This is a genomic window from Stenotrophomonas sp. STEN038 (genome assembly GCF_056759895.1).
In genome coordinates this window covers 1-50,585 of the sequence record NZ_JBRRDW010000034.1, presented here as the reverse complement: position 1 = coordinate 50,585, position 50,585 = coordinate 1, and the positions used below count along the sequence as shown (strand labels likewise).

Sequence of the window (50,585 nt, the reverse complement as noted above, 5' to 3'; positions counted from 1 at the left end):
CCGCACGGGGCGACGTGCAGGACGCACGTCGTTTTTCGACGATACATGGATGTATCGTCGAAAAATCCTGCCAGCGGAGTGGACCCGCGCCGCGTAGCGGCGTGGGCGCGGAGGCAGGGTGTGCTTTCTTTTGGTTACTTCTTCTTTGCACAAGCAAAGAAAAGTGACTCGCTCCCCGCAGGGGAGTGAAAGCTCCCGCTTTGGCTTTGGCTTTGGCTTTGGCAATCAGCAATCAGCAATCAGCAATCAGCAATCAGCAATCAGCAATCATTTTCACAGCAACAGCCAAGGCAAAAGCTCCCCTCATCCGCCCTCCGGGCACCTTCTCCCGCAAGCGGGAGAAGGGAGGGTCATTCGGCCCGGCGTGCGCCTGCAGCCCGCCTTCGCGGGGCCGACTCCTCAAACAACCCGCCTTTGCGGCAGAGGCCCCCGCGCTCATTCCGAACGCGAGAGAAGGGAGCACGTACGCAACATGGCGAGAACTCGGCGCCCCTCACTCCCACCACCCATACACCACGAGACGTTCCACCGGCAGCACCACAAACCACGAACGGCCATCTTGAGCGACGGCGGAGTATCCAGCCCCATGCGTCGTCGGCAGCTCACCCAAGCCCTCTGCTCCACACGCAGAACGACCGGCATCCGGCGAATGAGCCTCTGCAAACGCCGAATACACCCAGTCTCCTGGCTCGAAGTACCACAGCCCCTTGCGCCGGATCGCCAACGCCGTCGACAACGACAAGCGCAGCGCTACCATCCCCTGCGCCTGCCCACCCGCAAACACACTGTCCAACAACACACGCTCCACCTGCCCCGGGGCCATGCCGAAGTGCAGCAGGCCGCAGGTCTCGATACCCGCCGGCAACAAGCGCTGCGCACGGCGATGGATCAATGCACGATTCATGTCCTTCCTCCCTGCGAAAGAGGCGGGATGGCTATTGCCATCCCGCCCCGTCATCGCAACCGTCCAATCAAGCCTGCTTGCTCACTGCACGACTGCTCAGCTCGTACCAATCGACTTTGCGGGTGATCCACATGATCGCGGCGAGGATGCCGAACAGCAGCAGCGAACCCATCAGCAGCGCGTTGTTCTCCGAGACCAACAGCACATACAGCACGCCGTACAACATGGTCAGCATCGTCGCGAAACCGACACCACGCTTCCAGCTGTGTAGCACCCCGCTGAGATAGAAACCCTGCAAGCCGATACACGCCGCCGCCGCAATCAGATACGCCTGCCAGAACGCAATCTGCTCGGAAAGACTCAGCAACAACAGGAAGAAGATCGCCAACGCCAAGCCAACCAGCAGGTACTGCAGCGGATGGATCTTCAGCTGCTTGATCAGCTCGAACAGCGCGAAACCAACGAAGGTCAGCAGCACGAACAGGATGCCGTACTTGCTTGCACGGTCCACCTGCGTGTAGGTGTCAACCGGGTCGACCAAGGCTACGTTCAAGGCTTCAACGCTGCCACCGTCGCTGCGGATGGCCTTGACCAACTGCGCCTGCGCCGCCGAGGCCAGCGATGACACCGCCCACTCCGCCTTGAAGCCGCTGGCATCGATGCTGCGCTCGTTGGGCAGAAAGCTGCCGCCAAACAGCGGATGCTGCCAGGTCGAAGACAACGACACCCGGGTGTCGTCACCCACCGGCGCAACCGCCAGCGAACGGGTGCCGCCCAGCACGAACTCCAGCTCGACCTTGGCCCCCTCGCGCAGCACGCCCTGCACCGAATCCGGCAATACCGACAGCGGCGCATGCAGGCCCTTGGAGGTTCCCTCCAGAGCGCCGGAGCCGGGTTGCAGCTGGATCGCACGGCCGTCGACGCGCAAGTTCGGCGTACCTACCAGGCCGCGCACATCGGACACACCCATCGCCAGATAAGGACGACCGTAAGTGCGCCCCGGTACCGCCACATAGCTGCTCTCGGCGAACTCCGCCTGCAGCTTGGCCTGCCAGTTGTAGACCGGCACCTTGAACAGACCGACGGTGCGCTCATCGGTGCGCATATTGCCCTGCACGTTCAAGCGCGTCGGCATCTGCAGGTCATAGCCGCTTTCAACGCGCATTTCGGTCTTGCGCGGATTGTTGCCCTCGGCTGGAATTTCCACTTCACGCTGCTGGGTCCACGGCAGCACTCGCACCGGGCCGATCAGCGACTGCTCGCCAGCCCAGCTCTGCGATACCCGCTCTACCGCCTCGTCGCGGTAACGCTCACGCTCATTGATGGTGCTGCGGATCAGCAGCAGGGGAATCAGCAGCAACAACACCAGCCCGCCGACAATGGCGAAGCGCAACAGCAGTTTCAGGGAAGTCATGTCCCGTCCTCGTGTGGAAACAGGGACAGGTTGAACGCCGCTGGTGAACAGGGTTTGTGGCGAGTTTGAAGCGAATGTGAAGTCAGCCGACCGGCAGCAGCAGGCGCGCTTCGGCGCCACCTTCAGGATGGTTGCCCAGCTCCGCGACACCGCCATGCAGGCGCGCCACCTCGGCCACGAACGGCAGGCCCAGGCCGGAACTGCGTTGGCCCGTACCCGGCCGTGCCAGCGAGTAGAAGCGCTCGAACACCCGCTCCTGCGCGTAATCCGGCACACCAGGCCCGTTGTCGCGCACGGCGATGCGCCAGTTCTGCTGCTGGCGCTGCACGCTGAGCATGATGCGGCCACCCGGCACGGAGAACGCAATCGCGTTGTCCAGCAGGTTCGAAAGCGCCTGCCGCAGCAGGAAGGTATCGCCCTGCACCGCTGCCTGCTCGGGCAGTTCCACATCCAGTTGGATCTGCCCGGCCTGCAGACGTGGCGCCGCATCCTCGGCCAGCGCGCGGCAGACCGCGACCAGATTTACCTCGGTACGTCGCTGCAGCCAGCCGTGCTGTTCAACCTCGGCCAGCCGCAGCAACTGGTCGATGGTTTCGGTCAGGCGCCGCTCCTGCTGCACGATGTTGGCGGCGAAACGCTGCCGGTCAGCTTCCGGCAAGGGCTCCTGAAGGAGTTCGGCAGCGCCACGTATCGCCGCCAGCGGGCTCTTCATTTCGTGGGTCAGCGACTGCACGTACTGCTCGACATAGGCCTTGCCTTCGAGCTTGCGGCGCATGGTTTCCAGCGCCTGGCCGAGGTCGCCGATCTCGTCGCGGCGCCGCTTCGGCGGCGGCACTGGCTCACCGGCGCTGACGGCTTTTGCATAACGACTCAGTCCGCTGATGCCGCGCGACAACCACCAGGTCATCAACAGGCCGATCAGTGCCGACAGCCCGATCAGCCAGGCGCCGCGCGCAATGATGGCGCGCTGGCTGGCAACGATGAAGGGATCGATGGTGTCGTTGGGCTGCGACAGGGTCAGTACGCCAATCAGGGTGCGTCCGTCAGCCGGGTCATACATCGGCGCGGCGACGTGCATCACGGTGTTGGTTTCGTCGCCCGGAATCTCCGGACTGGAGCGTGCGCCGTACTCACCACGCAGGGTTTTGTACACGTCATTCCAGCGCGAGTTGTCGCGGCCCACATCCTGCCCACGCGAGTCGTAGACCACGATGCCCTGTGCATTGGTCACCGTCACCCGGTAATCGATGCTGCGCTTGGGGAAGCGCCACACCATCGCCTTGGGATCGCGGCGCTGGGCGGTGGCCAGGCGCGCGGCGAAGTCACCGTCGCCGATGTGGCCGGCCTTCAGATCGGGCGCAGCCATCACCGCCAGCACATTGGCCGCGTCCACAAGGGTGGACTCCATCGCCTGGCGCACGCCGGGTTTGACCTCGTTGACGAACACGCGCATCACGAAGAACGCGGCGATGCCGACAATCAGGAAGAACCCCAGGAACAGCTTCAGCCCGATCCGCATCGGTCAGACATCCAGGGCGTAGCCGACGCCGCGATGGGTGCGTATCGGCTCGCCCTGCGCGCCGGCCGCACGCAGCTTTGCGCGCAGGGTTTTGACGTGGGTATCGACGGTGCGGTCGGTGCTGTCGCTGGCATGGTCCCAGCCACGTTCCATCAGCTGCGCCCGGCTCAGGATCGCCCCGGGGCGCTGCAGCAACGCCGCCAGCAGGGCGTACTCGTAGCGGGTCAGGTCCAGCAGCGCCTCGTCGTAGCGGATGCGCCGGCCTTCGTGATCAATCGCGAACCGGCCCAGTTGCTTCCAACCACCCGCCTCCGCTGCAACCGGCGTCGCAGGCGTGGTCCGGCGCAGCCGCGCGCGGACCCGCGCCACCATCTCGCGTGGCGAGAACGGCTTGGTCACATAGTCGTCGGCGCCCAGCTCCAGCCCCAATACGCGGTCGAACTCATCGTTGCGGGCGGTCAGGAAGATCACCGGCACCTGGCTGAAAGTGCGCAGTTCACGGCAGACGTCGAAGCCGCCCAGGTCGGGCAGACCGACATCCAGCACCACCACATCGGCGCCGTCCTGACGCAGCAAGGCCAACGCCTCGCGGCCCAAGGCGCAATGGCTGGCGACATAGCCTTCGCTGCGCAGCGCATAAAGAAGAGTGTCGGCGATGGCGGCCTCGTCTTCGACGACGAGTACGCGGGCAGGTTGGCTGGACATTGCATCAGCATAGCTGGCCTTGCCGCAGACGCCAGCGGCAGTAGCCGAAGGTGGCCCGATTGCCCCCTGGAACCGCCGATTGAGCCGTCCGCCGACCAACGCAGGCCGATCAAAACGCCCACGCAACGCTGCAAGCCGTAAACTTCGCCGATGAATTATCGCCACGCCTTCCACGCCGGTAACCACGCCGACGTTCTCAAGCACATCGTCATGTTGGCGATGATCGACGCGCTCAAGCGCAAAGACTCGCCCTTCTTCGTGCTGGACACGCATGCCGGCCGCGGCCGTTACCTGCTGTCCGCCGAGGAAAGCCGCAAAACCGCCGAGATCGATGAAGGCGTACTGCGACTGATGACCACCCCGTCGCTGCCCGAAGTGGTGGAGCAGTACCTGCGCGCGGTGCAGGCCGACAACCCGGTCGGCGCCTTGATCTCCTACCCGGGCTCGCCGCTGTTGGCCGCCCGCGCCCTGCGCGAACAGGACCGCATGGCCGCCTGCGAGCTGCAGAAGGATGAGGTCACCGCGCTCAAGGAGCTGTTCGCCCACGACCGCCGGGTACAGGTGCACGCTGGCAACGGCTATGAAGCCATCCGCGCCTTCCTGCCACCCAAGAGCGGCGCGATCAAGATTGGGCGGGCGCTGGTGCTGATCGATCCGCCGTATGAGGTGCAGGACGCCGAGTACCCACTGATCATCTCAACCCTGCGTGAGATTCTTACCCGGATGCCGCAGGCGCAATGCGCGGTCTGGTACCCGATCAAGCAACGCCGCACCCTGCAGCCGTTCTTCCGCAAGGCGGCCGCGCTGCCGGCCAAGTCCATCCTGGTCGCCGAATTCATGGTGAGGGCCGACGACTCTCCGCTGCGTCTGAATGGTAGCGGGATGCTGTTGCTGAACCCGCCATGGCAGTTCGAGCAGGTATTGGCCCCGGCCTTGCCGGTCCTGAAGCAGTATCTGGGTGAAACCGGCACCTCGACCCGGCTGGAGTGGCTGAAGACGCCCGAATGACGGGCGGCGCCGGCAATCTGCAGCCGCTTTGGACCGCGTTCACAGAACGTAGCAGCCGCGGTGACAGAATCAGGCGACTTTGGAGGAAACGTAGTCATGGCCACACGCAACCGCATGCCCCCGTGGCATGAAAATTTCAAGGCACCCAGCGGCCGTGAGCTGCTGATACGACCCATCCGCCCTGAAGACGGTGCGCCGCTGCAGGGCGCATTTGCCCTGTTCGGGCCGGAAGAAGTGCGCGACAAGTTCCTGCAGTCGGTTGAATCACTGTCGGATGAGACCGCCCAGCGCCTGACCCACCCGAACCCGAAAACCGAGATCGCACTGGTCGCAGCCGAGCCGCTGCCCCCCGGCGAAGCGGTTGTCGGTGCGGTAGCGCGCGCCTCCATCATTCCGGGCACCCGCGATGCCGAGTACGCCATCCTGGTCAGCGGCTTCCTTGCCGGTCAGGGTCTGGGCCGACAGTTGATGCGCAAACTGGTCAAATGGGCACGCGGCAAATACCTGGACCGCCTGTACGGCGACATCGCCCAGGACAACGAACCGATGCTGCAGCTGGCCGCGTCACTTGGCTTCAAGCAGGTGCCGCATCCCGCAGCCGCCCCTGGACTGGTGCGGATGGTGCTGGAGCTGGCCAACTAGGCGTCGGTTCTCCATTCAGCTGACGACAGGCGCCGGCAAGGCGCCTGTCGCGTTATCGGCCCTGCAACGCCCCGCGTACAAGTCAGATCAAGCCCAACGAGGCGACGGGAGCGCATCTGGTAAAATTCGCGGTTCATGTCGCCTATTACCTACCCCATTCCGCCGCTGCCCCGTTCGGGCCAGCTCCGCGCCTGGTGGCGCGCTCCGGCTTCCAGCAGTGCGCTGGCCTGGCATGTCTCCTGCGCCGCGCAGGCGCACGCCAAGCCGCTGCTGCTGATCACCCGCGACAACCACAGCGCGCATCAGCTGGTAGCTGACCTGCAGACCCTGCTGGGCGCGAACAGCCCGCTGCCGGTAGTGCCGTTCCCGGATTGGGAAACCCTGCCCTACGACCAGTTCAGTCCACACCCGGACATCATTTCGCAGCGTCTGGCCGCATTGCACCGCCTGCCGACGCTGAAGCAAGGCATTGTCGTGGTGCCGGTGCAGACCCTGCTGCAGCGGCTGGCGCCATTGAGCTACATCGTCGGCGGCAGCTTCGACCTGAAGGTCGGCCAGCGCCTGGACATGGACGCTGAGAAGCGCCGCCTGGAAAGCGCCGGTTACCGCAATGTCGTGCAGGTGATGGACCCGGGCGATTTCGCCGTGCGTGGCGGCCTGCTCGACGTCTATCCGATGGGTGCCGACGCGCCGCTGCGCATCGAGCTGCTGGACGAGGACATCGATTCCATCCGCGAGTTCGACCCGGAATCGCAGCGTTCGCTGGACAAGGTGACGGCAGTAAAGATGCTGCCGGGCCGGGAAGTACCGATGGACGATGCCAGCCTCAACAAGGTGCTGGCATCGCTGCGCGAACGCTTCGATGTGGATACCCGGCGCAGTCCCCTGTACCAGGACCTGAAGGCCGGCCTGGCGCCTTCGGGCATCGAGTACATGCTGCCGTTGTTCTTCAACCAGACCGCGACCCTGTTCGACTACCTGCCGGACGGTTTCATGACCGTGCTCGGCAGCGGCGTCAGCGAAGCCTCCGATGCGTTCTGGCTGCAGACCAACAGCCGTTACGAACAACGCCGCCACGATATCGAACGGCCGCTGCTGCCACCGGACGAGATCTACCAGTCACCGGACAAGCTGCGCGAGCAGTTCAACAAGCTGCCGCGTGTGGAAGTGTGTGCGGCCGATCATCCGCGCGCCGCCGAGGCGCAGGCGCTGGGTGACCAGCCGCTGCCGCCGTTGCCGGTCGCCGCCAAGGATGCGCCGGCTGGGCAGGCACTGAAGTCCTTCATCGAGCATTACCCGGGCCGGGTGCTGATCGCGGCGGATTCGCCGGGACGGCGTGAGGCCTTGTTGGAAGTGCTGCAGGCTGCTGAATTGCGGCCTGAGGTTGTTGGGAGCTTCAATGATTTTCTGCCTTCTCCACTTGGCGGGAGTGACGCTTCTGGCAAAAGCCAAAGCAAGAGCGCCCTCACCCCACCCCCTCTTCCGTTAACGGGAGAGGGGCTTAAGAGCAAAGCGGGGCTCGCGCGCTTCGCCATTACCGTTGCACCGCTGGATGACGGCTTTGCGCTCAGCGAGCCGGCCTTGGCCGTGCTTACCGAGCGCCAGCTGTTCCCGGAACGTGCTGGCCAGGCGCGGCGTACGCGGCGCGCCGGGCGCGAGCCCGAGTCCATCATCCGTGACCTTGGCGAGCTGACCGAAGGCGCGCCCATCGTCCATGAAGATCATGGTGTGGGCCGCTACCGCGGCTTGATCGCGATGGATGTCGGCGGCATGCCCGGCGAATTCCTGGAGATCGAATACGCCAAGGGCGACCGCCTGTATGTACCGGTCGCGCAACTGCACCTGATCAGCCGCTACTCCGGTGCGTCGCCGGAAACCGCGCCGCTGCATTCGCTCGGTGGCGAGCAGTGGGCCAAGGCCAAGCGCAAGGCTGCCGAAAAAGTCCGCGACGTTGCCGCCGAGCTGCTGGAAATCCAGGCCCGTCGTCGCGCCCGCGCCGGCTTGGCACTGGATATCGATCGTTCGCTGTACGAGCCGTTCGCGGCCGGCTTCCCGTTCGAGGAAACACCCGACCAGCAGGCGGCGATCGAAGCCACGCTGCGTGACCTGCAATCCAGCCAGCCGATGGACCGTGTGGTCTGCGGTGACGTCGGCTTCGGCAAGACCGAGGTCGCGCTGCGCGCTGCATTCGCGGCGGCGAGCGGCGGCAAGCAGGTCGCAGTGCTGGTGCCAACCACGCTGCTGGCCGAACAGCACTACCGCAACTTCCGCGACCGCTTCGCCGATTACCCGCTGCGGGTGGAAGTGCTGTCGCGCTTCAAGACCAGCAAGGAAATCAAGGCCGAGCTCGACAAGGTCGCCGAAGGCACCATCGATGTGATCATCGGCACGCACCGGCTATTGCAGCCGGACGTGAAGTTCAAGGATCTTGGTCTGGTCATCGTCGATGAAGAGCAGCGCTTTGGCGTACGCCAGAAGGAAGCACTGAAGGCGATGCGCGCCAACGTGCACCTGCTGACCCTGACCGCTACGCCGATCCCACGCACCTTGAACATGGCCATGGCTGGCCTGCGTGATCTGTCAATCATCGCCACGCCACCGCCGAACCGTTTGGCAGTCAAAACCTTCGTCACCGCCTGGGACAACGCGCAGCTGCGGGAGGCCTTCCAGCGTGAGTTGTCGCGTGGTGGTCAGCTGTACTTCCTGCACAACGATGTGGAGAGCATGGGCCGGATGCAGCGCGAGCTGTCCGAGCTGGTGCCCGAGGCACGTATCGGTATGGCGCACGGGCAGATGCCCGAGCGCGAGTTGGAACGAGTGATGCTGGATTTCCAGAAGCAGCGTTTCAACGTGCTGCTGGCCAGTACCATCATCGAGTCGGGTATCGACATCCCGAATGCCAACACCATCATCATCAACCGCGCCGATCGCTTTGGTCTTGCCCAGTTGCATCAGCTGCGCGGTCGCGTTGGCCGCTCGCACCACCGTGCGTACGCCTACCTGCTGGTGCCGGACAAGCGCTCCATCACGCCAGACGCGCAGAAGCGCCTGGATGCCATCGCCTCGATGGACGAACTGGGTGCCGGCTTCACCCTGGCAACGCACGATCTGGAAATCCGTGGCGCCGGTGAACTGCTCGGCGAAGACCAGAGCGGGCAGATGGCCGAGATCGGCTTCAGCCTGTACACCGAACTGCTGGAACGCGCGGTGCGCTCGATCAAGTCGGGCAAGCTGCCGGATCTGGATGCTGGCGAAGAGGCACGCGGTGCCGATGTCGAGCTGCATGTGCCAGCGCTGATTCCGGAAGATTACCTGCCCGACGTGCATACCCGCCTGACCTTGTACAAGCGCATCAGCTCGGCACGTGACAGCGAGCGCCTGCGCGAACTGCAGGTGGAAATGATCGATCGCTTCGGCCTGTTGCCGGATCCGGTCAAGCACCTGTTCGCCATCGCCGAGCTCAAGCTGCAGGCCAACGAGTTGGGCATCCGCAAACTGGAGCTGGGTGAGAACGGTGGCCGCATCGTGTTCGACAGCAAGCCCAACATCGATCCGATGGTGGTGATCCAGCTGATCCAGAAGCAGCCCAAACTGTATCAAATGGATGGCCCGGACAAGCTGCGCATCAAGCATCCGCTGCCGGAAAGCGCCGATCGCTTCAACGCTGCGCGTGCGCTGTTGACCACGCTGCGCCCGGCACACAACTGAATGAATCAACAGGTAAAGATTGCGTGAAGATGAAAGGGCGTTGAAAATAACGCCCCCTCTCTTACGCTCGCAGCCGTTCCCCACACGGCTCCGTAATCATGTTGACCATCACCACGCCCGTGGGTCTGTCGCATCCACCGGATGACAGCTCCTGCGCCATCGATGTATTGGCTGCCGCGCTGGACCAGCGCGACAGCTATACAGACCACCACTGTGATCGCGTTTCGCAACTTGCCCAGGCCATGGGCCGCCGCTGTGACCTGTCCGAGGAACGCATCGGCCATCTGGTACTGGCCGCCCGCTTCCACGATGTCGGCAAGATAGGTATCCGCGATGACGTGCTACTGCACCCCGGCAAGCTCGACGACGACAAGATTTCGGTGATGCGTACCCATCCGGAGCGCGGCGCACGTCTATTCGCCAGCACCGGCCGCAGTGATGCCAAGGCCGTTGCCACGCTGATCCGCCACCACCATGAAGCCTGGGATGGCAGCGGCTACCCGCACGGCCTGCAGGGCGAAGACATTCCATTGGAATCCCGCATCCTGACCATCGTCGATGGCTTCGATGCGCTGACCTCGCAACGCCCCTACCGTGGTCCAATGCCGGTACAGCGGGCCATCGAAATCCTGGCCAACGACCGTGGGCGCTTGATCGACCGGCGTCTGTTCGGTGAGTTCATGGGGCTGCTGCGGGGCGATGGCGCACCGGCTGCCTGAGCCATTGCTTCACAACACCGGCGACATCATCGCCACGGCGTTGCGCACCAAACGCGTGGCCAAGGGCCACGCCATCACCTGCGATAACAACACCGGCTCGGATACCGACAGGTAGCCTTCCTGCCGCTGCACGATGCTGGTGGTAACCGCGCTGTCGGCGATCAGCAGGTTGTTCTCGAAGTTCAATTCAAGGCTGCGCCGGTCCATGTTCGCCGAGCCGACCAGGGCAATCTCGCCATCGATCGTCAGCGACTTTGCATGCAGCAGGCCCAGCGGATACTCGTAGACTTCCACGCCACACTGCAGCAGATCGGCATAGGTGCTGCGACTGCTTTGGCCAACCAGCCAGGAGTCATTGTGCCTGGGCAGGATCAGCCGCGTACGTACGCCGCGCCGTGGCGCCGCACAGATCGCACGCAGCAGCGCTTCATCCGGCACGAAATACGGCGTACTGATCACCAGTTCGCGACGCGCTGCGTAGACACAGGCCGCGAACATATCGGCCATCACGTTGTGGCGGGTAACCGGGCCGGTTTCAAATGCCAGCGCCACGCAGCCATCAGCGAACGGCTGCGCCACGTCGGCGGCGTATCCGTCCAGGCCCTGCTCACCACTTTCCGGAATCCAGCCGCTCAAGAACAGCCGTTGCGTCTGCGCCACCACCGGGCCTTCGCAGCGCAGCAGCAGGTCAATCCAAGGCGCAAAACGCGGCTTGGCCCGGAATTCCGGATCCGCGCAATTCTGGCTGCCGCAGTAGGCAATGCGGTTGTCGATGACCACGATCTTGCGGTGGTCACGCAGATCCATGCGACTGAAGGCCACGTGCTGCAGGCGATTGAGATCGTCCAGGGTCCGCAGCAGCTTGACCCCGGCCCGGCTCAGCTGCGTCCAACGCGGACTGCCGATGAAGGCGCGTGAACCCAGCGCATCCACCATCACCCTGCAGGCGACGCCACGAGCTGCCGCGGCGGCAACCGCATCAGCAACGCGACCGCCAGCGTCATCATCCAGCCAGATATAGAAAGCGATATGCACGCTTTGCTGCGCCTGCTCGATATCGCGCACCAGCACATCGATGGCAGCCCTGCAGTCGTCCATGGGCACTGCCGGATTGCTGTCGACTGCGCCGAGCAGGCGGATCCGATTACCACACTGAGGCTGTGCGCCGTTGATCGATGCCGCCAAGGCAAACAACGACGCCGCCGGCGCAGGCAGCGATGCCAGCGCGACGTCGCTGTGCGCGGCGACATTCAAGTCCGCGAGCATCCGCGCCGTCTGCTGCAGTCGGCGCAGGCGTGCCCGGCCAACATTGGTTTCGCCGAGCAGCAGGTAGGCCAGCATGCCGATCACCGGCGCCAGCATGATCACCAATACCCAGGCTGCACGGGATGCAGGCGTCCGGTTGGCGCGGGTCAGCGCCCGCGCGGCGACAAGTAGATGCAGCACGAACAGCAGCACGCTCATCAGCCACTGCAGTGTCGCCTGCGGATCACTCAGGTCCAACACCATTCAAGCTCCCGGCGGTGGTCGAATCGAGGACGAGGTTCACAACGCGCACTCAATAGCAAACGTGGCGTGCACACCTGATCAAGCCACTCCAACCCGCAGCCCACAAGAGCACAAGCCTCGAGTACTAAAGGGCAAGCCAAGGCGTTTGCGTCAATGCGGCTTGCAGCTTGGCCAGCAACTGATCGGACTGCTCCAACCGTTGCTCACCGATGGCGGCCAATGGCCAGATACCGGACGCATTGAATGCCACCGCACCACTGAACCGCGCCAGCGCCGGCAGCGGCAGCTCGGCTTTCACCTGCATCAGCCCCTGCGCGTTCAAACCATCCATCAGCAGACGCTCGGTGCAGCCGCGCAACGCCGAAGCTTGCGGCCAATGCACCTGGGCGCCGTCCCAGAACGCCAGGTTCCAGGTGCTGCCTTCGCTGATGCGGTCCTGCGCATCGACAAACAGCGCATCATCAAAGCCACGCTGCATTGCCTGCCGGCGCAACTGGAACAGCGGGAAGGTGCCCACGTGCTTGATATGCGCCAATTCGCGTTGATACGGCATCGGCAATACCGAACGCGCAAGTGCTGGAATCGTTGCCGGCGCGGCGATGGCCATCAATACATCCATCGGCACCGCGCGCAGCGGTTGGCGGAAATCAAATTGGCGCGAGAACACCGTGATGCGCACCGATGCGTCGGCCGCATCGAGCTGCAGCAATGCCTGCCGCAGCCATGCCACGAGTTGCGCGCCATCCAGCTCGACATCGAACAGCTCACGCGTGCCTTGCTGCAGGCGCGCAAGATGCAGCGCCCAGCCCTGCACCGCGCTGCCGCGTACCTGCAATGAAGTGAAGTGGCCGTAATTGACCAGCGCCGCACTCAAGGCGCCGGCATCGGCCAATTGCCCATTGCAGAACAGCACGCTCATGGCAGCGGCTGTGCCTGCGCCCACATCATCTGCAGAATCTGCGCCGCTGGTGCGCGTCGCGCCATCCACGCCGACTGCCCCGCCCATGCCTGCATCGCATCGAGCTGGTTTCCGGCATTGGCCTGCTTGCGCATGGCGGCGGTCAGCCCGCGTTGTACCGGATACGGGCGTGGGCGAGGTGCGTCGGCCGCCTCGGCGGCACGCACATAATCCGTGTCCAAGGCGCGCCCAAGCCGGCCACTGAAGACCCGCGTTGGCCGCGTGGCTTCAGGCTCGGCAACGGCCAAGGCCTGCTTCCAGGCGTCGGGAATATCGGATTCCTCGGCAGCGAGGAACGCAGTGCCAACCTGCACCGCACTGGCTCCGAGGATCAAGGCGGCGGCAACGCCGCGGCCATCGGCAATGCCACCGGCCGCAATCACCGGCACGCTCAGGTGATCGACCAAGCGCGGCAGAAGCGCGAACAAACCCACCATCTGCCGCTCCGCCTGTGCGGCATCGAATGCGCCGCGATGACCGCCGGCTTCCATGCCCTGTGCCACCACCGCATCAGCGCCAGCGGCCTGCGCCTGAAGCGCTTCACTCAGCGTGGTTGCACAGGCAAACCAGGCAATGCCAGCGGCCTTGAGCCGTGTCACCTGCGCAGCGGAGAACACGCCCAGGATGGTCGAAGCCACGGCTGGCCGGGCAGCAATCAGCGCATCGAACTGGGCATCGAAATCGGCCGGGCCGGCATCGCCGGCCTCCGCTGCAACCGGCGGGCCCCACTGACCAAGAAACTCGCGCGTCGCCGCTTCAGCGGCAGGATCACGCAGCGGCGCCGGATCCGGCACCCACAGATTGATCTGCGCCGGGCCCGACGACTGCTGGCCGAATGCGTGCATCCACTGGGTGATCTGTTCGGGCGTGGACAACACCGCGCCCATCGCGCCCATGCCACCAGCATTGGCAACCGCTGCAGACAGCGGCACCGGGCAGGCGCCTGCCATCGGCGCCAGCAGGATCGGAAGTTCAAGACCGAAGCGTTGGCAGAACGCTTCGGTCCGCGCTGAAATGACGGCGTTGTGCATGGCGGTGATGTTGCCGCCGGTGCCTATGCCACTCAGCGTAGCGAGAGGGCGTAGGAACGCACCAGCTGGCTGTCCATCTCTTCGTTGAAAGTGAAGTTCACATACTGCGCATCATCGGCGGGGAAATCCACTTCCACCCGCGAGCGGCCGATTTCGGCACCCGACTCGTCCAATGCCCGCGCCAGGAATGCACCCTTGTACGGCTTGGTTGCCACCACATACACCGAGGCGTCCTTGGAGCCCATGCCACGGCTTTTGCCCAGGGTCACGGTCATGCCATTGCTGGCCACTTCCGGCGCCACGTCGAGCTTGAGCGACATGCGCTTGTCCACGCCCTCGCCCAGGCCGGCGACGAAGTCGGTGGCGGTGCCACTGATCGCACTACCCGCCTTCTGCGACATCGAGCGGTCTTCACCACAGGCGCTCAGCGCCAACACTGCCAATACCAGATACATCCTGTTCTTCATGCACCACTCCCTGTTCAACCGGTTGGAATCAAACGTTATCAACGGAACGGCAGGCCGCCCTTGCCACCCATGGCGCCGAGCATGCCCTTCATGTTGCGCATCATGCCCTTCATGCCGCCACCGGCGAGCTTGCCCATCATCTTTTCCATCTGCATGTACTGCTTCATCAGCTTGTTGACGTCGGCCGGCTGGGTGCCGGAGCCACGCGCGATGCGGGCACGACGCGAACCATTGAGCAGGCCCGGGTTGCGGCGCTCCTTCTTGGTCATGGAACCGATGATGGCGATCATGCGCGGCACTTCCTTGCTCTGGCTGACCTGCGCCTTGAGGTGCTCGGGGATCTGGCCCAGGCCCGGCAGCTTGTCCATCAAGCCGCCGATGCCGCCCATGTTCTGCATCTGCTCCAGCTGGTCGCGCATGTCGTTCAGGTCGAACTTCTTGCCCTTGGCGACCTTCTCGGCCAGCTTCTGCGCCTTGTCCTTGTCGACCTGCTGCTCGACCTGCTCGACCAGCGACAGCACGTCGCCCATGTCGAGGATGCGGCTGGCCACACGTTCCGGATGGAACACATCCAGGCCGTCGACCTTTTCACCGGTACCGGTGAACTTGATCGGCTTGCCGGTGATGTAGCGAACGCTCAGCGCGGCACCGCCACGGGCGTCACCGTCGGTCTTGGTCAGCACCACGCCGGTCAGCGGCAGTGCTTCACCGAAGGCCTTGGCGGTATTGGCGGCATCCTGGCCGGTCATGGCATCGACCACGAACAGGGTTTCAGCCGGGTTGACCGCCGCGTGCAGGGCCTTGATCTCGGCCATCATCGCTTCGTCGATGGCCAGTCGGCCGGCAGTATCGACCAGCAGCACGTCGACGAACGATTTGCGCGCGTCATCGATGGCGGCGCGCACGATGTCGACCGGCTTCTGCTCCGGGCTGGACGGGAAGAACAGCACGTCGACCTGCTCGGCCAGCGTCTTCAACTGCTCGATGGCGGCCGGACGGTAAACGTCGGCAGAAACCACCATCACCTTCTTTTTGCGCTTTTCCTTCAGGTGCTTGGCCAGCTTGCCCACCGTGGTGGTCTTGCCGGCACCCTGCAGGCCCGCCATCAGGATGATGGCCGGCGCTGGCACATTGAGGTTCAGGTCGGTGGCCTGCGCGCCCATCACGGCGGTCAGCTCATCGCGCACCACTTTGATCAGCGCCTGACCCGGGGTCAGCGACTTGAGCACCTCCTGACCAACCGCGCGGACCTTGATCTTCTCGATCAGGGCCTGCACCACCGGCAGGGCCACATCGGCCTCCAGCAGGGCGATGCGCACCTCACGGGTGGCCTCGCGGATGTTTTCTTCAGTCAGGCGGCCGCGCCCACGCAGGCGCTCGATGGTGCCGGAAAGGCGCTGGGTCAGTGACTCGAACATGCGACGGAACCTGCGGAAATCGTGGAAACAGAGACAGTTAGTATAACGGGCAGCCGCCGCCACCGCCGGTTCAGATCGCCAGAGGCGGGCCTGTATGCGAAACTGCATCGATGACAATCGTTCTCATCGCCGCCGCGCTCTATCTGGTGTCCACCGCCCTGCTGGTACGCGGGCTGGCCGGCGAGCGCAGTCCGCCCCCACGCAGTTGGCTGTTGCCGACCATCGCCGCCGTGCTGCTGCACGCCGGTTACCACCTGATGGTGGCGATGAAAACCGCAGGCGGCCCGGACATGCACTTCTTCGCGGCACTGTCACTGGTAGGTCTGGGCATGGCGGCACTGACCGCCGTGGTTGGCGCGCGCGGACGCATGTCGGCACTGGGCGTGGTGGTGTTCCCGATGGCGGCGATCCTGTTGCTGGCCTACCACGGCTACGGCCACGAACCGAGCAAACTGCTGGGCTGGCGCCTGGCCACCCACGCCTGGCTTGCGCTGCTGGCCTACGCCACGCTGAGCGTCGCCGCGCTGCTGGCCATCATGCTGTGGCTGCAGGAGCGGGCTCTGCGCCGCCGTGACTTCCGCCCGTGGCTGCGCGCCCTGCCGCCGCTGGCCGACCTGGAGACCCTGTTGTTCCGCACGATCACGGTCGGCTTCTGTCTGCTGACCCTGACCCTGCTGACCGGCGTGCTGTTCGTCGACAACCTGCTGGCGCAGAAGCTGGTGCACAAGACCGTGCTCAGCGTGCTGTCCTGGATCGTATTCGGCACCCTGCTGATCGGCCGCCGCCGTTACGGCTGGCGCGGCAGCAAGGCCGTGCACTGGACCCTGACGGCGATGGCGTTGTTGTTGCTGGCGTTCTTCGGCAGCAGGTTCGTGATCGAACTGGTACTGGGCCGCGGCTGAGCCATTGCCCGGCAACGGGCATTGCGTTGCGCCCCGTAGTGCCGAGCCATGCTCGGCAGAGGCATTACCGGTAAACCAAAACTGTAGTGCCGAGCCATGCTCGGCAAGGGCCTTCCCAGCAATGCATCGGGCCACCGAAATTTTGTAGGCGCGCCGTACGCCGCCAAGCTGGCTGAAATTAAATTGGGGGCACCTTTGGATCGGTTCGATCATCCGCTTCGCGGCTTACGCCGCTCCCACAAGAAGCATCTCCCGGAAAGCCCCTGCCGAGCATGGCTCGGCACTACAGATGCTTTCACTCCATCGCTGCTTCCAGCGCCTGCGACAGACGCTCCACCGCAATCACTTCCATGCCCTTCACCGTGCCGGCCTTGGGCGCATTGGCCTTGGGCACGATCGCGCGCTTGAAGCCATGTGTGGCCGCTTCGCGCAGGCGATCCTCGCCATTGGGCACCGGGCGGATTTCGCCGGACAAACCCACTTCGCCAAAGGCAATGGTCTTCTCAGCCAACGGCCGATCCTGCAGCGAGGACAACACCGCCAGCAGCACCGGCAGATCGACGGCGGTCTCCTGCACACGGATGCCGCCCACCACGTTCACGAATACGTCCTGGTCGCCGACCAGCACGCCACCATGGCGGTGCAGCACCGCCAGCAGCATTGCCAAACGGTTCTGCTCCAGACCGACCGCCACCCGGCGCGGATTGGACAGCGGTGAGGAATCCACCAGCGCCTGCACTTCCACCAGCAGCGGCCGCGTGCCTTCGCGGGTCACCATCACGCAGCTGCCCGGCTGGCGGGTGCTGCCACCAGACAAGAAGATAGCGGACGGATTGGGCACTTCTTTCAACCCCTTCTCACCCATCGCAAACACGCCCAGCTCATTGACCGCACCGAAGCGGTTCTTGAACGCGCGCAGGATGCGGAAGCGGCTGCCACTTTCACCTTCGAAGTACAGCACCGCGTCCACCATGTGCTCCAGCACACGCGGGCCGGCGATACCGCCCTCCTTGGTGACATGGCCGACCAGAAAAACAGCCGTACCGGTTTCCTTGGCAAAGCGGACCAGCCGCGCTGCACTTTCGCGCACCTGGCTGACCGAACCCGGCGCCGCCGTCAGCGCCTCGGTCCACAACGTCTGCACCGAGTCGGCGACGATTAGCTTGGGTCGCGCCTTCACCGCGTGCTGCAGGATGTTCTCGACACCGGTCTCGGACAGTGCGTTGATGCCCTCCAGCGGCAGGTCCAGACGCACCGCACGACCAGCCACCTGCGAAAGCGATTCTTCACCGGTGACGTACAGCACCGGCAAGCTGCTGGCCATCTTGGCCACCGCCTGCAGCAGCAGCGTGGACTTGCCGATACCCGGATCACCGCCAACGAGTACCACCGCGCCTTCCACCAAGCCACCGCCCAGCACCCGGTCGAACTCGCTGATGCCGGTGGAAACCCGCAGATGCTCGGTCTGCTGTACGTCCTTCAAGGCGGTGATCTTGGGCGCCTCGACCTTGCCGGCCCAGCCACTGCGGCGTGCCGCCGGCGCTTTTGCCGAAGCGGCGGTCTCCAGCACGATCTCGCTCAGCACGTTCCACACACCGCATTCGGTGCATTGGCCCTGCCACTTGCTGTACTCGGCGCCACATTCGCTGCAGACGTATGCACTGCGGGTCTTGGCCATGGAAATTCCTATCTGCGTCAGCGCCGCAGGATAGCCCACCAAGGTCGCAAAGGCTGCGACAGCTAAAGTCCGCGCTGCCGCTGCCGCTAGGTAAGCGGGGCTTTGCTCCATCTCGACGTTCAGGAATTCGCATGATCGGCACTTACAACCAGGGCCTCGTTGTCGTCTCGTTACTGGTGGCGATCCTTGCCTCCTATACCGCTCTGGACATGTCCGCGCGCGTAGCCAACAGCCAAAGCCGCCGGGCCGCGCGCATCTGGCTGGTGGGCGGCGCGGTGGCCATGGGGCTGGGAATCTGGTCGATGCATTTCATCGGCATGCTGGCCTTCAAGCTGCCGATCCCGGTGGGCTACGACCTCTTCCTCACCACCTGCTCGCTGGCGGCCTCTGTTGGCGCATCGATGTACGCGCTGTGGCTGGTGTCGCGCCAACGCCTGCCTGTCGGCCGCCTGCTGTCCGGCGCGATACTGATGGGCTCAGGCATCGCGGCCATGCACTACATCGGCATGGCCGCGATGCAGATGCAACCGGGCATCGACTATGACCCGATCTGGTTCACCGCCTCGATCCTGATCGCCATTGGCGCCTCGGCGGCGGCACTGTGGATCGCACAGCGGCTGCGCCATGAGCAACCCAGGCTGTTGCCGATGCGCCTGCTGGCATCGCTGGTGATGGGCGTGGCCATCGTCGGCATGCACTACACCGGAATGGCCGCCGCGCGCTTCCCTGCCGGTTCGTTCTGCGGCGCCATCAGCGACGGCGGACTGGATACACATCTGCTCGCGGGGCTGGTCATCGTCACCACGATTGCCACCCTTGCGGTCGCGCTGCTGGCCTCGGTGTTCGACGGGCAGATGCGCCTGCGCACGGGCCTGCTGGCCCACTCGCTGGCCAACGCCAACGAAAAGCTGGTGCAGGCTGCGCTGCACGACCCGCTGACCCAGTTGCCCAACCGGGTGCTGCTGCAGGACCGCATCGAGCGCGCCATCGAGAAGGCCAACCGGCGCGAATTCGGCCTCGCGCTGATGTTCTGCGACCTCGACGGCTTCAAGAACGTCAACGATGCCTACGGTCACCAGCTCGGCGACCGCCTGCTGATGCAGTTCAGCAGGAAGGTCAGCGCTCTGCTGCGCAGCCAGGACACCTTCGCCCGTCTCGGTGGCGATGAGTTCGTCATCGTGATGGCAATTGATTCACCCGACGACGCAGCCCTGATGGCCGAACAGATCAGCGCCGCCATCAGCGCGCCCTTCCTGATCGACAATGCCGAGCTTCTGGTCAGCGCCAGCATCGGCATCGCCCTGTATCCGGAAGATGCAAGCAACGAACGCGAGCTGATGATGCATGCCGATGCAGCGATGTATCACGTCAAGCACAGCGGGCGGAACGGCCATGCGTTCTTCACCTCGACCATGCAGGCTGGCACCCGTCAGCGCCTGCGCTTGTTGCAGGACCTGCGCCACGCGACTGCGCGCAATGAGCTGGTGCTGCACTACCAGCCAAAGTTCCCAGCCGGTGGCAGTCGTGCCAACGGTGCTGAAGCGCTGCTGCGCTGGAACCATCCAGAGCTTGGCATGCTGTCACCCGATGTGTTCATTCCCGTTGCCGAGCGCAGCGGCTTGATCATCCAGATCGGCGAATGGGTGCTGGACGCCGCCTGCGCGCAACTGCGCGCCTGGCATGACGCCGGCAATAGCGATTGGTCGATGGCGGTGAACCTGTCGCCATTACAGTTCGCCTCGCCGACGCTGGTTGAAACCGTGCGCTGCGCGCTTGAGCGCCATGCGCTGGACCCGCGCCAGCTGACCCTGGAAGTGACCGAAAGCACCGCGATGAAGGACGTGGAAGCCAGCCTGCAGATGCTGGAAGCGCTGACTGCGATGGGCGTGCGCATCGCCATCGATGACTTCGGCACCGGTTACTCCAGCCTGCTCTATCTGAAGCGCATGCCGGCCACGGAGCTCAAGATCGACCGCGCCTTCGTCCGCGACCTGGAACACAACAGCGAGGATGCAGCCATCGTCTCCTCGATCATTGCGTTGGGTCGCACGCTGCAACTGCAGGTGGTCGCCGAAGGCGTGGAAACCGAGGCGCAACGTAATTTCCTCGGCGAGCTGGGTTGCGACGTATTGCAGGGCTACCACCTGGGCCGGCCGGTGGCCGCAGCGGATTTCATGCGCTGCAACGCCTGAGGCAAGCCAGCTGTTTGTAGGAGCGGCGTAAGCCGCGAAGCTGGCAATGCCTGAAAGGCCCCAAAAGCCAACCCCTCCCCAACCCTCCCCTTGGCTCCGCCAAAGGGAGGGAGCAACGGCGTAGTGCCGAGCCATGCTCGGCAGAGGCTTCACCGGCAATGCCATCCGGCTTGTAGGAGCGGCGCAAGCCGCGAAGCTGGGCTGGGCGAAACCAGCCTTCTGTCGGCGATCTGAAGGACCATCTGCTTCGCGGCTTACGCCGCTCCTACAACTGCGGCTGATGCGTTGCTTGGAAGGCTTCTGCCGAGCATGGCTCGGCACTACAAAAAACAAAAACAAAGGCCGCCTTGCGGCGGCCTTTGCTGTGCATCAAACGATCAAGCCGCTCAGTGCATCATGTGGTGATTCATGTTCCACATGACCCACAACGTGCCCAGCACGATGATGCCGATCACCACCAGGGTGAACATGCCGGCATTGACGTTCCAGCGGGCAGCCGAGGAACGATCAAGGTGCAGGAAGAACACCAGGTGCACCAGCAGCTGCAGGATGCCTGCAACCACGATCACCGCGCCGGTGGCGAAGCTGGACATACCACCGCTCATCACCACCCAGAACGGGATGATGGTGAGCACGGCAGCCAGCACGAAGCCGATCAGGTAAGACTTGACGCTGCCGTGGCTTTCGCCAGCGGCACCGTGTGCATGATTGTCATGTGCGGACATTACATCGCTCCCGACAGATAAACGACAGAGAACACGCCAATCCAGACCAGATCCAGGAAGTGCCAGAACAGGCTCAGGCACGCCATGCGGGTCTTGTTGCGCGGGGTCAGGCCATCCTGCTTGAGCTGGACGAACATCACCGCCAACCACAGCAGACCAGCGGTCACGTGCAGACCGTGGGTACCAACCAGGGCGAAGAACGCCGACAGGAAGGCACTCTTGTCCGGGCCGTGGCCGTTATGGATCAGGTGGTTGAACTCCCAGATTTCCATGCCCATGAAGCCGGCACCCAGCAGCCAGGTGATGGCCAGCCAGAAGAACATCAGGCCCTGCTTGGACTGGTGCATGGCGATCATGCCCAGGCCGAACGTCAGCGAGGACACCAGCAGCAGCGCGGTTTCCCACGCCACGAACGGCAGCTCGAACAGGTCCTTGGCCGACGGGCCACCATTGGTGCCGCCGGACAAAACCACATACGTCACGAACAGGGTGGCGAAGATGAGCAGATCGCTCATCAGGTACACCCAGAAACCGAAGACGGTGTTCTCGCTGGTGTCGTGATGCTCGTGATGGTCATCGCCATGGTCCGCAGCGTGCGCTGCGGAACCGTGGGTCATCGTGTGGGCGTTCGTGCTCATGCCTTCACCTCGGTCTTCACCAAGCCCTGAGCTTCCAGGTGCTTACGGTGTTCGTTCTCGATACGTTCCACCTCGGCAGCCGGCACCCAGTAATCCACGTCCTTGTCGAAGGTACGGTAGATGAAGGTGGCGATCATGCCGACCAGGCCGATGATGGCCAGCACCCACATGTGCCAGACCATCGCAAAGCCCAGCACCAGGCTGAACGCGCCGATGACAACACCGGTACCGGTGTTCTTCGGCATGTGGATGTCGCTGTACTTGGCCGGCTTCTGCCAGGCTTCGCCGCGCTGCTTGCGGTGCCAGAATTCGTCCAGCTCCTCACCCTTGGGCAGGGTGGCGAAGTTGTAGAACTGCACCGGGGAAGAGGTTTCCCACTCCAGGGTACGGGCATCCCACGGATCACCGGTCAGGTCAGCGTTCTTCTTGCGGTCGCGGATGGACACGGCGATCTGGATCACCTGGCACAGGATGCCCAGGGCGATGATCGCAGCACCAATCGCGGCAACCACGAAGTACGGCTGGTAGTCCATGTTCGGGTAGCTCTGCATACGACGCGTCGCACCCATGAAGCCCAGTGCGTACAGCGGCATGAAGGCCACGTAGAAGCCGATGAACCAGCCCCAGAACGCGCGCTTGCCCCAGGTTTCATTCAAGGTGAAACCGAACATCTTCGGCCACCAGTAGGTGATACCGGCAAACATGCCGAACACCACGCCGCCGATGATGACGTTGTGGAAGTGGGCAATCAGGAACAGCGAGTTGTGCAGCACGAAGTCGATGGCCGGGATCGCCAACATCACGCCGGTCATGCCGCCGATGGTGAAGGTGACCATGAAGCCGATCGTCCACAACACCGGCGAGGTGAAGTGCACGCGACCGCGGTACATCGTGAACAGCCAGTTGAAGATCTTCACGCCGGTCGGGATCGAGATGATCATCGTCGTGATGCCGAAGAAGGCATTGACGTTGGCACCCGAGCCCATGGTGAAGAAGTGGTGCAACCACACCAGGAACGACAACACACCGATCGCACAGGTGGCGTAGACCATGCCCTTGTAACCGAACAGGGTCTTGCGCGAGAACGTGGCGATCACTTCAGAGAACACACCAAATGCCGGCAGCACCAGGATGTAGACCTCCGGGTGACCCCAGATCCAGATCAGGTTGATGTACAGCATGGCGTTGCCGCCACCATCGTTGGTGAAGAAGTGCGTACCCAGGTAACGGTCCAGGGTCAGCAGCACCAGGGTGATGGTCAACACCGGGAACGCAGCAATGATCAGCAGGTTGGTGACCAGGGCGGTCCAGCTGAACACCGGCATGTGCATCAGCTTCATGCCCGGGCTACGCATCTTGAGGATGGTGATGAAGAAGTTGATACCGCTCAGCGTGGTACCCAGGCCGGAGACCTGCAGCGCCCAGATGTAGTAATCCATACCTACGCTTGGACTGTATTCCAACCCCGACAAGGGTGGGAACGCCAACCAACCGGTCGCGGCGAATTCACCGATCCACAGCGAGATCATCATCAGGCCGCAGCCTGCGACGAACAGCCAGAAGCTCAGCGAGTTCAGGAACGGGAAGGCAACGTCGCGGGCACCAATCTGCAGCGGCACCACCAGGTTCATCAAACCGGTGATCAGCGGCATGGCAACGAAGAAGATCATGATCACGCCGTGGGCGGTGAAGATCTGGTCGTAGTGGTGTGGCGGCAGATAGCCTTCGGCGCCGCCAGCGGCAACCGCCTGCTGGGCACGCATCATGATCGCGTCGGAGAAGCCGCGCAGCAGCATCACGAACGCCACGATCAGGTACATCGCGCCGATCTTCTTGTGGTCCACCGAGGTGAACCACTCCTTCCACAGGTAACCCCACAGCTTGAACTTGGTGACCGCGGCTACAACAGCCAGGCCGCCCAGCATCGCGCCGATGAGGGTGGAGAGCACGATGGGATCGTGCGGCAGTGAATCAAGAGAGAGTTTTCCAAGCATCGTCATTCTCCCGAGGTGCCGTGGCCGGCATGTGCGGCTTCGGCGGGCTCGTTGGCATTGTGACCGGCGTGGCCGTCAGCCTCGGCGGCAGCAGGAGCAGCGGCGGCAGGAGCGTCATGGCCCATGGCGGCGTGATCCATCGCGTCGTGGCCCATCGCGTCGTGGCCCATCGCAGCGTGGTCCATGGCTTCGGGCTGCATCGCCTCGTGGCCAGCACCTTCGTGCGACATCTTCTTGCCATCGTGCTTCATGCCGAAGTGGTGGTTCTCACCGGCATGCTTGGCAATGATGGTGTCGAACAGGCCCTTCTCGGTGCTGCCGTAATAGGTCACCGGGTGCCAGTCGTGGTTCTGCTCGGTGGTGAGTTCGGCAAACGCCTTCTGGTCCATGACCTTGGCATCGCCGCGCACCTTGGCCAACCAGGCCTGGTATTCCTCATTGCTCACCGCGTGCGCGGTGAAATGCATCTTGCTGAAGCCTGCACCGCTGTAATGCGAGGAGCGGCCTTCATAGCTGCCGGCCTCGTTGGCGATCAGGTGCAGCTTGGTCTCCATGCCGGCCATCGAGTAGATCATGCTGCCCAGATGCGGAATGAAGAACGCATTCATCACCGTATCGGCGGTGATCTTGAAGTTCAGCGGAGCATCGACCGGGAAGGTCAGCTCGTTGACCACGGCGATATTCTCTTCCGGGTAGACGAACAGCCACTTCCAGTCCAGCGAGATCGCTTCGATCACCACCGGCTTGGTATCGGACTCCAGCGGCTTGTACGGATCCAGCGCATGCGAAGAGCGCCAGGTCAGCACGGCCAGGACCAGGATGATCATGCACGGGATCGACCAGACCACCACTTCGATGGCGGTGGAGTGAGACCAGTTGGGCTCGTAACGGGCCTTGGTGTTGGATGCGCGGTACTTCCACGCGAACACCAGCGTCAGCACGATCACAGGAATGACCACCAGCAACATCAGCACCGTACAGGTGATCAGCAGCGTGAGTTCATCCCGGGCGATCTGGCCCTTGGGGTCAAACAGGGCCCAGTCGCAGCCCGTCATCATGACGGCCATAGCGACAATGAGGCCCGGACGCAAAAAGCGTCCAAGAGTTTTCAACGGAATCATCGGTCGATCCAATTGCGAGGGAGAGCCGGACCTGGCAAGCCCATACATGCAAACGCAAACGAGCGCCCGGGGATTGCCCTCCGGGAGACATGTAGGGGGTTGTCAGATTTCAGCCCCGCAATTTTAGGCCTTCACACACCACTTAAGAAAGGTATTGACAATGATTTCGCGCAGCAAAAGCGGGCAATCCCGTGCGACACGTTGTCGCACCTGCGCGTGACAAGGGGCAGATTCGGCAAAGCCCCAAAGCGTTCGCAACGGCCACATCACTTCGCATTCGTACCAACGCCAGAAACACGGACCAGTTGCAGGCACGTCAACTGCGATGAATGGCCGCATGTACCAGTGCCGGCCTCAACTCATTCAGGTTCATGAGTAACACCAGTCCTCAGCGCGATGGGCAAGCCTACTTGGTCATGTGCCCAAACCGGACATTTGTACGAGGGTATGAGCGCAGCCAGTACAGCAGCGAGGCAAGCGACAACAGCCGCAACATAAGAATCCCTCGCAACCCAGCTCGAGCGCAGGTCACTGCCTCACCCACAGAAAAGGCCCGCACGAGGCGGGCCTGATCTGGTGCCGGAAATAGGAATCGAACCTACGACCTACGCATTACGAACCCACGCCAGATCAAGCACTTAGATAGATTTCCGGCGTCGAACAACTTACAGACGACATCTGTCCCCCTACTCCGCCCGACCTTGCCGGCTAGTGCGAGCTCTCCAAATCCGGCTGCCGGTCTCTGGGGAGACGCGTCACCAGTGACGACGCCGAGCGCTTCGGGCAGAGACACCCGCCCCGGGATAAGCGCCTCTGAAGCCGGAAGCTTGCGTCGCGACGATGGTTGCGGATGAGGATGCGGACACTCCTTATATATGTGCATCCCCGTCAGAAGCGGGGCCGGACCGAAGAGCGGTGCATATCGTATGCACCACCACATTGCCCCCTCCCCGTTTCAGATCAACAAGTTGACCTAGTCCTAAAGCATCGTAAGTGGCTGGTAAGTCGGTAAGGCACGGCGTCGATCCCATGCATACCCATGAACTGCCAAGCATCGCGTTCGCAAGCAATCGTATTGCCGGGAAAATTACAACAGACTCATCAGCCTATGATGGCCCACTGCATGGTTGGTGTTTTGCATTAAGCCTCGCAAGCGATTTGCACCCCTAAATTGACACCTAGCTGTGATCACTTAATCTATCCACCCAGACATGGGAGATGGAATGAAACTTCGACTGATTGCAATAACTCTCGCGATTGGCACTGCCGGATGCTTTACAAATTCGAAGCCGGTCACCATTAGCGCAGCAATACCGGCGCCGCCAGAGAGGGTCCTCGCGTTTCAAGAGCCTGGAAGTGAAACTTCCGGCCGCATCGTAGTAACGCGCGACAAAGGGTTCAGCGGCAGCGGCTGTCTTTACGCCTTCTATATCAATGGCACACTTGCCGCACGACTTGAAACCCACGAAACTGCGAGCTTCATCGTCCCAGCAGGCGAGCATCTATTACGTTCTGGTCGCGACCCGCAAGGCCGCGGACTATGCGGCACATATCAAAGCGAATGGACCCAGCGAGAGACAGCTCTCAGAGCAGGCGAGACAAAATTTTTCCGCCTTAGCATTGACGTGAATGGCAGGACTGATATCCAGCGCGCGGATTGATGCTTCATCACGCAACGGCATAGTCCCCCGATTACTCGAATGCCCGCCTATAGGCGGGCATTCCTTCTACACCCTCCATCGTCATTGGCCGAGCGAGTCGCCGACACTTGCGCTGGCTTCTTCAATGCGGGATCAATGCGACTGAGGACAAGAACCAGCCTCATTGGCATGGGCTGGTCTCGTTGATCGTTTGAACCTCAGAGCGTCGCACTAAGTATGCGCAAAATGGATGCCGTTTTTGTTTCTCGGGCTTGCAACTATGGTATGCACCGCCACCTTGCACCCCACCCATTGCAAATCAATAAGTTGACCCAGTCCCAAAGGACCGTAAGTGGCTGGTAAGCCGGTAAGGCACGGCGTCGATCCCGTTAGCAGTCCAAAACATCGGCCCTCCGTCTTCTGAGCCCGCTTCGACCCTGAACGTGTTAAAAAGCCCCTTGTTGACAAATGGAAGGCGGATCATGCCGCCGCTTACGGGGACGTCGGGAGCGGCATAAATCAACACCCTGCGGGCGATTACTGGCTGAATCGCATTCTACAACCGACAGCGCCCACATCACGAGCTGAAGATGATGACTCAAGACGCGGACTATGCCACTACACCAATCGCATGACCTGAGCAGAAAGCGGCGGATCATTACATTTTACGCACGGCGTCATGCCCTTCTCCGACTTGAATGTTCATTCCATCCAAAAATGAGAGAAGCCGGATCGCGCAAGGCCCTCAATAGCAAAAAGCCTCCTTTCGGGGGCTTTTTTGCATACAGAGCTCGATCAGTCAGTAGATTTCTTCAGGGACAGGCACCTTGGCGATCAACTGGAGTTCGTCGTTTTGAAGACGAAAGAAGAATGCGTAGTTGCCGGACGAATTGAAGTCATCGTCAAACTCGCCACCTTCTGCAATCAATAGTTCACTGCTGGGCAGATGCTTCCGAACTCGGGGCCCCAGTTCACCGCCCAAACCACTTTTAATGACCTGCCCTGTCCGCTTGTTAACGAAGGTCGTGTAGCCGCATGAGGTACCACAGCCCCAACCTGCCGATACGTACTCGCCAGCGAAATCCACAGGATCCTCAGCAAGCGCAGTAGATATGCGGGTTCTAAAAGTCCTAGCTTCTTCACTGCTGGTGTCTAGCTTGGCCGCTGGACCGGAGTAGACCTCGGCAACCGGATAGTCTGTGAACTTCGGGGTTCCACCCTCACCGTTGCCACTAAAAATTCGATCTCGGATCGCTTCGTTTGCGGCCACCTGCTCCGGCGTGTTCTCTGCTGACTCGTTCAACGCTGGCACCTGGCCCGCATCGGCGGCCACTGCGAGATCCGCGACATTAGCCGCAGCAATTGCTGGATCCACAACATCGGACACTGCTACTTTCTGCGGGACAGCCGCGTCTGTAGAGTTCGCCGTGAGTGCTGCTTCCAATGCCTGTATCAACATCGCTCTATCTTGGCCCACAAACGTAATGGCATGGACCAAATGCTTGTCGTTGTCGTCAAGCTGACTGGTGTAGGAAATTTGGGTTCTATGACCGTTTCCGCTCCCAGCCTTGATGACCATCGTTGCTTCGCAAGTGTATTTCTTGATGTTCTCTTCCAATGAGGTCGCATGCGGAAGTTCTATGTTGAGCCATGACCGCAGTGTTTCATTTGAAAGCTTGTTTGCGCCCACTGCCCCAACATCTTCGGCAATGATTTGCCTGACCAGATCTAACGTTTCCGTGTCCGAGCATTTAGGCACCTGACCGCCCAGCATTGAACAACCCGCAGACGCGCCCGCCACACCAAGCGCAGCTAACAGCAATCGCTTTCCCATACCCCCCCCCATACTCCCGACTAAGACCAATTATGCCCGACATCGGGTGTTTCGTCTCCAATTACAAAGGACCTGTCGCAGCCGTCGTTCTTGGGTTTAAGTGCGCGGAGCATCCCCGCTTTGGGGGTGTCGCTACCGCAGCGTTCTATTTGGTTTGGCTTTGGGGCATGCTTCTGATTGGCGTGCTAGTCGTTTTGTTCGGGCGGGTCAAGCGGGCGTAGGACAGAACGTCCAACTGATGGCCACCGGGTGGGCAGACCTCAAGCCGGCTGAGATGTGAGCACCGATCCCTGCCCTTCGTGTGTCATGCCCAGCGTGACCCGATAGGAACGACCACGGACATTGGCGTGGAACTCAAGCCAGTCGCCGTATGGCTTTGCTACCCGCGTGATGATTGGGCATTTGCGCTCATGGACGTAGCTGACCACTGCGCTGTATGAAATCTCATCGTAGGCGGTCCCCATTGCACTCGGCTCCCTGCCAAGAGTCTCGATTGCCCATTCGATCATCTGCGTAGTGCGGGCATCGTTACGTCTCGGAGCGTTGATGGGGAGTCGACGTTCGATTGGCGTGTGAAGACTACGATACTGCTCTTCAGTAGGAGCAATGCTTGCGAACTTGGCTTTGTCCACTGCGTCCAGACGACCCCACATCTGACAGACGAAATCGATGCTGCCGGATTGCTGCTCCACGAAGGATGCGCCATTCTTCTCCATCTCCGCAGCAAAGCCCAGCAGAGATTCCAGGGATTGCTGAGTGTTGAGCATCACGCCTAAGTAACCCTCCGGAATCCCCCTTCGCTGGGCCATCATCAGTAACGCGCTGAAAAAAGCACCTCGCCGATCCTCGTTCTTAACCCAAGAAGGAAGATTCTTAGGCCCATCGTTGTCAATCGCTTTGAACGCACGACTCTTATTGACCTCGTGCATCCTTCCTTTAGCTCCGAGAATGGCCTTACCTACAAACAACGCACCATATAAAAGGAGCGAGAGGCCGCTCGTAGGAATCGCAAGGGCTAGCGCAATTAGGAAAAGGATTGCCATGTGTCTTTGAGGAGGTGAAAAAGGTGTCGATCGGGGGATTTATACGGTCCAATGTCATCGGTGAGCCGCCCTCGATTCCCGTGCCAAACTGACGCCGGCTTTAAATCACTTAGATGTTGCGATACTCAATTTGAATATTTTCAGCCACTGATATCAGTTGCAATAAGTCTGATTGCCGTAAGTCGTGCAAGTGCGACTGTTACCGTTGCTATCAGTGGTATAGCTAGTGTTGCCATATTGCTGGGTGGTGGCGCGATTGCCTTGATTGTCAGTTGTGTAGGTCGTATTGCCGTACGTTTGGCTGGTCGTTCCGTACCCGTTACTGTCGTTCCGATAAGTCGTATTGCCGTAGGTCTGATATGTCCCGCTGGTGCCAGAGCTGTCGTTGCGGTAGGTCGTGTTGCCGTAATTGCTATAGGTAGAGGAGGTGCCGTTTGCGCGATTCTGGTAAGTTGAATTTCCGTAACTCGAGTACGTCGATTGGGCCGACGCGACGCTGGAACTGGCTAGTAGAATTACGGAAAGTGCGGTTGTGTACTTCATGGGTTCCCTCGATTGGTTGCATTTTCAGTGAGAATACCTCGAATATAGTTCAGAGTCTAACTGCTCAGTCTTGATCGTAAGAGTTGCTGGTAGGTAGATGGGTAAATGACCACGCTTGTCCAGACACTTCATACATACCCCGCAACCAGCACCGCTACAGGCATCCGCCAAACCACCGCCGCCCACATGGCGCGCGCTGCAGATATCCAGCATGCGTTTGAGTTGAGCTTTGCATGGGCAAAAGCACCCAAGTACCTGCTTGGCTACGATGATCCACGCGCTAGCGGAGTCACTTGGGCCAGCCGCGCAGTGATTTGCATGCGTAACGGTGTCGCTTTGTTGTGCGTTTTGCGGCCTTGTAGGCATGCGGGCGTTGGGTGTTGCCTGCAACGTGACTTTGGGTTGTCACTGCAGGGCCCAGTCCCGCCATGCCCCCATCGAGTTGGGATGGCAGATCAGCGTCGAGGTCGCGGGCAAAAGTTTGAGCGTAGATCCGGCAAGATTGCGATGATGTCGCTTGCAGCGATTCGGCATGTATCAGGTCAAATCGTCGAAAAGCTTCATACTTGGGCGGGCGTCCGCATGAGCAACGGAATTGCCTGAGTATTCCGCGACAATCGGCATATTGAATACCTATGAAAGCTCACCAAAAGCCCGCTGTGCGCAACGCAGGTGCGTGCAGCATAACCCCTATCTGAACGATTAAGGTTGACCCTGTAGCGCCGCAGAGAGGGTTTAAGCTGGGGGCGGTTTCCTGGAGGTTTTCTTTCCCTCAAACCCTCCGGAATGAAATCTATTGCGCGCCCCGAAGGGCGCGCAACAGAGCCGAGGAGCGAGGGCCGAAGGCCCGAAGTGACGTTGGCTCTGGCTTATCAAAGCTCCCCGCCTCTGCCTCCTTCAACAATTCCGGAATCAAGACCCTGCGCGGCCCGAAGGGACGCGCATCTGGACCCAAGGTGCGAGGGCCGAAGGCCCGAGTGCCGTTGGGTCCAGGCTCGGTACGTCCCAAAGTGCAGCCCGCATAGATTTTAATCTTCTTCGTAGAAGAAGATTGCTCTTGATCTGTAGCTTCTATGGAGCAGCTGACATTTTGCCTCCCATATCACTGGAAGCGCTTGAAGCAGCTACTTTCGCAGCCGTTTCGCGCCGCAGTTTATCGCGACGCCTGCGTTGACTATCCCGGTTCTGCCGTCGCCTGCGATCAGCGCGCGGATCACCCGAGCCACCAATTGCGATCAACTTGCGCGTCACTTTACGCTTGAGCGCTGAGCATTGCACCGCGAACTGACAGGTATGGCACGGCGCATCGCGCTCGTTAGTCCGATTACCAATGCATGCCGGCACATAGGCATCAGACGCGTTGCCGACATCGGCTGACTCGCCAACCAGCACCATTGCGTCACGTACCAAGTCCGGATCAAACATCGTACCCGCACGCTCTTCCGTCAATGGACCGCCCACGCTGAGATATCGTGCCAACCGTGCAGGACGATCTTTGGCGTACAACACATCAGCATGCAACATCCGCATTGCTGCGGCATAGACGGGATCGTCGCTAATAGGCTCGACAAAGAAGCACTCATCCCAGTCCGGCAAGAACAACCGCTCGCTGGTTTCAGCCCATGTGGGATGTCCACGCATCCAGGCGTTGAACAACTTCCCGGAGCACAGTTGGTTAGGCAGGGGAGGCTGTTTTGCTTTCCGGCCTACGATCCAGCGTTCCATGATGATTTCGCAGAACAGATCGTACGGCATGCCCAACTCATCCGCGCGCTGTCGGGCTGTCCACAGCGAAGTCATATCAGCCAAGTCATTCATGGCGAAGCTGGCTTCGATGGGCTGCTTGCCGGGTGCTTCGGTGGCGCTGAAATGGCGCGCCCACACTCGCCGATAAGCGACTAGGTACGCGTCATTGAACTGCTGGGTTGCTTGCAATGGTGTCATGTACCGATGGCCGATCCATCGGGTTTGATGGAGTGCAGCCTCTTTGGCAAGCAGCTTCGGGGCAATGTATGTTCGCTGGAAGGCCGCTTCGGCGACACGTCGCTGCTCGGGATCACTAATGGCGAGCACCTTGGCGTAGATGCTGTTCCGTCGATGCGCATCGCTCCGGTTCTTGACGGACTTCTTTTTCCGCGCCGGGTTGGTCCGCTTGGTGGTCTTGCTGGTCTTGGTCTTAGCTTTTTTCTTGGTCGTCATCCTGATTTCTCGGTGTGTAGAGATCAGTGTTATACCGAGGGAGCTGACGAAACCAACCTGTGCGTTTATGTTTTGTTCATTATTTCTCGGAGGCATCAAGTTCCGCATTAAAAACAGTGTGTTATGCGCCCCACCTGTATGGAGTTGCCCGTCACGACGTTCCACTTCGCCTGCAACGGATAGCAATTCCGGCGTCCTGTCTAGGACTTCCATCTTGGATACGGATCATCCGGATTCGCGCGCTGTGGGAACGCATTGCACCAGGGCTTGCCAGTGTGCATATGGGGCGCTCCGTGTTATGCAGCTACGTGCGTAGCAGTGATACGACAGGCGAAGCACCACGAGCTGCACAGCCAGTCTGGCGTGCGTTGAAAAGCGACGGTGTGTGCTATTGCAATGAGCGCCGTCAGAACATGCATGCAATGCCGAATCAACTACATTCGAGCGCGGCAAAAACGCACATCGCACCGAAGCGCGCGAGCGTGCTTGTGGGGCACACTTCGGCATATGCCTGCGATGGGTCGCGCGTAACGATGGACGAGGCTCTATGGGCGTTACGGACGCTCTGGGATGCTTCTGGATCGGGCTACGCGGGCGAGCCGAACAATCCATCAGAGCTCCGCATGCCCAACAACGCAAAAGGCGCGCTGACATCACTGCCAACGCGCCGGCAAGCTGACTATCAAGCTATCTCGATGTGCCCATGACTTAAATCTCTCCAGCTCGTGCTTTACGACAGAGGTCCGTAACTACCATGACGCTATCTTGGTCATGGGCGACGTTGATAATCATCGCCTCGGATCCAACAATGACCCCCATGAAAGGCATATATCCGACGTATGCTCCGTACGAGTTCTTTGAATTTACTTCGCCACAATATACCCCTTCGCCCGGGCCCTTGAATTCCGCACTTGCTCTGTCAATGCGTTCAATCCGCCTGAACTGCGCGCTACCAGGGTCCTTGAAATTTTCCGTAACTGCTCCGCGCAAGCGCTGCATTTGCTGCGGTGAAGGGGCTGCATGAGCGACACCAATTCCACCGACGACTAGTACCAGAAGTGCTCCAAACTTCATTCTTTCCCCCTTTTTAAACGTAAGAACTATCGATTTCACGCCGCCAGTTTCGCTACTGCGGCGGCGAGCGTGTCTGGTGCCAAATGAGCGTATCGCAAAGTCATCGTGATGTCGGCATGGCCCAACAGTTCCCGCACGGTGTTCAAATCCACGCCTGCACGTACCAGTCGCGACGCAAAGTGATGGCGCAGGTCGTGAAAGCGAAACTGCGTGATCCCCGCATCAGCGATCAACTTGGCCCAGCCCTTCTTGATATCGCCTACCTCGAACACTCGCCCGGAACTTCCCACTCCAGCGCGCGCCCAACGCTGCAATACATCCAACGCCTCGACGTTCAACGGAATGTGGCGCTGACGACCTGACTTGGCGTTCTCGGCCCGGATGGTCAGCATCTTGGCTTCCAAGTTCACATCGTTCCAATCCATCGACAGCAGTTCGCCGCGTCGCATGCCGGTGTTCATCGCCAGCAACACGACCGGCGTCAGATGATCCACATAGCCATCCAACGGCAAGTCCGGCAACACGGTTTGTCCGTAACGACGTCGGGCGGCATTTGCGTTCGCCCTACCCTGCACGCCTGCCAGATCACGTGCAGCCATCATTGCCCGCAAACGTGCTTCCTCATCTGCGGACAGGAACCGAACCACCTTCCGGCTTTGCACAGAGCGCTGACGCATGCCCAACAGCGGGTTCACATCAATCAACTTCCACTCAACGGCCTTGGACAACGCCGAACGCAGGCAAGCGAAGTCCCGGGCTGCGGTCGCCTTGGTGACGGCATCCACACCCGTCACACGGTCACGCCACCAGCGATCCATCATCGGCACGTCGATATCGACCAACTGCTTGCGGAGCAGCCCCGGGAATACCGTGCGGATGCGGCCTGCGTACTTGGCCCCGCCCTTCAGCTCCATCAGGGCCCAAGGCTCGAAATGGTCGATCAGCAAAGTTTCTAGGGTGCAGCTCGTGGGCTTGGACTTTGCCAGCGCCGGCAATCCAGACTGAACGTATTCAGCAACCGCTTGCAGAGCATGCTCCCGGGCTTGGTCCAGGGTCAGATGATCTATCGCTCCCAGCGTTCGGCGCTTCCCATGCGCCCAAGTCACGATCCACGCTTTATGACCTGACGGCTGCACCCGCAAGATCAGACCGCGTACCTGCGTGTCCCTAAGCTCATAGGGGCGATCCTTGGCTGGGGCGCTGGCGACGATGCGCTTGGTGAGGACGGTTCTCATTGGTAGCGGGTTCCGTAAGTGGCGTGGAAGCCAACTTAGGACGCCGATGACGTGATTGACCGGATGCGGATCATCCGCAAGTCGCGAAGATGTCAGCAGTGGCTACCTGTCCAATGCAAGGAAACCCAGGCCTCCCAATGCTCCTCGACATCGCCCACAGAAAAGGCCCGCACGAGGCGGGCCTGATCTGGTGCCGGAAATAGGAATCGAACCTACGACCTACGCATTACGAATCGCTGCGCGCGCATGATGCCATGATTTGGTATCAGATGGCCTAAGTGCGCTTACAGCAAGGGAAAACCGCGACCTAATGAGGCTTCAGGGGCAGTTACGGCGCGTCTGAACACGGCACCTTGTGGTGCGAAACCGTGTCCGTGCCGTGGCCCCGCCACCCACGGAGCCAGCATGAAGTTGAAGATCACCCAGTCCCTCGTCGAGAGGGCGCCCCGGCCCGAGCCGGGCAAGTCCGCCCTGTACGCCGACACCGAGATGAGGGGGTTCTACCTCATCGTCACCCCCACCAAGCGCAGCTTCTACGTGCAGTCCCTCGTCAACGGCCGACAGGTCAGGACGAAGCTGGGCGACCATCCGGCAATGGACGCCAAGCAAGCCCGAGACGCCGCGCGGCAGACGCTGGTCGGCATGCGCGGCGGCACCAACCCGAACGAGGAGCGGCGCCGGGCGCGTGCGCGCGGGATCACTCTGCGCGAGGCGCTCGACCTCCACCTGGCGGCCAAGCCGCTGTCCCCGAGGACCAAGGACGACTACCGCTACAACTGCGAGCAATACCTGTCCGACTGGCTCGACAGGCCGCTGGCCGAGCTCGGCGCGGACCGATCGGGCGTGCGCGACAGGCACCGCAGGATCACCGAGCGGCACGGCGCGCCCTCGGCGGACAACGCCTTCCGCATCTTCAGGGCCGTGTACAACCGGGGCCTGCGCGAGCACCCGGACCTGCCGCCGAACCCCTGCGGGAACGTGGACTACCACGGGCTGCGGCGGCGCAAGGTGGACGCGCCGACGGACAGGCTCAGGGCTTGGGGCAAGGCGGTGCTCGGCCTCCACCCGGTGCGGCGCGACCTGCACCTGTTCATGGTGCTCACCGGCATGCGGCGCACGTCTGCCTGCGAGGCGCGCGCATCCGACCTGGACCTCGCCTCGGGGCGCCTGCACGTGCCGAAGCCCAAGGGCGGATCGACCCGCGCGTTCGACCTGCCGCTGTCCGGGCCGCTCACCGACCTGCTCGGCCACCGGGTAGAGGAGAACCCCCGCCTCCACCGCAAGACGCCGTGGCTGTTCCCCGCCGAGTCAAAGTCGGGTCACGTCGCCGAGGTCGCACAGCACGAGCTGGACGGACTGACGGGCCACGCCCTGCGGCACACGTTCGCCACGCTGGCGGTGCAGGCGGGCGTCCCGCTGCTTGAGCTGAAGTACCTGCTCAATCATGCGGCGAGCAACGTCACGATGTACGCCTCGTCCAGCAGCGCGTCCAGGGCGACCTCGATGGCCTTCTCCCAGCGGGTTCGGAACTCGATGTCGTTGGCCTTGTGGTAGAAAGCTGTCCGCCTGCTGATGCCAGCGGCGGCTGCGGCCTGCTTGGGCGAGCACGTGTCCTCCAGCACCTGGAAGAACAGCTCGCGCCGCTCGGGCGTGAAGGTGTTCGGGATGGAAAGCACGGCTGCGGTCTCCGGGGTAAAAAGTGGCTTACGTTGTGATGGTGTCGTGCTTACGCGCGCAGGCACGCCATCGTTCAAGCAGCCGGATCAACGGCTTGGATGCGGGCGCGGCTGCGACAGCGGGCTCGCTGCGCGGCACCAGCTTCGACCCGATCCAAGCCAGGACCACCAAGACGACCAGAAGAACCCCTATCCGCTTCATGCGCTCCCCCTGAGCCATGCCAGTAAATAGTCCATTTTGGACTAACCCAATACGGACTCTAGCGTGCAGTGACCAGCCTGTCACCGCGCGATGGCCCAATCGACCCACAACCCCGATTACCAGCTACTGCTGACCGTCCTGAAGGCGGCCCGCAAGCGGGCGGGTGTCTCACAGGTCGATCTGGCCGAGCGGCTGGGGAACACGCAGACCTTCGTGTCCAAGTGCGAGCGCGGGGAGCGGCGCATCGACGCCGTGGAGCTGGTCGAGTTTGCCGAGGCGCTCGGCGTGCCGCCGCTCGGGCTGCTGACGGAGTACCTGGAACGACGCAGCGCGGGGAGCTTCCCCAAGGCACGAAAGACGAAGGGCCGCGGCTAGCGCAAAGCAAGAAGGGCAGCCTTGTGGGCTGCCCTTCTCACCTTTAGGTGGTGCCGGAGATAGGAATCGAACCTACGACCCCATCATTACGAATGACGTGCTCTACCAACTGAGCTACTCCGGCGGAAACCTGAAACTTGTTCAAACCGTGTCCGTACAACCTTGCCATCGGACCGCTGGCGACCCTAAGGCCATGAATCCTAAGCCATCTGCCGCCGTCACCGCGACAACCGCGTCGCGATTACGAATGCGCCGCTCTACCAACTGAGCTATTCCGGCGAAGGCGCGAATTGTAGGCAAAGGCAGGAGCTGCGGTCAATCCACCCGTTGCATGTGATTGCCCGGAGGCCCGGGACAGCCATCACCGGGCCGCCAGCGCGCCTGCCCGGGGAGGCGGCCCAACCAGATTACGGGAACAGCCACGGTCCGTGATCCACGCCGCCCGCTACCTCCCCAACCGCCGCGCCGCCGCCAACCGATACGCCCGCAACCGCGCATGCAGCATCGGGTCACCAGCAAAGCCCATCCCCGCGGGCAACAGCGCAGGGTCGAAGGCCATTTTTTCGCTGACTGGCCTGTTGCGGCAGCAGCCGCTCCAACCATATATGGCCCAGTGCGAACGATGGCGAGGCGGGATCCCAGCTGCGGGTTATGTCGGCCGGGTCCTCGCCTTCGGGTACCGGAGTGAACAGCAGGGCGAACACCACGCTGCCTTTGGACAGCTCGCCGCGCAAGCGCTTGTCCAGATAGTCCGGGCCATCTGGCGGTGCGCGGGCAACGTAAGGCTTGGTCGCGCGCACACTGAGACGGCCGATGCGTGCGTGTCCGTCCGTGGCGATCAACCGGTAGGCATGCAGCATGTGGTAATCCATGGCGCTGAAGCTGCTGGCCACTGCGCCCGCACGCAATTCCTCGAAATGCGCCACCGCCGGGCAGCCGGCCATCTGTGCCGCCAACATCGCTGGCGAGCGCTCACGTTGGTTCAGCGCGTTCAAAAAGACGAGAAATGCTTCGGGATCACCGGCCGGGAAACCTTCGAGCGAATGACCGACCAGCACCATCGCCGCCTTGTTGCCGATCCGCAGCGCCAGTCCGCGCGGTTCGCCAGCGGGGCTGCGCTGGTCGATATGCGGATTGGCCCCGGAGCTGGAGAAGCGCGCCAGCACACGCATATCCTCGCCGCCGAACACCGCAGCCATACAGAACTGCGGTGCGGTTGAGGTGGCGCGGAAGTGGCCTTCCACCAGCAGGCCGCGCGCATGATTCACTCGGCCACCGGCCGCAACTTTTGCCCCGAACTGCAGGGCAGCGAACAACGCCTGCGACATATCTGTCGCCATTGCCATGTCCTCGCGCCGCAGCACCGTGGCAACAAACTCAGCTCACGGACGTGCGGCGCTGTTCAGCGCTCTACCAGACCTGGGTGCAGCGCGATGTGTTTGTATTCGAGGAAATCTTCCAGCGCAGCCAAACCATTGAGCCGCCCCAGCCCTGATTGTTTGAATCCACCCTCCTCCGTGCCGTCAAACACCCGCGCCCAGTCGTTGATCCAGACCGAGCCGGCATCGAGTGCCTCGGCTACACGTAGTGCGCGGTCCACGTCGCGCGTCCATACGCTGGCGGCCAATCCATACTCGTTGTCGTTGGCCAGGCGGATCGCCTGTGCCTCATCGCTGAAGCGCTGAATGGTGAGCACTGGGCCGAAGGTTTCCTGCTGGATGATTGGCAGCGCGTTGTCGAACACTTCCAGCAAGGCCGGGCGGAAGAACGCACCCTTGCGCAGCGGGCCGGTAGTAATGGGGCCACCACGTTCAACCACGATCGCACCGGAACTGATCGCTTCCTGCACCACTGCATCCACCCGCTCCACATTTGCGCGGTCGATCAGAGGTCCCATGTCGCTGCTCGGGTCGGCCGCAGGCCCAACCTTGACCATGCGCAGGCGAGCACCCACGCCATCGCGCACCGCCTCGTAGATGCGGTCATGCACCAACAGCCGCGAACCGGTCATGCAGAACTGGCCACTGAATACCGTCAGCGCTTTTTCAATCACCGGTAGCGCCTGGCCCAGATCGGCGTCTTCAAACAGGATCATCGGCGTCTTGCCGCCCAGCTCCATGCCAAAGCGCTTGAGATGTTTTGCGCCGGTGCTGCTGATCGCCCGGCCGGTGCGGGTGGAGCCGGTAAAGCTCACCACCGGCACCTGTGGTGTATCCACCAGATAGCTGGAACCTTCGGGGCCACTTTCAAAGAACAGATTGATCACCCCTCGCGGCAAGGACTCGGCCTCAGCCATGATCTTGGCCATGGTGCTGGCGGTCTGCGCTACCTGCGAAGGCAACTTGATCACCGTAGTGCAGCCCGCAGCCAGCGCTGGCGCCAATGAACGGATGGTCAGTACCACGGGCGAATTCCACGGCGCGATCACTGCCGCCACACCCATGGGTTGGCGTAGGATCATCGACAGCCGGCCGGGTTTTGGCCGCAGCGAGCGGCCCGCTTCCAGCATCGCCGTCGCCGCCGAATAGCTTAGCTTGCTGGGCACCATGTCCAGCTCGAACGCGGCCTCGGCAGTGATTTTGCCGTTCTCCAACGACAGGATCTCCGCCAGCCGGTCACGGTTGCGCTCGAATGCCTGCGCCAGCTGTTCCAGCACCCGTGCGCGCAGTTCATGGTCGTGCGCCCACAAGGTCTGCTCGAAGGCCTGCGATGCCGCGGACACCGCTGCCATCGCCGCCGCACGACCGTTGTCCGGGTAGCTACCAATCACCTCGTACGTAGCCGGATTTATCGAATCCTTGAGCACACCATCAAAGCGCGGAATGCCATTGATCCAGTTGGCTGCCCGGCGCAGTTGCTCTGGTGATCTGCTTGCATCGCTCATGGTAACTCCACACATTGACTAGTCATGACCTGCCGGCCGTTCCTTGTCTGGCGTCCAGCAGCGACGCGCCGCTGATACCAGCACCTGCACCAACGGCGCGCTGACGTTGACCACGATCGGCACGATGATCAGCGTCGATCCCATAACCCGCAGTGGCAGCGGCCAATGCCGGAAATACGGGCCAAGCAGACTCAATACCGTCAGCACAGTTGGATACACCGCCAGCCAGATCAGCGCGGTACGTTTCCATCGCTGCGCGAGCTCGGTGCGCCACATCAGCTGTCTGCATCCCGCATCCATTGGCTGATACGCTCAGCCAACATGATCACCGTCGGGTTGGTGGCCACGCAGGGAACATCCGGGAACGCCGAGGCGTCGGCCACGCGCAGGCCATCTATGCCGCGCACACGCCCTTGGTAATCGAGTACCGCATGTGCATCGTAGGCACCGCCCATCGGCGCGGTGGAAGTGGGATGGTGGTAGATATCCAGGGCCATCGGCAACGCAGCTTCCAACTCCTGGTACGAGCTCGACAGCGCACCAGGCACCATTTCCTCGGCAATCATTGCCGCCAGCGGTCCCTGCCTGGCAATGCGCCTGATCAGTTCGATGCCCTCCACCATCAACTGCCGATCCTGCACATCGGTCAACAGATTGAGCGCGATGACTGGCGCCACATCGGCCACCCGCGAGCGCAGCCTCACTGTGCCCCGCGAGCTCGGCCGGGTCAGCGCCAACGCCAACATGAAGATGGCGCCGGTGGGCGACGCCTGCGGATCACCGTAGTGCACTGCCGATACGTGGAAGTCACCGACATTGGCAGCCGTCCTGGATGACTGCGCCCACAGAATCGCCCCCACGGGTGGCACCGGCAGACCAAGCAGGTCCGGACGCGCCGCCCAGGTGGTGTAGAAGAAGGGGTGCTCCTGCAGTCGCTGGCCGACCGGCAGATTGGCGACCACATCAATATCCAGTTCCAGCAGATCATTGGCGGGACCAATGCCGGAACGCAGCAGCACCGCTGCCGTGCCGTAGGTACCCGCACTCAACACGATGTTGTCGGCTTCGATGCGCTGACCATCGGCCAGCACCACCGCAGCTGCGCGGCGACCATCAAACCCGATCCGGTCAACCAGGGTCTGGCTGCGAATGCACAGGTTGGGGCGCATCCGCACATCGAGGGTTAGATAGGTCATGCCTGTATTCAGCCGCTGCCCCATCCGGTTATTCATCGGGTAAGGGTCAACACCGAACGGTTGATCGCTGTTGAAGTCAGTCACCTTCGCGAAACCTGCCTGTACAGCGGACGCGACAAAAGCACGCTGCATATCCGAGACTTCATCGTCCTGCAGGTAGTGGATCGGCCACGGCCCACTTCGCCCATGGAAGGCATCGTCACCATGCACGGTGCGCTCGCTGCGTTGGAAGAACGGCAATACATCCTGCGCAGTCCAGTGTTCAAGCCCGGCTGCGGTCCAGCGCTCGAAGTCACCTGCGGGCGCGCGCATCGCCACACCCGCATTGACCGCCGAACAACCACCCAGCACCTTGCCGCGCGGCACCGGCATCGCCGCGCCATAGATATTGGGCTCAGCCGAGAAGCCCCAGTCGTGTGCGGTATCGCCACCGATGATGTGCTGCAGGCGCACCACATCAGGATAGGTGTCCGGCGCATAGGCCTGCCCCGCCTCGATCAACAGCACGCGCCGGAACAAGTCCTCGCTGAGTCGGCTCGCCATTACCGCACCGGCCGAACCGCCACCGACAATCACCACGTCATAGTGAGAGTCACCCGAGACAGCCACCGCATGCGCACTGTCACCATGCACCTGTACGCCTGTACCCGCGTATTTTTGCCGAGTAGCCATGGCGAACACCTCCTTGCAGCAAACCCTTCACGCCACCTCCCGTTGCCTGCAAACGCATTGATGCACACGCGGTCGGCAACGGGACCATGGCGAAGATCCTCGACCGAACCCGGCGCGGGCGGAATCCGTGCACGGGTCTTCACACTCAGGAACAAATGTCCTCAGTCCTGTCATCGCTGGAATCACTGAATGGCTTGATCGCATTCGCCTCCGCCGTACGCGCCGGCAGCTTTTCCGCGGCGGGGCGGCAACTCGGCTTGTCCGCGTCTGCAGTGGGCAAAGCGGTCGAGCGGCTGGAACTGCGCCTAGGCACGCGCCTGCTCAACCGCACCACCCGCTCGCTCGCACTCACCGGCGAAGGCCAGGTGCTGTACCACTACGCCGACAAGGTATTGAAGGATCTGCAGGAAGCGGAGCGTGAATTGCACCTGCGACAACGCACAGCCAGGCGCCGCTTGAAAATCACCGCCAACACCATCCTGGGGCACAAATTCCTGTTGCCTGCGCTGCCCGACTTCCACACCCGCTACCCGGAGGTCAACGTCGTGCTCAGCCTTGATGCGCACCGGCCCGACATCATCGAGGAAGGCCATGACCTGGCGCTGTGGGCCGGAGAACTTGAGGATTCCAGCCTGCAGGCACGCCGCCTGGGGTCGTACGCGCTGGTCACCTGTGCCTCGCCAGCGTATCTCGCGGAGCACGGCATACCCGCCGCCCCCGCCGATCTTGCCTGTCATTGCTGTCTCTACTATCGCCACCGCGACAGCGAACGAATGGAACCATGGCGATTCCAGGGCCAGTCCATCCCGAAGCCGCACACTCCGGATTTCACACTCAACGATGCGGGCGCATTGGCGAGCGCAGCCTTGGCCGGCCTCGGCATCGTACAGCTGCCCGACTACATGGTGCGCGAGGAGATAGCCAACGGCCAACTACGGGAAGTGCTGCGCAACCATGCCATCGCACCAACCGGCATCTTCCTGGTATGGCCACCGATGTCGGCACAGGTGCCACGGGTGCGCGTCTTCATTGATTTCTTCGTCCAGCGTACAAGTGGACTTTTCAAAACCCTGGATGCCCTTGCCTTGCCGCCACCATGAACAAATAAGCCGACCCACAGGGCCGGCTTTTTTAATCACTTCGCGCTGACTCTCAGTCAACCAGACGCAGCCGCAGCTCCTTGGGCAGCGCAAACACCATGGTCTCCGGCTCGCCGCCGGTTTCACGAACGCTACCAGCGCCCAGCTCGCGCAGTCGCGCGATGACACCATCCACCAGCACCTGCGGTGCCGATGCGCCGGCGGTCAGGCCGATATGCTGCTTGCCAATCACCCACTGCGGGTCGATCTCGTCGGCACCGTCAATCAGATAGGACTCCACACCTTCACGACGTGCAAGCTCGCTGAGACGGTTGGAGTTGGAGCTGTTCGGCGAACCCACCACCAGCACCAGATCACACTGCGTGGCCAGGTCACGCACCGCATCCTGACGGTTCTGCGTGGCGTAGCAGATGTCGTCGTTCTTCGGCCCCTGCACCATCGGGAAATGCTTGCGCAGCGCGTCGATCACCGCGCGGGTGTCATCCACCGACAAGGTGGTCTGGGTGGTGAAGGCGAAGTTTTCCGGCTGCGATACCTGCAGCGCTTCCACGTCTTCAACACTCTCGACCAGATAGATGTTGCCCTTCCCGTTCTCGCGGTTCCACTGGCCCATGGTGCCTTCCACTTCGGGATGGCCTTCGTGCCCGATCAGCACCACATCGCGACCAGCGCGGCAATGGCGAGCGACTTCCAGATGCACCTTGGTCACCAGCGGACAGGTGGCGTCGAATACTTTCAGGCCACGGCGATCAGCTTCGACGCGCACCGCCTGCGATACACCATGCGCACTGAAAATGACGGTATTGCCGTCCGGCACTTCATCGAGTTCTTCAACGAAGATGGCGCCGCGCGCCTTCAGGTCATCCACCACGAAGCGGTTGTGCACCACTTCATGACGCACGTAGATCGGCGCGCCGAGGGTTTCGATGGCGCGTTTGACGATCTCGATGGCGCGGTCTACACCGGCACAGAAACCACGGGGATTGGCGAGCAATACGTCCATCTTCAACGACTCCGACCGCTGACGGTCGCTAATGCGGGAACAGGTGCCGGAATCATCCGGCCTTCTTCTCGGCCTTGCCATCAAGCAGGCCCATCAAGGCAATACCGATGGCGCCACCCACAATCGCCGCATCGGCGATGTTGAACGACGGCCAGTAATGGTCACCGATATACCACTGAATGAAATCAACCACGTGACCATGAATCTGGCGGTCGATGACGTTGCCGATGGCACCACCGATCACCAGCGCATACGGCAACGCGCTGCGCCAGTTGGCGCGCGGCGTGCGCGACAGCCAGAACGCCATCAGGCCGCTGATTGCGATGGCCAGGAAGGTGAAGAACCACAACTGCCAGCCACCGGCATCGCTGAGGAAGCTGAATGCCGCGCCGGTGTTATAGGTGCGGTACCAGTTCCAAAAACCGTCGATCACCGGCACCGGGGTGAACTCGGGCAGGCTGGACAGCACCCAGGCCTTGCTCCACTGGTCCAGGCCAATCACGACCACGGACACCAGCAGATAGATCAACGCATTGGGTTTAACAGCCTTTGCTTGCATGTAATACGCCTGTAGTGGACTGCGATGAAGCGGATGAGAGATTTCTCATCCGCTTCGCCTGATGCCTTGCTTAGAACCAGCGACGGTCTTCGCCGACGCCGTCGATATTGCTCACGCAACGGCCGCACAGCTCCGGATGCGCTTCCACCGAGCCGACATCGGCACGGTAATGCCAGCAACGCACGCACTTGGACTTGTCGGTCGGCTGCGCGCTGACAAACACCTCGTCGGTGGTCGCCGGGCGCACGCTGACATCGCCACTGATGAACAGGAAGCGCAGCTCCTCGGCCAGCGGCTGCCAGCGTGCGGCCTGCTCTTCGTTGGCAGCGACGGTGATCTCCGCTTCCAGCGCGGCACCAATGGCGCCATTGGCACGCATCGGCTCCAGCACCTTGGAGACCTGCTCGCGCAATGCAAGCAGCTGATCGAAATCAGTAGCGTTCAACTGTGCATCGGCCGGCAACGGCGCCAGGCCGTCATACCAGGTGGAGAACAGCACGTTGTCGACGCGCTTGCCCGGCAGGTAGCCCCACAGCTCTTCAGCGGTGAAGGTCAGGATCGGCGCAACCCAACGCACGAACGCTTCGGCGATGTGGAACATCGCCGTCTGCGCCGAACGACGGCCGCGTGAATCTTCCTGCATCGTGTACAGGCGGTCCTTGGTCACGTCCAGGTACAACGAGCCCAGATCGACGCTGCAGAAGTTCAACAGCAGCTGCACGATCTCGGCCATGTTGTAGTTGGCGTAGGCGGCCTTGATCTTCTCCTGCAGCTCGAACGCGCGATGCACGATCCAGCGGTCCAGGGCGACCATGTCCGGCAATGCCACCAGATGCTGGGCCGGGTCGAAGCCGTCCAGGTTGCCGAGCAGGAAGCGCGCGGTGTTACGCAGACGACGGTAGGCATCGGCATTGCGCTTGAGGATTTCCTGCGACAGCGACATCTCATTGCTGTAATCGGCCGAGGCGATCCACAGGCGCAGGATGTCCGCGCCCAGGGTGCGCATGATTTCCTGCGGCTCGATGCCGTTGCCCAGCGACTTGGACATCTTGCGGCCGTGCTCGTCCACGGTGAAGCCGTGGGTGAGGCACTGCTTGTACGGCGCGTGCTTGTCGATGGCCACGCCGGTCAGCAGCGAGGACTGGAACCAGCCGCGGTGCTGATCGGAGCCTTCCAGGTACAGGTCGGCCGGCTTGCCATAGCCACGTGCCAGCAGCACGCCTTCATGGGTAACGCCGGAGTCGAACCAGACATCGAGGATGTCGGTGACCTTTTCGTACTGGGCGGCTTCATCGCCGAGCAGCTCGGTGGCGTCCAGCGAATACCAGACGTCGATGCCGGCCTGCTCCACGCGGTCGGCCACCTGCTGCATCAATTCGACGCTGCGCGGGTGCGGCTCGCCGGTTTCGCGGTGGGTGAACAATGCGATCGGCACACCCCAGGTGCGCTGGCGGCTGATGCACCAGTCCGGACGACCGTCGACCATGCTGCTGATACGCGCCTTGCCCCAGCTCGGGAACCAGCCCACGTTGTCGATAGCGGCCATCGCGTCGTCGCGCAGATTGGCCTTGTCCATCGAAATGAACCACTGCGGGGTGGCACGGAACACGACCGGCTTGCGGTGACGCCAGCAATGCGGATAGCTGTGCTGGATCTCGAAGAAGGCCAGCAGTGCGCCGCTTTCGCGCAGCACTTCGACGATCAGCGGCTGTGCTTTCCACAGGTGCTGGCCGGCCAGTTCAACGGTGCCAGCCGGCGGCGTCGACGGCAGGTACACACCGCCGCCGTCGATCGGATTGATCTGGCCAGCGTTGTACTTGTCCATCAGCCCGTACTGCTGGCTGACCGCGAAATCTTCCTGACCGTGGCCAGGCGCGGTATGCACCGCACCGGTACCGTCGGCATCGGACACGTGCTCGCCGTTGAGCAGCGGGATGTCGCGGTTGGCATAGAACGGGTGTGCCAGCAGCTGGTTTTCCAGCGCCGAACCCTTGGCATGGCCATGCACGACCACGTCGGCCACGCCGTAGCGGCCCAGCGAGCGCTCAGCCAGCGCAGAGGCCAGCACCAGCCAGCGCGGCTGGCCGTTGTGGGCTGGGCCTTCGACCAGCGCGTATTCGATGTCCGCACCCAGCGACACCGCCAGCGAAGCCGGCAGCGTCCACGGCGTGGTAGTCCAGATCGGCACCGCTACTTCCACACCGGCCGGCAGCTCGACACCGAAGCTGGCAGCCAGCGTCTTGGAGTCGCGCGCGGCGTAAGCCACGTCGATGGCCGGCGAGGTCTTGTCCTGGTATTCGATTTCAGCTTCAGCCAGCGCCGAGCCGCAGTCGAAGCACCAATGCACCGGCTTGGCGCCGCGCACCAAGTGACCGTTGGCGACGATCTTGGCCAGCGCACGGATTTCATTGGCCTCGAAGTCGAAGCTCAGCGTCTTGTACGGGTTTTCCCAATCGCCGATCACACCCAGGCGTTTGAAATCAGCGCGCTGCAGGTTGATCTGCTCTTCGGCGTACTCGCGGCACTTCTGCCGGAACTGCTCGGCATCAAGCTTGACGCCGACCTTGCCCCACTTCTTCTCGACCGCGATTTCGATCGGCAGGCCGTGGCAATCCCAGCCCGGCACGTAGGGCGCATCGAAGCCGTCGATGTAGCGCGACTTGACGATGATGTCCTTGAGGATCTTGTTGACCGCATGGCCCAGGTGGATCTGGCCATTGGCATACGGCGGGCCGTCGTGCAGCACGAACAGCGGGCGGCCCTTCGCATTCTCACGAAGCTGCGCGTAAATGCCCTGCTCTTCCCACCGTGCCAGGATGCCCGGCTCGCGCTTGGGCAGGTCGCCGCGCATCGGGAATTCCGTTGCTGGCAGATGGAGGGTGGCTTTGTAATCCTGGCTCACGCGGTAGCTCGCAATCTGTGTTCGTTGAGGATGCGACGCGCTTGCTCTGCGTCGCGGTGCATCTGCTCGGTCAACGCCGGCAGATCGTTGAACTTCTCTTCATCCCGCAGCTTGGCAACAAATTCCACTTCGATATGACGGCCGTACAGGTCGCCGTTGAAGTCGAACAGATGTGCCTCAAGCAGCGGCTCCACACCTTCAACCGTGGGGCGCGTGCCGAAGCTCGACACCGACGGCCATGGCTGCTCGAACACGCCGTGCACCCACGTAGCGTAGATACCAGAAAGTGCGGGTGTTTTCGGGAAACGCAAGTTGGCGGTAGGGAAGCCCAGGGTGCGGCCGAGCTGGCGCCCACGTACGACCCGGCCGCCGATCGCATACGGTCGCCCCAGCAACTCGCCGGCATGGGCGAACTCGCCGGCCACGATCAGTTCGCGGATACGGGTGCTGGAAATCCGCTCGCCGTTCAGGTGCACCGGCTCGATCTCGCCAGCGACGAAGCCCAGCTCGGCGCCCATCGCCTGCAGCAGCGCGATATCGCCGCCACGGCGGTTGCCGAAATGGAACTTGGGACCGATCCAGACTTCGCGCGCACCCAGCCGACGGACCAGCATGTCGCGGACGAAATCCTCGGCGGTGATCGCCGCCATCTTGGCGTCAAAGCGCAGCAGGCCGACGCTGTCGACCCCCAGCTCGCGCAGGGTGGCGACCTTGTCACGGGCCAGCATCAAGCGCGGCGGCGGGTTGTCCTTGGCGAAGAACTCGCGCGGCAGCGGCTCGAAGCCCAAGGCCACGGCTGGCACACCCAAGGCGCGGGCACGGGCGACTGCGTGGCGCACCAGCGCCCGATGGCCCAGGTGCAGGCCATCGAAGGCACCAATGCAGACCACGCTTCCCTGCGGGAACAACACCCCGCCTTCGACGTCTCTAAAAAGCCTGCTCATTCCATCCGGATCCGGCCCATGCGGGCCGGTTCTGTCGTGTGTAGCCCTGAAGTATAACGGGGCCGGCCACGCTGTCGGCTTACTGGCCGCGCAGTTCACGTGGCCGGTAGCCCATCAGCAGCAGACCGGCGGCATAGACCGCGCCGCCACTTCCCACCAGCACCGCCAGACGCCAACCACGTTCCCACCAAGCCCAGGCCGTCCAATCCGACCAGAACAGGCGCAGCGCCACCACGGCAGCCAGCATAAGTACGCTGGCCACGGTCAATTGCAGCAGGAACCGCCCCCAGCCGGGCTGGAGCTGGTATACCCGCGCCCTGCGCAGATACCACCACAACTGCAGGGCATTGGCCCAACCGGCGATCGCAATGGCCAGGGCAAGCAGGGCATGCGCCCCTTCCACCTTCTTGAGTGCCTCCAGCCACTGCCCATCGGCCGCGACCAGTGCGGCCTGACCCATCGGGCTGAAGGAGAACATAGCGACGAACAGCAGCACCGTGCAGATGATGTTGATCAAGATGGATGCCACCGCCGCCTTTACCGGCGTGCGCGTGTCCTGGCGCGAGTAGAAGGCCGGCGCCAACACCTTGACCAGCAGGAAGGCCGGCACGGCCAGCGACTGCGCCATCAGGCTCAGGCTGCTCATGCGCATGTCCTGCTCGGAAAAGCGACCGTACTGGAACAGGGTTGCCAGCAGCGGCTGCGCGCACAGCACCAGCCCGATGCAGGCCGGCACACCAATCAGCAGGCACAGTCGGAACCCCCAATCCAGGCCCTTTGAATAGCCTTCCGGATCCGAACTGGCGTGGCGGCTGGACAGATGCGGCAGGATCACGGTGCCGATGGCCACCCCGAACATGCCCAGCGGGAACTCCAGCAGCCGATCGCTGTAATACAGCCAAGTCACGCTGCCGCCCATCAACATCGAGGCCGCCAGCGTATTGAACAGCAGGTTCACCTGGGCCACCGAAGAGCCGAACAGCGTCGGCACCATCAGCTTCATGATCTTGCGCACGCCGGCATGGGCAAGATCCAACCTGGGCCGCGGCAACAGCCCCAGCTTCGCCAATGATGGCAACTGGAAGGCAAGCTGCAGGATGCCCGCCACGAACACGCCCCAGGCCAAGGCCAGCACCGGCTCATAGCCCCAGGCCTTCATATGCGGCACCAGGCAAAGTGCCGCGGCGATCATCGAGATGTTGAGCAGGATCGGTGAAAGCGCGGGTACGGCGAACTTCTGGTAACTGTTGAGCACCCCGCCTACCAGCGACGCCAGCGAGATGAACAGCGCGTAAGGGAAGGTGATCTGCAGCATCAAGGTAGCCAGCTCGGCCTGCTCGCTACCCGGCGCGAAGCCTGGCGCGAACACCCGCATCAGCCAGGGCGCCAGCAGGATGGCCGCGGCTGTCATCACCAGCAGCGAGGCAGTCAGCACGCCGGCAACCCGGTCTACCAGCGCCTTGACCGCCGCGTGGTCACCATTGGCCTTGTACTCGGCCAATACCGGCACGAAAGCCATCGAGAATGAACCCTCGGCGGAAAGGCGGCGCATGAAGTTGGGAATCCTGAACGCGACCACAAAAGCGTCCATTGCCGCGCTGGCACCGAACACATGGGCGTAAACTTGGTCGCGGATCAATCCGCTGATACGTGACAGGAACGTCATGGAACTGAATACGGCAGTGGATTTGAGCAAACGACCGCTCATGCATCTTCCTCTTGACAACTTGACTTGACGTTCTTTCAGTCAGCCATCATACTTGCATGCTTGCTGTTCCCACCACATCGATTTTCAGGAAACCACCACTGTGGCCAATATCAAGTCCGCCAAGAAGCGCGCCAAGCAGACCGTTGTGCGCAACGCGCGCAACACGGCTCAGCGTTCGATGCTGCGCACCGCCGTCAAGAAGGTGATCAAGGCTCTGGATGCCAACGACGCCGCTGGCGCCGAGGCAGCCTTTGCCGTCGCCCAGCCGATCCTCGACCGTTTCAGCGCCCGTGGCCTGATTCACAAGAACAAGGCTGCGCGTCATAAGAGCCGTTTGACTGCACGCATCAAAGCCATCAAGGCTGCCTGATCCGCGCAACAACCTGGAGTCGCAAGACTCCCGGCATGAAAAACCCGGCCTAGTGTCGGGTTTTTTGTTGGGCGCTTTTGGGGGAAGCGAGGCAGATACCCTCCCGCACGGTTTTGGGTTTTGGGTTTTGGGTTTTGGGTTTTGGGTTTTGTGTTTTGGGTTCTGGGTTTTGGG

Annotated in this window: 39 protein-coding genes and 1 tRNA gene; 11 read left to right on the top strand and 29 right to left on the bottom strand. The window is 62.1% G+C overall.

Features of this window, described 5'->3' with window-relative positions; genetic code table 11:
- Window positions 1–493: 493 nt before the first annotated feature.
- From ACVOLS_RS14370 to creB, 4 genes are all read right to left on the bottom strand, one after another.
- The gene (locus ACVOLS_RS14370; RefSeq protein WP_481546159.1) at window positions 494–904 is read right to left on the bottom strand and encodes a hypothetical protein; all 411 of its coding nucleotides are present in this window, start codon (window positions 902–904) and stop codon (window positions 494–496) included.
- A gap of 67 nt (window positions 905–971) precedes the next feature.
- Window positions 972–2,318 carry a cell envelope integrity protein CreD gene (gene creD, locus ACVOLS_RS14365; protein ID WP_481546158.1) on the bottom strand — a complete coding sequence of 449 codons (1,347 nt, stop codon included), beginning with the start codon at window positions 2,316–2,318 and terminating at the stop codon, window positions 972–974.
- A gap of 82 nt (window positions 2,319–2,400) precedes the next feature.
- On the bottom strand, window positions 2,401–3,837 hold the full coding sequence (gene creC, locus ACVOLS_RS14360) for a two-component system sensor histidine kinase CreC (RefSeq protein WP_481546157.1): 1,437 nt from the start codon (window positions 3,835–3,837) through the stop codon (window positions 2,401–2,403).
- 3 nt (window positions 3,838–3,840) lie between these two features.
- Window positions 3,841–4,542 (bottom strand): two-component system response regulator CreB, encoded by a 702-nt coding sequence (gene creB, locus ACVOLS_RS14355; protein WP_481546156.1) that lies wholly within the window; start codon window positions 4,540–4,542, stop codon window positions 3,841–3,843.
- Window positions 4,543–4,692: 150 nt separating this feature from the next.
- Here creB and ACVOLS_RS14350 point away from each other — a divergent pair, with 150 nt between their 5' ends.
- From ACVOLS_RS14350 to ACVOLS_RS14335, 4 genes are all read left to right on the top strand, one after another.
- On the top strand, window positions 4,693–5,550 hold the full coding sequence (locus ACVOLS_RS14350) for a 23S rRNA (adenine(2030)-N(6))-methyltransferase RlmJ (RefSeq protein ID WP_296252797.1): 858 nt from the start codon (window positions 4,693–4,695) through the stop codon (window positions 5,548–5,550).
- 96 nt (window positions 5,551–5,646) lie between these two features.
- Window positions 5,647–6,192, top strand: coding sequence for a GNAT family N-acetyltransferase (locus ACVOLS_RS14345; protein WP_057629682.1), 546 nt, complete (start codon window positions 5,647–5,649; stop codon window positions 6,190–6,192).
- Window positions 6,193–6,327: 135 nt separating this feature from the next.
- Complete coding sequence (mfd, locus tag ACVOLS_RS14340) at window positions 6,328–9,900, top strand: transcription-repair coupling factor (protein WP_481546155.1); 3,573 nt, start codon at window positions 6,328–6,330, stop codon at window positions 9,898–9,900.
- Between the two features lie 98 nt (window positions 9,901–9,998).
- A complete protein-coding gene (locus tag ACVOLS_RS14335; RefSeq protein WP_481546154.1) occupies window positions 9,999–10,619 on the top strand; it encodes an HD-GYP domain-containing protein in 621 nt (206 codons plus the stop codon).
- A 9-nt stretch (window positions 10,620–10,628) separates the two neighbouring features.
- Here ACVOLS_RS14335 and cls read toward each other — a convergent pair whose 3' ends face one another.
- The 5 genes from cls to ffh all read right to left on the bottom strand — a co-directional run bounded on the left by cls (window position 10,629) and on the right by ffh (window position 16,002).
- Window positions 10,629–12,128 carry a cardiolipin synthase gene (cls, locus tag ACVOLS_RS14330; protein WP_481546153.1) on the bottom strand — a complete coding sequence of 500 codons (1,500 nt, stop codon included), beginning with the start codon at window positions 12,126–12,128 and terminating at the stop codon, window positions 10,629–10,631.
- A 124-nt stretch (window positions 12,129–12,252) separates the two neighbouring features.
- Window positions 12,253–13,047: an aminotransferase class IV gene (locus ACVOLS_RS14325; RefSeq protein WP_481546152.1), complete on the bottom strand. Its 795-nt coding sequence runs from the start codon at window positions 13,045–13,047 to the stop codon at window positions 12,253–12,255.
- Window positions 13,044–14,117 (bottom strand): NAD(P)H-dependent flavin oxidoreductase, encoded by a 1,074-nt coding sequence (locus ACVOLS_RS14320; protein WP_481546151.1) that lies wholly within the window; start codon window positions 14,115–14,117, stop codon window positions 13,044–13,046. Before ACVOLS_RS14320 ends, ACVOLS_RS14325 begins: the two co-directional genes overlap by 4 nt.
- Window positions 14,118–14,149: 32 nt before the next feature.
- Window positions 14,150–14,584, bottom strand: coding sequence for a hypothetical protein (locus ACVOLS_RS14315; RefSeq protein WP_481546150.1), 435 nt, complete (start codon window positions 14,582–14,584; stop codon window positions 14,150–14,152).
- 38 nt (window positions 14,585–14,622) lie between these two features.
- Window positions 14,623–16,002 carry a signal recognition particle protein gene (gene ffh / locus ACVOLS_RS14310; RefSeq protein WP_481546149.1) on the bottom strand — a complete coding sequence of 460 codons (1,380 nt, stop codon included), beginning with the start codon at window positions 16,000–16,002 and terminating at the stop codon, window positions 14,623–14,625.
- A 110-nt stretch (window positions 16,003–16,112) separates the two neighbouring features.
- Between ffh and ACVOLS_RS14305 the strand changes: the two genes are divergently transcribed.
- Complete coding sequence (locus ACVOLS_RS14305; protein ID WP_481546148.1) at window positions 16,113–16,904, top strand: cytochrome C assembly family protein; 792 nt, start codon at window positions 16,113–16,115, stop codon at window positions 16,902–16,904.
- A 295-nt stretch (window positions 16,905–17,199) separates the two neighbouring features.
- On the opposite strand, the gene radA is transcribed toward ACVOLS_RS14305, so the two are convergent.
- Window positions 17,200–18,582: a DNA repair protein RadA gene (gene radA, locus ACVOLS_RS14300; protein WP_481516936.1), complete on the bottom strand. Its 1,383-nt coding sequence runs from the start codon at window positions 18,580–18,582 to the stop codon at window positions 17,200–17,202.
- Window positions 18,583–18,713: 131 nt separating this feature from the next.
- Here radA and ACVOLS_RS14295 point away from each other — a divergent pair, with 131 nt between their 5' ends.
- Window positions 18,714–20,774: a putative bifunctional diguanylate cyclase/phosphodiesterase gene (locus ACVOLS_RS14295; protein WP_481546147.1), complete on the top strand. Its 2,061-nt coding sequence runs from the start codon at window positions 18,714–18,716 to the stop codon at window positions 20,772–20,774.
- Between the two features lie 386 nt (window positions 20,775–21,160).
- Here ACVOLS_RS14295 and cyoD read toward each other — a convergent pair whose 3' ends face one another.
- From cyoD to cyoA, 4 genes are read right to left on the bottom strand one after another with little or no spacing between them, the layout of a single operon-like run.
- Window positions 21,161–21,499 carry a cytochrome o ubiquinol oxidase subunit IV gene (cyoD, locus tag ACVOLS_RS14290; RefSeq protein WP_282271076.1) on the bottom strand — a complete coding sequence of 113 codons (339 nt, stop codon included), beginning with the start codon at window positions 21,497–21,499 and terminating at the stop codon, window positions 21,161–21,163.
- A complete protein-coding gene (cyoC, locus tag ACVOLS_RS14285) occupies window positions 21,499–22,137 on the bottom strand; it encodes a cytochrome o ubiquinol oxidase subunit III (protein WP_481546146.1) in 639 nt (212 codons plus the stop codon). Before cyoC ends, cyoD begins: the two co-directional genes overlap by 1 nt.
- On the bottom strand, window positions 22,134–24,131 hold the full coding sequence (gene cyoB / locus ACVOLS_RS14280) for a cytochrome o ubiquinol oxidase subunit I (RefSeq protein WP_481546145.1): 1,998 nt from the start codon (window positions 24,129–24,131) through the stop codon (window positions 22,134–22,136). The genes cyoC and cyoB overlap by 4 nt, the downstream gene beginning before the upstream one ends.
- Before the next feature lie 2 nt (window positions 24,132–24,133).
- On the bottom strand, window positions 24,134–25,252 hold the full coding sequence (cyoA, locus tag ACVOLS_RS14275; protein ID WP_481546144.1) for a ubiquinol oxidase subunit II: 1,119 nt from the start codon (window positions 25,250–25,252) through the stop codon (window positions 24,134–24,136).
- 1,223 nt (window positions 25,253–26,475) lie between these two features.
- Between cyoA and ACVOLS_RS14270 the strand changes: the two genes are divergently transcribed.
- Window positions 26,476–26,913 (top strand): hypothetical protein, encoded by a 438-nt coding sequence (locus ACVOLS_RS14270; protein ID WP_481546143.1) that lies wholly within the window; start codon window positions 26,476–26,478, stop codon window positions 26,911–26,913.
- A gap of 778 nt (window positions 26,914–27,691) precedes the next feature.
- Here ACVOLS_RS14270 and ACVOLS_RS14265 read toward each other — a convergent pair.
- The 5 genes from ACVOLS_RS14265 to ACVOLS_RS14245 all read right to left on the bottom strand — a co-directional run bounded on the left by ACVOLS_RS14265 (window position 27,692) and on the right by ACVOLS_RS14245 (window position 34,820).
- On the bottom strand, window positions 27,692–28,726 hold the full coding sequence (locus ACVOLS_RS14265; RefSeq protein ID WP_481546142.1) for a hypothetical protein: 1,035 nt from the start codon (window positions 28,724–28,726) through the stop codon (window positions 27,692–27,694).
- Window positions 28,727–28,986: 260 nt separating this feature from the next.
- Entirely contained in the window at window positions 28,987–29,769 is a 783-nt protein-coding gene (locus ACVOLS_RS14260; RefSeq protein ID WP_481546141.1) for a hypothetical protein, read from the bottom strand.
- A 153-nt stretch (window positions 29,770–29,922) separates the two neighbouring features.
- Window positions 29,923–30,312: a hypothetical protein gene (locus ACVOLS_RS14255; protein ID WP_313642465.1), complete on the bottom strand. Its 390-nt coding sequence runs from the start codon at window positions 30,310–30,312 to the stop codon at window positions 29,923–29,925.
- Window positions 30,313–31,383: 1,071 nt separating this feature from the next.
- Complete coding sequence (locus ACVOLS_RS14250; protein ID WP_481546140.1) at window positions 31,384–32,511, bottom strand: hypothetical protein; 1,128 nt, start codon at window positions 32,509–32,511, stop codon at window positions 31,384–31,386.
- 1,109 nt (window positions 32,512–33,620) lie between these two features.
- Window positions 33,621–34,820 carry a tyrosine-type recombinase/integrase gene (locus ACVOLS_RS14245; protein ID WP_481546139.1) on the bottom strand — a complete coding sequence of 400 codons (1,200 nt, stop codon included), beginning with the start codon at window positions 34,818–34,820 and terminating at the stop codon, window positions 33,621–33,623.
- Window positions 34,821–35,225: 405 nt separating this feature from the next.
- On the opposite strand from ACVOLS_RS14245, the gene ACVOLS_RS14240 reads away from it, so the two are divergent.
- Complete coding sequence (locus tag ACVOLS_RS14240) at window positions 35,226–36,374, top strand: tyrosine-type recombinase/integrase (protein WP_481546138.1); 1,149 nt, start codon at window positions 35,226–35,228, stop codon at window positions 36,372–36,374.
- A gap of 414 nt (window positions 36,375–36,788) precedes the next feature.
- Window positions 36,789–37,073, top strand: a complete 285-nt coding sequence (locus tag ACVOLS_RS14235) for a helix-turn-helix domain-containing protein (RefSeq protein WP_481546137.1) — start codon at window positions 36,789–36,791, stop codon at window positions 37,071–37,073.
- 48 nt (window positions 37,074–37,121) lie between these two features.
- On the opposite strand, the gene ACVOLS_RS14230 is transcribed toward ACVOLS_RS14235, so the two are convergent.
- The 5 genes from ACVOLS_RS14230 to ACVOLS_RS14210 all read right to left on the bottom strand — a co-directional run bounded on the left by ACVOLS_RS14230 (window position 37,122) and on the right by ACVOLS_RS14210 (window position 41,825).
- A tRNA-Thr gene (locus ACVOLS_RS14230) sits at window positions 37,122–37,197 on the bottom strand.
- Between the two features lie 385 nt (window positions 37,198–37,582).
- Window positions 37,583–38,413: a catalase gene (locus tag ACVOLS_RS14225; protein WP_481546136.1), complete on the bottom strand. Its 831-nt coding sequence runs from the start codon at window positions 38,411–38,413 to the stop codon at window positions 37,583–37,585.
- Between the two features lie 62 nt (window positions 38,414–38,475).
- On the bottom strand, window positions 38,476–39,957 hold the full coding sequence (locus ACVOLS_RS14220; protein ID WP_481546135.1) for an aldehyde dehydrogenase family protein: 1,482 nt from the start codon (window positions 39,955–39,957) through the stop codon (window positions 38,476–38,478).
- A gap of 18 nt (window positions 39,958–39,975) precedes the next feature.
- Window positions 39,976–40,233, bottom strand: a complete 258-nt coding sequence (locus ACVOLS_RS14215; protein WP_481546134.1) for a hypothetical protein — start codon at window positions 40,231–40,233, stop codon at window positions 39,976–39,978.
- Window positions 40,233–41,825: a GMC family oxidoreductase gene (locus ACVOLS_RS14210; RefSeq protein WP_481546133.1), complete on the bottom strand. Its 1,593-nt coding sequence runs from the start codon at window positions 41,823–41,825 to the stop codon at window positions 40,233–40,235. Before ACVOLS_RS14210 ends, ACVOLS_RS14215 begins: the two co-directional genes overlap by 1 nt.
- An 86-nt stretch (window positions 41,826–41,911) precedes the next feature.
- Here ACVOLS_RS14210 and ACVOLS_RS14205 point away from each other — a divergent pair, with 86 nt between their 5' ends.
- Complete coding sequence (locus ACVOLS_RS14205; protein WP_481546132.1) at window positions 41,912–42,925, top strand: LysR family transcriptional regulator; 1,014 nt, start codon at window positions 41,912–41,914, stop codon at window positions 42,923–42,925.
- Between the two features lie 52 nt (window positions 42,926–42,977).
- Here the strand turns inward: ACVOLS_RS14205 and ispH are convergent, their stop codons facing one another.
- From ispH to murJ, 5 genes are all read right to left on the bottom strand, one after another.
- Entirely contained in the window at window positions 42,978–43,928 is a 951-nt protein-coding gene (gene ispH, locus ACVOLS_RS14200; protein WP_481546131.1) for a 4-hydroxy-3-methylbut-2-enyl diphosphate reductase, read from the bottom strand.
- Window positions 43,929–43,980: 52 nt separating this feature from the next.
- Window positions 43,981–44,487, bottom strand: coding sequence for a signal peptidase II (gene lspA / locus ACVOLS_RS14195; protein ID WP_303747034.1), 507 nt, complete (start codon window positions 44,485–44,487; stop codon window positions 43,981–43,983).
- 70 nt (window positions 44,488–44,557) lie between these two features.
- On the bottom strand, window positions 44,558–47,389 hold the full coding sequence (gene ileS, locus ACVOLS_RS14190; RefSeq protein WP_481546130.1) for an isoleucine--tRNA ligase: 2,832 nt from the start codon (window positions 47,387–47,389) through the stop codon (window positions 44,558–44,560).
- Entirely contained in the window at window positions 47,386–48,333 is a 948-nt protein-coding gene (locus tag ACVOLS_RS14185) for a bifunctional riboflavin kinase/FAD synthetase (protein ID WP_303747036.1), read from the bottom strand. Before ACVOLS_RS14185 ends, ileS begins: the two co-directional genes overlap by 4 nt.
- 79 nt (window positions 48,334–48,412) lie before the next feature.
- Window positions 48,413–50,041 carry a murein biosynthesis integral membrane protein MurJ gene (gene murJ, locus ACVOLS_RS14180; protein WP_481546129.1) on the bottom strand — a complete coding sequence of 543 codons (1,629 nt, stop codon included), beginning with the start codon at window positions 50,039–50,041 and terminating at the stop codon, window positions 48,413–48,415.
- Window positions 50,042–50,141: 100 nt separating this feature from the next.
- Between murJ and rpsT the strand changes: the two genes are divergently transcribed.
- Complete coding sequence (gene rpsT, locus ACVOLS_RS14175) at window positions 50,142–50,411, top strand: 30S ribosomal protein S20 (protein WP_057629708.1); 270 nt, start codon at window positions 50,142–50,144, stop codon at window positions 50,409–50,411.
- Window positions 50,412–50,585: the final 174 nt, after the last annotated feature.

Coding starts and splice junctions, on each gene's coding strand:
- ACVOLS_RS14370 (WP_481546159.1), bottom strand. CDS start 904: ATGAATCGTGCATTGATCCATCGCCGTGCGCAGCGCTTGTTGCCGGCG.
- creD (WP_481546158.1), bottom strand. CDS start 2,318: ATGACTTCCCTGAAACTGCTGTTGCGCTTCGCCATTGTCGGCGGGCTG.
- creC (WP_481546157.1), bottom strand. CDS start 3,837: ATGCGGATCGGGCTGAAGCTGTTCCTGGGGTTCTTCCTGATTGTCGGC.
- creB (WP_481546156.1), bottom strand. CDS start 4,542: ATGTCCAGCCAACCTGCCCGCGTACTCGTCGTCGAAGACGAGGCCGCC.
- ACVOLS_RS14350 (WP_296252797.1), top strand. CDS start 4,693: ATGAATTATCGCCACGCCTTCCACGCCGGTAACCACGCCGACGTTCTC.
- ACVOLS_RS14345 (WP_057629682.1), top strand. CDS start 5,647: ATGGCCACACGCAACCGCATGCCCCCGTGGCATGAAAATTTCAAGGCA.
- mfd (WP_481546155.1), top strand. CDS start 6,328: ATGTCGCCTATTACCTACCCCATTCCGCCGCTGCCCCGTTCGGGCCAG.
- ACVOLS_RS14335 (WP_481546154.1), top strand. CDS start 9,999: ATGTTGACCATCACCACGCCCGTGGGTCTGTCGCATCCACCGGATGAC.
- cls (WP_481546153.1), bottom strand. CDS start 12,128: ATGGTGTTGGACCTGAGTGATCCGCAGGCGACACTGCAGTGGCTGATG.
- ACVOLS_RS14325 (WP_481546152.1), bottom strand. CDS start 13,047: ATGAGCGTGCTGTTCTGCAATGGGCAATTGGCCGATGCCGGCGCCTTG.
- ACVOLS_RS14320 (WP_481546151.1), bottom strand. CDS start 14,117: ATGCACAACGCCGTCATTTCAGCGCGGACCGAAGCGTTCTGCCAACGC.
- ACVOLS_RS14315 (WP_481546150.1), bottom strand. CDS start 14,584: ATGAAGAACAGGATGTATCTGGTATTGGCAGTGTTGGCGCTGAGCGCC.
- ffh (WP_481546149.1), bottom strand. CDS start 16,002: ATGTTCGAGTCACTGACCCAGCGCCTTTCCGGCACCATCGAGCGCCTG.
- ACVOLS_RS14305 (WP_481546148.1), top strand. CDS start 16,113: ATGACAATCGTTCTCATCGCCGCCGCGCTCTATCTGGTGTCCACCGCC.
- radA (WP_481516936.1), bottom strand. CDS start 18,582: ATGGCCAAGACCCGCAGTGCATACGTCTGCAGCGAATGTGGCGCCGAG.
- ACVOLS_RS14295 (WP_481546147.1), top strand. CDS start 18,714: ATGATCGGCACTTACAACCAGGGCCTCGTTGTCGTCTCGTTACTGGTG.
- cyoD (WP_282271076.1), bottom strand. CDS start 21,499: ATGTCCGCACATGACAATCATGCACACGGTGCCGCTGGCGAAAGCCAC.
- cyoC (WP_481546146.1), bottom strand. CDS start 22,137: ATGAGCACGAACGCCCACACGATGACCCACGGTTCCGCAGCGCACGCT.
- cyoB (WP_481546145.1), bottom strand. CDS start 24,131: ATGCTTGGAAAACTCTCTCTTGATTCACTGCCGCACGATCCCATCGTG.
- cyoA (WP_481546144.1), bottom strand. CDS start 25,252: ATGATTCCGTTGAAAACTCTTGGACGCTTTTTGCGTCCGGGCCTCATT.
- ACVOLS_RS14270 (WP_481546143.1), top strand. CDS start 26,476: ATGAAACTTCGACTGATTGCAATAACTCTCGCGATTGGCACTGCCGGA.
- ACVOLS_RS14265 (WP_481546142.1), bottom strand. CDS start 28,726: ATGGGAAAGCGATTGCTGTTAGCTGCGCTTGGTGTGGCGGGCGCGTCT.
- ACVOLS_RS14260 (WP_481546141.1), bottom strand. CDS start 29,769: ATGGCAATCCTTTTCCTAATTGCGCTAGCCCTTGCGATTCCTACGAGC.
- ACVOLS_RS14255 (WP_313642465.1), bottom strand. CDS start 30,312: ATGAAGTACACAACCGCACTTTCCGTAATTCTACTAGCCAGTTCCAGC.
- ACVOLS_RS14250 (WP_481546140.1), bottom strand. CDS start 32,511: ATGACGACCAAGAAAAAAGCTAAGACCAAGACCAGCAAGACCACCAAG.
- ACVOLS_RS14245 (WP_481546139.1), bottom strand. CDS start 34,820: ATGAGAACCGTCCTCACCAAGCGCATCGTCGCCAGCGCCCCAGCCAAG.
- ACVOLS_RS14240 (WP_481546138.1), top strand. CDS start 35,226: ATGAAGTTGAAGATCACCCAGTCCCTCGTCGAGAGGGCGCCCCGGCCC.
- ACVOLS_RS14235 (WP_481546137.1), top strand. CDS start 36,789: ATGGCCCAATCGACCCACAACCCCGATTACCAGCTACTGCTGACCGTC.
- ACVOLS_RS14225 (WP_481546136.1), bottom strand. CDS start 38,413: ATGGCGACAGATATGTCGCAGGCGTTGTTCGCTGCCCTGCAGTTCGGG.
- ACVOLS_RS14220 (WP_481546135.1), bottom strand. CDS start 39,957: ATGAGCGATGCAAGCAGATCACCAGAGCAACTGCGCCGGGCAGCCAAC.
- ACVOLS_RS14215 (WP_481546134.1), bottom strand. CDS start 40,233: ATGTGGCGCACCGAGCTCGCGCAGCGATGGAAACGTACCGCGCTGATC.
- ACVOLS_RS14210 (WP_481546133.1), bottom strand. CDS start 41,825: ATGGCTACTCGGCAAAAATACGCGGGTACAGGCGTACAGGTGCATGGT.
- ACVOLS_RS14205 (WP_481546132.1), top strand. CDS start 41,912: ATGGCGAAGATCCTCGACCGAACCCGGCGCGGGCGGAATCCGTGCACG.
- ispH (WP_481546131.1), bottom strand. CDS start 43,928: ATGGACGTATTGCTCGCCAATCCCCGTGGTTTCTGTGCCGGTGTAGAC.
- lspA (WP_303747034.1), bottom strand. CDS start 44,487: ATGCAAGCAAAGGCTGTTAAACCCAATGCGTTGATCTATCTGCTGGTG.
- ACVOLS_RS14185 (WP_303747036.1), bottom strand. CDS start 48,333: ATGAGCAGGCTTTTTAGAGACGTCGAAGGCGGGGTGTTGTTCCCGCAG.
- murJ (WP_481546129.1), bottom strand. CDS start 50,041: ATGAGCGGTCGTTTGCTCAAATCCACTGCCGTATTCAGTTCCATGACG.